Raw genomic sequence first — 42,274 nt, forward strand, 5'->3', positions numbered from 1 at the left:
CGGGACATCCCTGTCCCGATGAAAAACGGCGCGCATCCCTGCGCGCCGCCCTTCGGGTCTTCGATTGCCTTCGCTAGTGCGAATCGGCGCACAGCAACAGCAAAATCCTTGCGGCAACGGCAACGGCAACGGCAACGGCAACGGCAACGGCAACGGCAACGGCAACGGCAACGGCAACGCCGTTGAAGCGGATGCGCGCATCGCGACCGACGACGGGCGCGGAATGTATGCGGTCGCGGCTCGCGCCGCTCCTACCCAGGAGCCCGAACTGCGGGAAGTGACGGCGCGAGATCGGGGCGGTGCGGTCGCGGCTTATGGCCGAAGGAAGTCCAGTAGGACGCCGCTCCTACAGAAGCCGAGCGCGAGCCCGAGCGAGTCGGTACGAGCTTGCGCGGATCCAGCGCGAGGCCGCGCCGATCAAAGCGCAAAGCGCAAATACCGGCCCTTGGACGTCTGCGAATTACGCAAGTCGATCCGCGCCTGCAATCCTTCGAGCCGCTGTGTACGCGGCAACAGATAGGCGTGCTGGAAGCGGAACGGGCGGCCCGGCAGGGCGATGATCGATTTGTATTGCGCGTCGTAACCGCTGCCGCAGGTGTTCGGCAGCTTGGCGCCGCTCAGCCGCGGCAGGCCGGCCGGATTCGCGTCCCACAAGCGGCCCTGCGCATCGGACACCTGGCCCTTGCACAGGTCCAGGGCCTTGGCCTGGGTGCCGGAATCGGCGATCACTTCGAATTGCAGCAGCAAAACTCCGGCGTCCTTGCGCAAGGGGCCGCCGATGCGCGGGTCGCGCGGGGCCAGGGCTTCGGCCGAGACCAGGCGCCAACGCGCGCCTTCGTACTGCGCCCACTCGCCCTTGGGCACGTCGATGGCGTGCGAGGGGTGACGGTTCTGGTAGGCCTGCAAGGCCTCGCGGTAGGGCGCATAGATCGCCCAGGCGCCGAACACCAGGGTGCCCAGCAGCCACAGTGCGTTGCGCCGCCACCAACCGGCCGGAGCCGTGCGGGCGGTGTCGGGCTCGGAGGGTTCGGGCGTCATCGGCGCGGAACTTATGGGCGTGGAACTCATGGGCGCAGGTCCAGTACCGGCTTGGCTTCGGCCATCAGCTTGCGCGCGCGCGCCGCATCGATGCCCAGGTCGACGTCGACCAGGCTGTCGCCGCCGCGCGGCAGGCCGTTGCCCCAGTAGAACTGCAGATGGGCGCCCTGCAGACGGTCGGCCGGCACTTCGAAGAACCAGGCGCCGCTTTCCGGCAGGCCGGGGACGACCACGCGCTCGCGCAGGTTGAGGCCTTTGAGTTTCGGCCGGTCCTGGCTGGAGGCGACATAGGTCAGGCCGTCGCGGGTGAGCAGTTGCGCGCCGACGTAGCCGCTCTGGTCGCGTGCTTCGACTTTGGCGACCACCGACAGCCACACCCCGGGGGTGCGCAGCAGATAGTCCTCGGGATGGCTGTAGTCGCCCTTGAGCAGATAGGCGTGCGCGGCCTTGAAGCCGGTGACGTCGACGGCGAAGTTGCGGCCTTCGACCCGGCCCAGGCCTTGCGCGTGCTGCACCAAGGGCGTGTCGCGCTGTTCGTAGCTGGACTCGCCCTTGCGCAAGGCGACCACCGCGATCAGAGCCAGGAGAATCCACAGGGCGTCGCGCCAGCGCCAGCGCGGCAGGCGCCAGGCGGTGCGGGCGGCGGCGGGCGCGCTCACGGCGCCACCGCCCGGTCGCGCAGGTCCTGCACGGCCATCGCGTACTTGGCGGCGGGCTTGCCCTGGACCCAGGCGCCTTCGTCGTTGAGATAGGCCTTGGCCTTGTAGGCGCGAGCGAATACGCCGAAGGTCGCTTGCGGCGTGTAGACGTAATTCTTCGGCAAGGTCCAGACCAGGTCGATGCGTTGCTTGAGGCGCGGATGCAGGTCGCCGGCGACGGAGTGGTCGTCGGACCTCATCAGCAGGTCGGACTGGATCGGTTCGCGCTTGCTCGACACCAGGATCAGGTCCTGCTGCGGATAGCCGAACGCGCTGAAGCTGCGCGGCGTGCGGTTTTCGACCTCGACCTGCAGCACCAGGTAGGACTTCGGGTTGAAGGCATCGATGCGGCCGCCGGGCTTGTAGCGCGCGACCCAGGCCCGCAGCGGCGTCACCGCGAGGGCGCCGCCCTGGTAGCGATGGCCGGCCTTGTACTCCGGCAAGGGCTTGCTCTTGGCCTGGCCGAAGCCGCCGAGTGCGGCGGTGGCGACGACGGCGACGAGCGCCACCGCCGCAGCGCCCTGCCACCAGGGGTTGCGTGCCGTCTGGACCAGTTCGTCCTTGTTCGCCATGCCGCTGTCTGCCGATCGAGTGGCGGCACCCTATCACAGCGTGAAGGCCGCACCGCGCGCGGAAATCTCAATACCGGATGCGGCGGCCGCGCGACGCGGGGCCGCGCTTGCGGCTCAGGCCGGTTCGTCGGGAATCAGGGCGCTTTCGAGGCGGGCGATACAGTCCTTGAGCCAGAGCTTGCGCTTCTTCAGGCGCTTGACCGTAAGTTCGTCGGCCTGCGGGTCCAGGCCCAGGCGGTCGATGGCCGCGTTCAGATCGCGATGTTCCAGGCGCAGCTCGGCGAGCTGGCGGGCGGTCTCGGCGGGATCGGCGCTTCCGGTCATGCGCATCAGCTTAGCGCGCCGCCACGACCAACGTCATCGGCCCCCTCGATCGGCGCGCGGGCGGTGTTCACCGACCCGTAGCGTAGAATTGGCGCCCTCATGAGCATCGTCCTGCCCCTCGCCGAACCGATCCGTCCCGCCCGCGCCGAGGCCCGCCGCGGCAGCGACGGCGAACGCCTCGCCACCCGCCTGCGCCATCAGGTCGGCCGGGCGATCGCCGATTTCGGCATGATCGAAGAGGGCGACAAGGTCATGGTCTGTCTGTCCGGCGGCAAGGACAGCTACACCCTGCTCGACGTCCTGCTGCAGTTGCAGAAGAAGGCGCCGGTGAAGTTCGAGCTGGTCGCGGTGAACCTGGACCAGAAGCAGCCCGACTTTCCCGAGCACGTGCTGCCGGCCTACCTCGAATCGATCGGGGTGCCCTACAAGATCCTCGAGCAGGACACCTATTCGGTGGTGACCCGGGTCGTGCCCGAGGGCAAGACCATGTGTTCGCTGTGCTCGCGCCTGCGGCGCGGCGCGCTCTACACCTATGCCGAGGAACAGGGCTTCACCAAGATCGCCCTGGGCCACCACCGCGACGACCTGGTGGCGACCTTCTTCCTCAACCTGTTCTTCCACGCCAAGCTCAGCGGCATGCCGCCCAAGCTGCTGTCCGACGACGGCAAGCACGTGGTGATCCGGCCGCTGGCCTACGTGCGCGAGGACGACATCGTCGACTACGCCGCGATCAAGGGTTTCCCGATCATTCCCTGCAACTTGTGCGGCTCGCAGGAGAACCTGCAGCGCAAGCAGGTCAAGCGGATGATGGACGCCTGGGAACGCGAGACGCCCGGCCGCATCGAGACCATCTCGCGCGCGCTCGGCGACATCCGCCCCTCGCAGTTGAGCGATCCGAAATTGTTCGATTTCCTCGGCCTGGGACAGGCCGGCGGCGTGCCGGCCGCCGACGCGCCGGTGTGGCTGGACGCAACGATTGATACCAACGACGCGCAGACTGGATGAGGCGTCGTTTCTTCGGCCCCGCCTCAGGGGCTTCATCGCGATATGACTCTGAAGTTTCCGGATTCCCGCTTTTGCGGGAATGACGAGCCAGAGCATTCGACTCCATTCCTCTCCAATTCGGTCCTTCGATGTTCTTTCGCAATCTGACCTTCTTCCGCTTTCCCACCACCCACAAGCTCGACGAACTGGATAAAGGCCTGGAAGAGTGCAGGCTCAAGCCGGTCGGCCCGCTCGAACTGTCCTCGCGCGGTTTCATCTCGCCGTTCGGCCGCGACGCCGAGGACGCGATGATGAGCAACCGCATCGGCGACGCGATCTGGCTGACCTCGGGCGGCGAAGACCGTCTGCTGCCGGGTTCGGTGATCAACGACATGCTGGCCAAGAAGCTCGCCGAAATCGAGCAGAAGGAAGGCCGCAAGCCCGGCGGACGCACCCGCAAGCGCCTCAAGGACGAGCTGATCGTCGACCTGATGCCGCGCGCCTTCATCAAGCCCAGCCGCACCGACGCGATGATCGATCTCGAACACGGCCTGGTCATCGTCGACACCTCCAGTCGCAAGACCGGCGAGAACGTGATCAGCGAGATCCGCCGCGCCATCGGCAGCTTCCCGGCCCTGCCGCTGAACGCCGAGATCGCGCCGCGTTCGATCCTGACCGGCTGGGTCGCCGGCGAGGAACTGCCCGACGGCATCAGCCTGGGCGACGAGTGCGAGCTACGCGACCCGGTCGACCAGGGCGCGGTGGTCAAGTGCCAACGCCAGGAGCTGGAGAGCGACGAGATCGCCAAGCACCTGGAAACCGGCAAGCAGGTCACCCGTCTGGCGCTGACCCTGGACGATCATGTGTCGTTCGTGATCGGCGAGGACCTGGTGGTGCGCAAGTTCAAGCTGCTCGACGGCGCCGTGGACCAGCTCGAACACAGCGAAGGCGACGGCCTGCGCGCCGAACTGGATGCGCGTTTTGCGCTGATGAGCGCGGAAGTGAAGCGTCTGTTCCGGGTGCTGGAATCGGCCCTGAAGCTGAGCAAGGTCGAGGCCTGATCCACGCCGGCTTTCGCACCACAACCCCTCTCCCGCTTGGCGGGAGGGGGTAAGGGCATCGAGTCGCACGCAAAGCGTTTCCGAGGAACTCGATGGTCGAGCGAGCCGCCTCTTCGAAGGTCCTGATACGTCGTCATTGAAGTTTCACTGCGCCGCCGCATCGTCGCAGCGTCCGTGGCGTTATGCTTCGCCCATGGCGGTCCCCCACCCATGACGAGCCTCCTGCGCCTGCTGACCGGCAAGCCGCAAGCCGCCTCGCGCACGGTCTCGCGCGAAACCCTCGCGATCGACCTCGGCAACGGCCGCGTGGTCGAGGTCTTGCGGGTGCGCGATCCGCGGGCGCGCCGGATCAAGCTCAGCGTCGATGAACGCGGCCCGCGCCTGACCCTGCCGATGCGCGCCAGCGAGATCGCCGGCCAGCGTTTCGTGATCGAACACGGCGACTGGCTGCTGGCCCAGATCGCCCAGGCCGACAGCGACGCGGCCCGTCTGCAGCCGCACGTCAGCGCGAGCATCCCCCTGCGCGGCGCGGACCTGCCGGTGCGCTGGCAGAGCGCGCGCTACCTGCGCCTGCAACTCAACGAAGACGCGCTCGACATCGCCGCGCCCGAGGCCGTCAACGCAGCCGCGTTGCAGCGCGCCCTGCGCGATTTCTACGAAGGCCAGGCCCGCGCCGACGTCGGCCGCTGGCTGCCGAAGTACCTGCCCGGCCTGCCGCGCGCGCCGTCGCGGTTGCGCTATCGGGTGATGTCCTCGCAATGGGGTTCGCTCGCACCCGACGGCGCGCTGACCTTGGACTTGTCGCTGGTGTTGGCGCCGCCGCCGGCGTTCGAGTACGTGCTGGTGCACGAGCTCTGCCATCTGATCCACGCCGACCACTCGCGGGCGTTTTGGCGCGAAGTCGAGGCGCGCTGCCCCGATTGGCGCGATCAGCGCGAGTATTTCCGCGCCTCCGGCCGCAGCCTCAAGGCTGGCCTGCGCCGCTTGATCGCTACCGACGCATAAGCTAGCGCTCAGCCGGCTGCCCGATCGGCGCGCTCAGCCGACGCGCTTAACCGGCGAGGAAGGCGCGGAACAGTTCGCCGACGTCGCGCGGCTGCTCCATGTGCAGGTGATGGGTTCCGGCCAACACGTGCATCTCGCCGCGCGGCAGCAGGGTCGCGCGTTCGCGGCGCAGCTCGTCGGGCATATAGGCCTGGGCCGGGTCGGCCCAGACCATGCAGGTCGGGCTTTCGATCGCCGCGATCAGCGAGCGCATCTGTGCCTCGCTCATGCGCATCGCCGTGGTCAGGGTCAGGCGGGGATCGCTGCGCCAGACGAAACCGCCCTGGCTTTCGTCGCTGCGCACCGGCGCCACGCCGCGTTCGACCAGCAGGCGCGCGACCGGTTCGCTGAGGCTGTTGGCGGTCATGCGCGCGCGCACCGCGGTGGCGATGTCGCCGAACACGCGCAACTGTTTGCCGACCAGCGCGGCCTGGCCGGCGAAGGCCTCGCGCAGGCGCGCGGCGACGCGGTCTTCGGGTTCGGCCAGCGAGCCCAGCGCTTCGATCAGCAACAGTCGGTCGACCCGCTGCGGCGTGGCCGCGGCGACGACGCTGGCGGTGGCGCCGCCGAGCGAATGGCCGAGCACATGGAAGCGATCCCAGCCCAAGGCGTCGGCGACTGCGAGCGCGGCGCGCGCGGCGGTGATCAAGGTGTAGTCGGCGGCCGGCGGCAGATGCGCGCTGGCGCCGTGGCCCGGCAAGTCCGGGGCGACCAGGTCGAAGCCCTCGAACCAGGGCGCGATCGGCACGAAGCTGGCGGCGTTGTCGAGCCAGCCGTGCAGGGCGAGCAGGCGCGGCGCGCCGATCTGGCCGTTGCGCAGGCCGGCCAGGCGGCCGAATACGCTGTCGACGGCGAATTCCTGCAACGCCGTCATCGCTCCCAGGCTCCGAGCGCGCGCCGGGCGATGCCGGCCAGCAGTGCGGCATGCGCCGGCGACTCGTTGAGACAGGGGATGTAGCGCAGCTCGCCGCCGTGTTCGGCGAAATCCTCGGCCAGCATCATCGCGACCTCTTCCAGGGTTTCCAGGCAGTCGACCGCGAAGCCGGGCGCGACCACGTCGACGCGCTTGATGCCGCGCGCCGCCAGCGCATCCAGGGTGCCGGCGGTGGATGGCTCCAGCCAGCGTTCGCGGCCGAAGCGCGATTGGTAAGTGAGCGTCCAGGCCGCATCGGGCAGGTGCAGGGCCCGGGCGATGGCGCGCGCGCTGGCTTCGCACTGGCGGGCATAAGGGTCGCCGCCGTCGACGAAGCGTTGCGGCAGGCCGTGGAACGAGAACAGCAGGTGCTCGCCGGCGCCCTCGTTGGCGCGGTGGCGATGGATCGAGTCGGCGATCGCCGCGACCCAGTCCGGATCGTCGTGATAATCGTCGACCAGACGCGTCGCCAGGCCTTCGGCACGGCCGAGCACGTCGCCGACCGAGGCGGTGGTCGAGGTCGAGTACTGCGGATACAGCGGCAGGGCCAACACACGTCGCACGCCCTCGGCCTGCAGCCGTTGCAACAACTGCTTCCACGACGGTTGGCCGTAGCGCATCGCATGCAGCACGCGCACCTCGGGCAGCTCTTGCTGAACGGCCTGGGCGAGGCGGCGCGTGTGCACGGCCAGCGGCGAGCCTTCCGGCAGCCAGACGCTGGCGTATTTGTTGGCGACCTTGCCGCTGCGCAGGGGCAGGATGGCGAAATGCAGCAGCGGGCACCACAGCCAGCGGCTCATGTCGACCACGCGGCGGTCGTGCAGGAACTCGGACAGATAACGGCGCACCGCGCGCGTGTTCGGCGCCTCGGGCGTGCCGAGATTGACCAGGACCACGGCGGTGTCGGCGGTGGAGGGGGCGTCGCGGTCGGTGATGCTGGCGGTTGCGGGCATGGGCATAGGATGACACCCGGCGCCCCGCCTGCGAAATCTCCGCGGGATCGAAGTTTTCGATGGCAGCGATAGGCGGGGGGGATGAGGCGGCGAGACGCTGTGTCGCTCGAGCGTTCGTACGTGCGTGTCGCAGGTCCCGCGTCGGCGTGCGCCCGATCGGCGATCATATCCGGACGGAGCGACGCCACGCGCCCCTGGACCAGATATCCCGACCGCAGCCGTATCCTGGAGAAGCGCGCGTGAGCAAAGCCGTACTGAAGATTGCCGTACCGACGATAGCGGGGTTGATCCTGGGATCCAGCCTGCCCCTGGCCGCACAACAGATTCCCGACCGCGACTACCGCGCGCCGATCCTGGCGCCGACCTACGCTAAAGGCACCGGGCCGGTGGTGTGCCTGGACGAGGCCCACCATAACTTCCACACCCTCGACGGCCGCTATTGGTCGTTCGGCGAGCTGTTGCGCCGCGACGGCCATTCGGTGCGGCCGCTGCGCGGCAGGCTCGAGGCGGCGACGCTGGCGCCGTGCGCGATCGTGGTGATCGCCAATGCGCAGCCGAGCGATGCCGATTGGAACGACTACCCCAGCCCCACCCCGTCGGCCTTCAGCGACGCCGAGATCCGCGCGACCCGGCGTTGGGTCCAGCGCGGCGGCAAGCTGTGGCTGATCGCCGACCATATGCCGCTGGCGGGCGCGGCGGCGTCGTTGGCGCGGGCGTTCGGGGTCGAGTTCAGCGACGGCTTCGCGATGCCGGGCTTCGACGCCGATCCGCAGCGGCGTGCGGCGATCTTCAAACAGCCGACGCTGTTCCGGCGCAGCGACGGCACCCTCGTCGCGCATGCCGTACTGCGCGGTCGTCGCAGCGGCGAAACGGTGACCCAGGTGCGCAGTTTCACCGGCCAGGCCTTCCGCTTGCCGGATGGCGCCGAGCCGGTGCTGGCGCTGCCGTCGGGCTATGTCTCGCTGCAACCGCTCAAGCCCTGGCAATTCCATGCCGATACGCCGCAGATTCCGGTCGCGGGCTGGTCGCAGGGCGCGGTATTGCGGGTGGGGGCAGGACGCGCTGCGTTCTTCGGCGAGGCGGCGATGTTCACCACGCAGCTGCAAGGTCCGGATAAGCGCCCGATGGGCATGAATGCGCCCGGGGCGGAGCAGAATTTCCAGCTCGCCTTGAACGTAGCGCATTGGCTGTCGGGCCGGCTCGACGCCGACGCGCCCTCGCCGAAGCCGGCGCGATAAGCGCGCGGCCGCATTGCGCCGGTTCGCGCNCGAGCCGGCCGCCCTTCAGCCGCGATTCGGCGAAGATTCATCGCCGAATCGCTAGCCTCGCAAAAGGCTCGTTCCTGCGATCGGGCCCGTTACGATGAACGTGCCCGCTGCGCGTTCGCGACCTGCCGAACCGGCGCTGTCGAGCCGGTGCAGCGTCGATGCGACGTACCGTCGAGCGCGCCGAGCATGTTCTACTTCCGAACATGTCTGTTTCCGCCGTCCGCCGGAGTCCCCCATGTCCCGTTCCTTGCCTCGCGTCCTGAGTCTGAGTCTCGCCCTGAGCCTGGGTATCGCCGCCACCGCCGCCGTGGCCGGCCCGACCGAGGATCAACGCGCACGCGACGCGGTGCGCGTGCTCGGCGACATCCAGCAAATTCCCGAATCCTCGATTCCCGACAAGCTGTTCGACGAAGCGCGCGCGATCGTCGTGGTGCCCGACACCCTGAAGATCGGCCTAGTCGTCGGCGGTCGCCGCGGCCACGGCCTGGTCTCGGTCAAGAACCCGGACGGCACCTGGTCGAACCCGAGCTTCGTCAAGCTCACCGGCGGCAGCTTCGGCTTCCAGGCCGGCGTGCAGTCCTCCGACATCGTCCTGGTGTTCCGCGGCGACCGCGGCCTGGATTCGATCGTCAACGGCAAGGTCACCCTCGGTGCCGACGCCAGCGTCGCCGCCGGCCCGGTCGGCCGCACCGCCGCGGCCGCCACCGACGGCCAGCTCAAGGCCGAGATCTGGTCGTGGTCGCGCGCACGCGGCCTGTTCGCCGGCATCGCTCTCGACGGCGCCGCGCTGTCGATCGACGACGACGCCAACCAGGCCGTCTACGGCGAAGGCAGCACCCCGCGCATGATTTTCGAGGGCCGCGCGAACGGCCAGCCGTCCACTGCCGTGGTCGATTTCCGCGACCGTCTCGAAGAGGCCAGCGCGACCGCGCGCGCCAACCGCACCGCCGAGGACCAGCGCCCCGCGCTCGGCGCCACGGTCTATCCGGAATCCGGGATCACCCCCGCCCAAGCCGCGGCCGCTGCCCAGGCCGCGCCGGCGCGGACCCGCCTGGCGCCGGCCGAGCCGGCCCAGCCGCAGCCCGTTCAGGGCCAGCCGCAGCCGTTCGAGACCGTGCCGGCCAACCCGGCCAAGGTCGAACCGCTGCCCTGATCGGCCTGCCGGTTGCGGTTCGATGGCGGCCGCATGACGGTTCGCCAACGGCCGCGCCGCGCCGGTGCGTGACCGCAGGCTCATTAGCCCGTGGCCGGGCAGTGTCGATCTGTATCGGACGGCCGGTGCCGCAACCTTCTGTTACAAAGGTTGCGGTATCCTCACGGCCCCGGTTGCGCGCATCGACATCGCGCCGGCCGCGGACGAGCTGATCGGACCAGCCGGCTTGAGGTTCTCATCCACTATCAACGGGTTTAACGGGACACCGCCATGGGCAGCATGAGTTGGATTCACTGGGTCGTCGTCCTGCTGATCGTCGTTCTGGTTTTCGGCACCAAGCGTCTGGGCAACATCGGCAAAGACGTCGGCGAAGCCGTGAAGGGCTTCAAGAAGGGCATGCACGACGACGACAAGCCGACGCAGCAGCTCAACGACGAAACCCGTCAAGACAACGCCTCCGACAAGACGCCGTCCTCGCGCAACGACGAGCACACCCCGCGCTGACGCTCGCGGCCCCGACGCGCTCCGCCCTTCCGCAGGCCAGCCCCAGACCATGTTCGACATAGGCTTCTCGGAAGTCTTCGTGATCGCGATCGTGGCTTTGATCGTGCTCGGTCCCGAACGCTTGCCCAAGGCCGCGCGTTTCGCCGGTCTGTGGGTGCGGCGCGCCCGGGCGCAGTGGTATTCGGTCAAGTCCGAACTCGAGAACGAACTCGCCGACGAGGACCTCAAGCGCAGCCTGCGCCAGGCCCAGGACGACCTGCGCGACGTGCAGGGCCAGTTGCGCGACAGCGGCCGGGCCATGCGCGACGAAGTCGATGCCATGAACCGCAGCATCGCCGCGCCGGTCGGCGCCGCCGCCAGCCAACCCGAGGACGTCCCCGCCGACAGCGCGACCGCCTCCGGCGACGCGCACGGCGCCGAGCCGGCTTCAACCGAGCCGGCTGAGCAAGCGCCGGCCGAGCCGGCTGCGGACGCACCGCCGACCCACGATTACGCCAGCGCCGCCTTGCCGGACTACCGCCCTTCCTCCAAGACACCGACGCCGAACGATGAGCGACGCTGAATCCCGCGCGCCGCAAGCCGGCGGCCCCGGCGACGATGCCTCGCCCGAACCGCGTCTGCTCGATCACCTGATCGAACTGCGCGCACGCCTGTTGCGCGGCGTGACCGGGCTGATCATCGTCTTCCTCGGCTTTCTGCCGTTCGCCAACAAGCTCTATCACTACCTGGCGACGCCGCTGCTGGCCAAGCTGCCGGCCGGCAGCCAGCTGATCGCGGTGGAAGTCGCCTCGCCGTTCTCGGCGCCGCTCAAGCTGGCGTTCTTCGCCGCGCTCATGGTCACCATGCCGTGGCTGCTGTACCAGGCCTGGGCCTTCGTCGCGCCCGGCCTGTACCGGCGCGAGAAACGCCTGGCCCTGCCGCTGCTGGTGTCGGCGCTGGTGTTGTTCTACGCCGGCTGCGCGTTCGCGTTCTTCCTGGTGTTGCCGTCGGTGTTCGGTTTCCTGGTCAAGGTCACCCCGGTCGGCGTGGCGATGATGACCGACATCAACGCCTACCTGGATTTCGTGCTGATCCTGTTCCTGGCCTTCGGCATCAGCTTCGAGGTGCCGGTGGCGCTGGTGATCCTGGCCCTACTCGGTTGGGTCACCCCGGCCCAGCTCAAGGAAGCGCGCGGTTACGCGGTGGTCGGCATCTTCGTCATCGCCGCGGTGATCACCCCGCCGGACGTGGTCTCGCAGCTGATGCTGGCGATTCCGATGTGCATCCTCTACGAGATCGGCATCATCGCCGCGAAATGGGTGGCCTCCGACCGTCGCGACCGCGACGGCGAGGACGACGCTTCGAGCGGGGACGCGCGCGACCGATGAGCGCACCGGCGAGCGCGCCGGCCGGGTTCTGGCCGCGCTACGCGGCCTGGTCGTTGGATGCGGCCGCGGTCGCCGCGGCGACCAGCGTCATCGGCGCCGGCCATTGGCTGGCCCTGGCCGAATCGGCCCGGCGGGCCTATGCGGCGATGGCCGCGCGCACCGCCGAGGTGATGGCCGATTCGGTGCTCGACGACCTGTCATTCGGCGGTTTCGCGCAACGGCTGCTCGCCGATCCGGCCCTGCATGCGGCAGCCACGACCACGGCGACCGCACTGACCGCGCTGGTGTTCGGCTGGATGCTCGCCTTCGCACTGCTCGGCGCGGTGTATGAGCTCGGTTTCGTGCTGTCGCCATGGCAGGCCACGCCCGGCAAGCGTGCGCTGGGCCTGCGCGTGACCGGCATGGACGGACAGGCGCTCGGCCTGGGCCGCATCGCCCTGCGTTATTTCGGCGGCGGTCTGTCGTGGCTGAGCTTGAACATCGGCCATCTGCTGGCGATGGCGAAACCCGAACACCGCGCCTTGCACGACCGTCTGGCCGGTGCGCGCGTGGTGCGCGACGGCGACGCGCGCATGCCGCTGTGGGGCTGGGCCTGGGTGTCGCTGCAGCTGTCGGCGACCTTGTTCGCGATGGTCCGGCTGTTCGGCGCGATGCAGGCCACGATGGACGCGGCCGTGTATCAGGCCGGCGGCCTGTAGCGCGCCAGCCGGAGTGCGGCTCAGGCTTCCAGCTGTCCCGGACGCGGCGTCGATGAGGCCTGCTGCGTGACCGATTGTTCGCCCTGGCCGAACACGTCGCGCCAGGCGTAGTAACAGGTGCCGACCATGACCACCACCACCACGGCGCCATAGGCCAGGTACAACGAGGCGGCGAGCAGGGCGCCGACCACCGGATGGATGAGGCTGCCGATCTGCACCAGCACGATCGCGATCACGCTCGCCAACACCGCCGACACCACCACGCCGAGCACGAACAGCATCGCCGCGAGCAGGTAGGCGCCGAGGTTCCACAGCGAGGCGCTGACGCTGCGCTTGACCGCATCCGACAGGCTCAGCCCCGAGAACATGATCAGCGGCACCGAGATCAGCAGGATCGCGTTGCTGAAATAGTTGAACAGGAACTGCACCAGCATCATCAGGCCCGGGTGATCGGGCTCCGGTGCCGTGGCGACATGGCCGCTGAGCGCGCTGCGCATCATTTCCAGGTACTGCGGCCAGTAATCCTGGCCGGCCAGCCAGATCACCAGCGCGGTGCTGACCAGGGTCAGGGCGATCTGGATCAGGCCCAGCAGGGCGAGCGGGCCGGCCTTGCCCTGGCGCAGCGGCGCGAACAGGTCGCGCGCGCGCGTCGGCCGTCCGGCCTCGGCTTCGCGGATCACGTGCATGAGGCCGGCCAGCAGGATCGGCAGCAACAGCACCAGGGCGACGAACATCGGGATCAATGCGGTCGCGACGCTGGCCATGTCGGGGTTGGCGCCGCCGGCGAGACTGCGCGCCGGGGTCGCCAGCACCAGCGCCAGCAGATACAGCACCGCCATGAACAGCACCGCGGCGCCGAAGATCGCGCGCGGATTGCGCGTGCCCAGGTTGATCGCGCGGATCAGCCATTGCACGCCGTGGGTCAGCGGTACCTTGCGCATCGGTGGGGTCATCGGATCGATCCTGGCCGTGGGGCCGTATTGCTCGGTGAATACGAAGTCGGTGCAACGAATGAGGCCGGACGGTCGCAGGCCCGCGACCGTGCGGACGCGGCGCTCAGCGCCCGTGCAGCGCGCGCGCGTGGCCGACGAAACGCCGCAGCACGCGCCGTGCGAACGGCGTGGCGCTGACGCTGCCGGCGATGGTCCGGGGGCAATGGCCTTCGTTGCGCAGCGCGTCCTGGCGCGCCCGCACATAGCCGCGCATATGCGTGGCGCTGAATTCGGGGTGGAACTGCACGCCCCAGGCGTTTTCGCCCCAACGGAAGGCGTGGCAGGCATCGTGGGCCGAACGCGCCAGCACGGTCGCGCCGTCGGGCGCGCGCAACACGGTCTGCAAGTGGGTGGCCTGGGCCGGGAACTGGTTGGGCAGGCCGGCGAACAAGGGGTCGTCGCCGGCGCTCGCATGCAGTTCCAGGCCGATCGTGCCCATCTCGCGGCCGGCCGGGTGATTGCCGACTTCGCCGCCGAGCGCGTGGGCGAGCAACTGGTGGCCGTAGCAGATGCCGAACAGCGGCAGGCGCGCGTGCGCGGCCTCGCGCAACCAGGCGGCGCTGCGTTCGCTCCAGTCAGCGCGGTCGGTGACCATCGCGCCCGAGCCGGTGACGATGGCGCCGGCGAAGCCTTCACGGCTCGGCAGCGGCTCGCCGTGTTCGACGTTGACCACCACGGCCTCGTCGCGATCGAGCCCGGCCGCGACCCGGATCCAATGCGGAAAGCCGCGGTGGCGGCGCATGGAGGCGACCGGCTGGCCGGTCTCGAGGATCAGGAAGGGCGGATTCACGGCGTGGCGGCAGGCGGGAGCGATGCGAAACCAGGGGGAAAGCCCTGGCGCGCAAGGCTCGTCGCTATACTAACCCGCTTTGCTGCACTGCGATGAGACCATGGCCGCGAGCGACCACCCGACCCCGCTGATCACCTTCCAGAGCATGATCCAGCGCCTGAACGCCTTCTGGGCTGAACAGGGCTGCGTGCTGATCCAGCCGCTCGACCTCGAAGTCGGCGCCGGTACCTTCCACCCCGCGACCTTCCTGCGCGCGCTGGGTCCGGAGCCGTGGAACGCCGCCTACGTCCAGCCCTGCCGCCGCCCCACCGACGGCCGCTACGGCGACAACCCCAACCGTCTGCAGCGCTATTACCAGTACCAGGTGGCGATGAAGCCCAGCCCCGACAACATCGTCGAGCTGTACTTCGATTCGCTCAAGGCGCTCGGCGTCGACCCGATGGTGCACGACCTGCGCCTGGTCGAAGACAACTGGGAATCGCCGACCCTCGGCGCCTGGGGCCTGGGCTGGGAGGTCTGGCTCAACGGCATGGAAGTCACCCAGTTCACCTATTTCCAGCAGGCCGGCGGCCTGGAGTGCAAGCCGGTGCTCGGCGAGATCACCTACGGTCTTGAGCGCCTGTGCATGTACCTGCAGAACGTCGACAACGTGTTCGACCTGGTCTGGACCTACGGTCCGGACGGTACGCCGGTGACCTACCGCGATGTCTACCACCAGAACGAAGTCGAGCAGAGTGCCTACAACTTCGAGCATGCCGATGTCGCCGAGCTGTTCCATCGCTTCGACGCCTGCGAAGCCGAAGCGCAGAAGCTGATCGAACTCGGCCTGCCGCTGCCGGCCTACGATCAGGTCTGCAAGGCCAGCCACTCGTTCAACCTGCTCGATGCGCGCCGTGCGATCAGCGTGACCGAACGCCAGCGTTACATCCTGCGCGTGCGCAAGATCGCCCAGGGCGTGGCCGAGGCCTATCACGCGCAGCGCGAAAAGCTCGGTTTCCCCGGTCTGAAGCAGGCATCGAAAGCCGAAGCCGCATAAGGCTCCGAAGCCCCTCTCCCGCGTGCGGGAGAAGGGTTGGGGTGAGGGCCTGGCGACTGAAGTCCGCCGATCCTCCCACCGAACCAGTACAGCTCGCTCGAACTCACCCACCTCGCCGCAGCAAGCGCGAGGCGTCTTCCCCACAAGGAGGACGAAAACGCAAAGGCATCCGCATGAGCACGACGCAACCTCTTCTGATCGAACTGGGCACCGAGGAACTGCCGGTCAAGGCCCTGCCGGGCCTGGCCCAGGCGTTCTTCGACGGCGTGCTCGACGGCCTGCACAAGCGCGGCATCGGTTTCGATCGCGAAGGCGCCAAGCCGCTGTACACGCCGCGCCGCCTGGCCGTGCGCCTCAACGGCGTGGCCACCCGGCAGCCCGAGCAGAAGAGCGAAGTGCTCGGCCCCTATCTCAACATCGCCCTCGACGCCGACGGCCAGCCGACCAAGGCGCTGCAGGGTTTCGCCCAGAAGGCCGGCATCGACTGGAGCGAGCTCGAACGCACCAGCGACGCCAAGGGCGAACGTTTCGTCCACCGCGCGACCAAGCCCGGCGCCGACACCGCCAGCCTGCTGCCCGAAATCGTGCGCGAAGCGCTCGCGGCGATGCCGATCCCCAAGCCGATGCGCTGGGGCGACCATGACTACGGTTTCGCCCGGCCGGTGCATTGGCTGGTGCTGCTGCTCGGCACCGAGGTGGTGCCGGCCGACCTGCTCGGCGTGCGCAGCGACCGCATGAGCCGCGGCCACCGCTTCATGCACGACAAGCCGGTCTGGTTCAGCGCGCCCGAGGACTATGTCGAATCCCTGCGCAGCGCGAACGTGCTGGTCGACGCCGACGAGCGCCGCGAGCGCATCGTCCGCGAAGTCACCGCCGCGGCGCAGCAGGCCGGCGGCCAGGCGCGCATCGACGAAGGCATCCTCGAAGAGGTCAACGGCCTGACCGAGTGGCCGGTCGCCATCGCCTGCGGCTTCGAGCGCGAGTTCCTCGCCGTGCCGCAGGAAGCGCTGATCGCGACCATGGAGGCCAACCAGAAATTCTTCCCGGTGCTCGACGCGCAGGGGCAGCTCACCGAGCGTTTCATCGGCATCGCCAACATCCAGTCCAGGAACGAGGCCGAAGTCCGCAAGGGCTACGAGCGGGTGATCCGCCCGCGTTTCGCCGATGCCAAGTTCTTCTTCGACGAAGACCTGAAGCAGGGCCTGAAGTCGATGGGCGAGGGCCTGAAGACGGTGACGTACCAGGCCAAGCTCGGCAGCGTGGCCGACAAGGTCGCGCGCGTCGCCGCGCTGGCCGCAGCGATCGCGCCGGCGGCCGGCGTCGACCCCGCGCAGGCACGCCGCGCCGCGGAACTGTCGAAGAACGACCTGCAGTCGCGCATGGTCAACGAGTTCCCCGAATTGCAGGGCATCGCCGGCCGTTACTACGCCCAGGCCGCGAACGAATCGGCCGCAGTCGCCGCAGCGATCGACGAGGCCTATATGCCGCGTTTCGCCGGCGATGCGATCGCGCCGTCGAAGCTGGGGCAGGTGGTCGCAATTGCCGAGCGTCTGGATACCTTGGCGGGTGGCTTCGCCGCGGGTTTGAAGCCGACCGGCAACAAGGATCCTTTCAGCCTGCGTCGCAATGCGTTGGGGCTGGCGCGCACGCTGATCGAAGGCGACATTGGTTTGTCGCTGGATGCGGCGCTGGAAGACGCGATTGCGGCGGCGAGCACCGCTATCGCGATGGAAGAAGCGCAAAAGAAGCTTCGGGCCGTCGAAGACGCGAAGAAGCAGGGCGCAGACGTCGGCAACAAAGCGCAGGGTGGTTCGAGCGTTCGTCCCAAGGGCGAGGAACTCTATGAGTTCATCATCGAGCGGCTGCGCAGCTACTACACCGATCAGAGCGTGCCGGCGCAGCAATTCGACGCGGTTGCAGCGATGCAACTGGCCAAGTTGCCCGACTTCGACCGCCGCCTCAAGGCCATCGCCGAATTCGCCAAGCTGCCCGAAGCCGAAGCGCTGGCCGCGGCCAACAAGCGCATCCGCAACATCCTCAAGAAGGTCGACGGCGACGTGCCGACCGCGATCGACCCGGCGCGTTTCGTCGAGAGCGCCGAGCGCGAGCTCGCCGACGTCGTCGATGCCGCGATCGCCGATACTGATCCGTTGTTGACGCAACGCGATTACGTCGCAGTGCTCGGCCGGCTCGCCCGCCTGCGTCCGCAGGTCGATGCCTTCTTCACCCACGTGATGGTCAACGTCGACGACCTGGCGGTGCGCAACAACCGTCTGGCCCTGCTGAAGCGTTTGTCCGACCGCCTCGGCAGCGTCGCCGCGATCGAGCATCTGTCGATCTGAGTCCGGGCACCTCGCAGAAAACGAAAGGCCGGCGCAAGCCGGCCTTTTTGTTGCGTGCGGTTACGGTGCGGCCGAGTCTCATCGGACCCGAGGTCGTGCGCCAGACGAATCCGCGGCCTCGGCTCTGTTGCGAGTAGCCATAAAAAAGGAGCCGGCTTGCGCCGGCTCCTCGTTTCACGCTGCAAATTCCCGAGTCGAACTCAGAAGAACTTGTAGTTCACGCCGACGTAGTAGGCGCGGCCGATCGAGTCGTACAGACCCGAGCCGAAGCCCGTGCCGAACAGGTTGACCGGCGGATCGGAGTCGAACAGGTTGGTCACACCGCCGTAGATCTGCCAGCCGCTGTCCTTGATCGTGTAGCTGCCGCGCACATCGTGGAACACGCCCGAACCGGCCTTGATCGGCCTCGTCGAGGTCGGGTTCGAACGGTAGCTGGCGTTGGTCACGCGCAAGCCGCCGTCGGCGAAGCGGGTGCTCCAGTTCACGTCCCAGTTGTCGCGCATGTAGGAAGCGCGAACGGTGGCCTTCCATTCCGGGAAGCCCAGGGTCTTGTTCTGGTCGACCGACTCGTCCTTGTCTTCCTGGAACGGATAGTCGGTGTAGCCCAGCACCTTGGTGGCGTTGAGGTCCCAACGCATGCGACCGCCCCACAGCGGGTGGCTGTAATACATGCCGAGGTCGATACCGTCGGTGGTGGTGGCGGCGATGTTCTGGTTGATCGAGGTCAGGAAGCTGATCTGACCGTCGGGACCACGTTCGGTGTTGCGGCAGTAGATGTTGTCGATGCCGTTGGGGTTATCGACGCAGCGATCGGCGGTTTCCTGGAAGGTCGGCGCGGTGATCGAGTCGATGAGCTTGATCTCCCAGTAGTCGACGTTCATACCGAAGCCTTCCAGGAAGGTCGGGGTGAACACGAAACCCGCGGTCCAGCTGCGGCCGGTTTCCGGATCGAGATCCGGGTTGCTGCCCGACAGGCCTTCGTTGGTGGCGGAGAACTCATCGGTGAACGTCGGCGCCAGACCCAACGCGGCACAGTTGCGGGCGCGCACCGCGGGGTTCTTGGCGTTGCCGATGTTGTCCATATCGCAAGGATCGGCGACGCCGCCGAAGTTCTGCGACTGGCCGCCGAACAGTTCGTCGATGTTCGGCGCTCGCACCGCGGCCGACATGTTGCCGCGGACGCGCAGGCTGTCGTTGATCGCCCAGTCCAGGTTGTAGCGCCAGGCTTTGGCGCCGCCGATGGTGTCGTACTTCGAGTAACGCGCTGCAGCGCCGACGGTCAGGCTCTTGATCGCCGGCAGGTCGGCCAACAGCGGCACCGCGACTTCGGCCCAGATTTCGCGGACGTTGTAGCTGCCGCCCGAATTCGGGATCGCATTGAGGAAGGTCTCGAAGTTGATGTCCAGCGGATCGTTGATCGAACGGCTGGTTTCGCGGCGGTACTCGACACCGGTGCCGAAGCTGACCGGGCCGGCCTTGAGCTCGAACAGGTTGTTGTTGGTCAGCGAACCGCCGGCCACGAACTGGGTCAGGCGCGCCTTGGAGATCGTGGTGACGTTGAACCAGTTGGCCGCGGCCGGGCTGATCGCGCCTTCGCCGAAGACCGAGAACGGAATGCACGAGGCGGCGACTTCCGGCGACACTTGACCGTAGCCCTGGTTGAAATCCAGCGCCAGATTGGTGTGGCCCGGGTCGATCTTGGAACGGCAGACGATATTGCCGTTCGCGTCCTTGACCGCGTCCAGACCGGCGTAGAACCGCTCCATGTGACGGTTGTTGAGATTGCGGCGGCGCTCGTGGGTGCGGCCGTAGTTGACCGACACGTCGTACAGCCAGTCGCTGGTCAGCGCGCCTTCGGCGCCGAACACGACGCGGGCGGTCTGGCGGTCGGTGTCTTCGCCGCGCAGGCCGGCATCGACGTCGTTACGTCCGACGCGAATGGACTGGCGAGCGCCCATCAGCGCCAGCAGTTCCGGCGTCACGTAGGCGTTATCCCGCTCGATGATGTGCGGGTTGCCGGTGCCGCCGAACGCAGGCGAGAAGTACGACTTGCTGTGCACCTTGCTGTACATGCCTTCGAAGTACAGACGGTGGTCCTGGTTCAGATCGAAGCCGGCGACGGCGCTGACGGTGTCGCGCTTGTACTGCGGCTGGATCTGCAGGTCCTGGTTGCCGTCGAGGCGGTCGCAGTTCTGGCAGGTGGCGTTGGTATTGCGCAGGGTCGGACTATCGCGATCGAACGGACCGTCGAAGCGCTGCTTGCGCACCTGGCCGTTCGGATCGAAGGTGTAGCGCAGTTCCGGCAGGAAGTTGCTGCCGAGCGAGAAGGTGCCGGCGCTGGTGATGGTGTAGTTGCCGGCGTTCGGCAGCAGGGTGTTGTCGAAGCCGCTGCCGGGCGAACGGATGGCGCGGTAGGCCTGCTTGCCGAAGCGGTCGCCGAACATCAGGCGGTCCTGCTGGCTGTGCTCGAACGACAGTGCGACGTTGCCGCGGTCTTCGGCGAAGTTCCAGCCGCCGGTCAGCGAGATGAATTCCTTGCCGAAGCTGCCGTGCTGGCTGTCGCCGATCTGCGCGTGCAGGTTGGCGCCTTCGAACTTCTTCTTGAGGATGAAGTTGACCACGCCGGAGACGGCGTCGGCGCCGTACACCGCGGAAGCGCCGCCGGTGATGATTTCGACGCGCTCGACCCAGTCGGCCGGGATCAGGTTGGTGTCGACGGCCGAGGTGCCGGCGGACGCGCCGACCATGCGGCGACCGTTGACCAGCACCAGGGTGCGGGCGGTGCCGAGGTTGCGCAGGTCCTGCATCGCCACGCCGGCGGTGCCGATGAAGCGACCGGAGTTGCCCATCGTGAACGTGGTGGCCAGCTGCGGCATCGTCGTCAGCAGGTCGCCGATGTTGATCGCGCCGGTCGCCTTGATGTCTTCGGCGGTCAGGACGCTGACCGGGGCCGGGGAGACGACGTTCGGGTTGGAGATGCGCGAACCGGTAACGGTAACGGTTTCGATCTTGGTGACGTCTTCATTCGAAGCCGTTTCCGCCTGCTGTGCATAGGCGGGCGCGACGACGCCGACCAGTGCGGTACAAACAGCAGTGGTGAGTATTTTTCTGTTCACGAAGTGGACTCCTGAAATATGCAGTGACATTGCTTCCCTACCGTGTGACTTCCCTGATGGCTGGGAGTGGTGGATTGGCTGTTTTCTAGGAGACCCCGATGAGCCCGCAGCACAGCCCCCAGCGCTTGCGGTCAGTTCCCCTGAGGCCGAAATTACGACTTCTTAACGCCAGATGCAACGAATCTGCAAAGTGGCTGAACAAAATACGTAAGCAATACAAGCCTTTACCGGTTATCCTGATCGCTATGCCATTGATCCCCCGTCTTTTTTTCGCCGTCGCCCTGGTACTTGGAGCCGCCGGCACGGCCCGGGCGGCCAAAATCGGCAAAGTCGAGATCGTCGGCCTCGATGAGGCCATGACCCAAAACGTGCGCGTTTCCCTGTCCCTGGTCGATACGATCGGCAAGGACGTGTCCGGGCGCCGCCTGGGCTATCTGCTGCGCGAGGCCGAAAACGAGGCCCGCGAGGCCCTGGAGCCGTTCGGCTACTACTCGCCGACGATCAAGGTCGAGGATTCCCGCGGCACCCGCCGCCGCGCCCCGGCGCTGCCCGCCGACTCCAGCCCGGCTGAAGCCAGCCCGGTCGGGGCGAGCCCGGCCGACGCCGATCAGGCTGAAGCGAGCCAGGCCGAGGCCGGCATCGGCGAAGACCCGTCCACCCGAAGCGCTTCGTCCCAGGACCCGGCCGCTCCGGCCGCCTCGGCAGCGACCCCTTCGGTGCCGATCACGGTCACCCTGACCATCGACAAGGGCGAACCAGTCAAGGTGCGGCGCTCCGACATCGCCATCCTCGGCGCCGGCAGCGACGACCGTTACCTCAACCAGGACCTCGACGCCTTCCGGCCCGGCCCGGATCAGGTCTTCAACCACGAGCTGTACGAGGCCAGCAAGACCAAGATCACCCGGCGTCTGGCCGAGCGCGGCTACTTCGATGCGGATTTTTCTTCGCGGCGGGTGGAAGTGACCCGCGCCGAACATGCCGCCGACATCGACCTGGTCTGGACCAGCGGCCAGCGCTACGACATGGGCCCGATCACCTTCGAGCAGACGCCCAAGCGGATCATCCGCGACAGCCTGCTTGAGCGCCTGGTGTACTGGGAACAGGGCAGCTACTACCACCAAGGCAAGCTCGACCGCTTTCGCGAGTCGCTGTCGCGGCTGGATTATTTCGCCAGCATCGACATCGAGCCGCAGCCGGATCAGGCGGTCGACGGCCAGGTGCCGGTCAAGGTCGTCCTGACCCCGGCCAAGCGCAGCATCTATACCGCCGGCCTGAGCTACGGCACCGACAGCGGCGCCGGCGTGCGTCTCGGCCTGGAACGGCGTTACCTCAACGACCGCGGCCACAAGGCCCTGGCCCAGGTCGATTTCGCCGAGCGCCGCAAGACCGCGACCCTGCAGTACCGCATCCCGGCCTTCGCCTGGCTCGACGGCTGGTACACCTTCAGCCTGCAGGGCACCGACGAGCAGACCGACTACATCGACTCGCGCCGCATCGAATTGGTCGCCAGCCGCAGCGGCAAGATCAACCAGCGCTGGACCGCCACCGCCTCGGTGCACGGCCTGCGCGAGCGTTGGGCCTATGCCGACGAGGACGACGACGATCCGACCACGCCGGTCGAATACCGTTCGGCGACCTTTTTGTATCCCTCGTTCCGCGTCGAGTACGTCGATGCCGACGACCGCTTGTATCCGCGCAACGGCATCGCCGCCACCGCGATGCTGCGCGGCGGCCTGGAAAGCGTCGGTTCGGATGCGAACTTCCTGCAACTGCACACGACCGCGCGCTGGTACAAAGGTCTGGGCCCGCGCAGCCGCCTGATCGCCCGCGGCGAACTCGGCCACACCTTCACCGACGCCTTGGTCGACATGCCGCCGACCCTGCGTTTCTACGCCGGCGGCGACCGCAGCATCCGCGGCTACGAATGGCGCGAAGTCGGGCCGCGCATCCCCGCGATCGACGGCCGTAAGGCGTTCGCGCTGGGCGCCAAGAACGTGGTCACCGGCAGCGTCGAGTACGAGCAGTACTTCAACGACAGCTGGGGTGCGGCGGTGTTCGTCGACAGCGGCAGCGCGTTCGACAACACCCCGAAGCTGCGCACCGGCGTCGGCGTGGGCGTACGGTGGCGTTCGCCGGTCGGCCCCTTGCGGATCGACATCGCGCGCGGCCTGGACGACCCGGATTCGGGTTTCCAGCTGTATCTCAACATAGGCGCCGATCTCTAAGGCACGCGGCCAGGACGACCCTGCAACGACATGAGCGATACGCCGAAAACTCCCGAACAACTGCTGCTCGAACGCCGGCAGCGTCGTCGCGCGGCGGCCAAGCGCTGGGCCTGGCGCAGCAGTTTCATCGCCGGCTCGTTGACCCTGTTGATCGCGGCCGGCCTGTACTGGCTGATCAGCACCATCGCCGGCCGCGACCTGTTGCTGGCGCAGATCGTTTCGCGCCTGCCGGCCGATTCGACCTTCACCTGGACCGCGGCCGAGGGGCCGGTGTCGGGGCCGCTGACCTTGCGCGGCGTGCGCTTCGCTTATAAGGGCACGGTGTTCACCGCCGAGCGCATCTTCGTCGATCCGGCCTTGGGCCCCCTGCTCGGCCGCAAGCTGCGCCTGGACGCGCTGCAGGTCGAGAACGCCACCCTCGACCTGCCCAAGAGCGACGAGCCCTTCGAGTTGCCGAGCTGGCCCGAGGTGCTGCCACAGATCGAACCGCCGCTGGCCTTGCAGGCCGACGACGTGCGCATCGACGGTTTCAAGCTCAGCCAGGAAGGCGAGCCGCTGATCGACGTGCGCCGCCTGCGCGCCGGGCTCGATGCGCAGTCGGGCAAGCTGCATGTCGAGAAACTCGAAGCGCTGACCGACCGCGGCCGTTTCACCGTGCACGGCGAGTACGAACCGCGCAACGACTTCAAGACCGACGTGGTGGCGACCGTGGTGTTGCCGAGCGCGCCGGGGCGCACGCCGCCGCGGCTGGGCCTGGTCGCGCGCGGCGACCTGTCGCGCATGGACGTCGCCATCGCCGGCGCCGCACCCGGTCCGGTGCGTGCGAGCCTGACCCTGCGCGGCAAGGACGATCCGCGCTGGCAGTTGCGCGCGCGCGCCGATGCGCTCGATGTCGGCTTGCTGCTCTCGCCCGAGGCCAAGCCGAGCGACACGCCGATGGCGTTGCGCTTCGAGGCCGGCGGCGTCGGTGGCAACGCCGACCTCAACGGCGAATTCCGCCAGGGCGATCTGGCGGTGACGGTGTTGCCGTCGAAGATTTCGCTCAAGGACCAGGTGCTCGACGTGCAGCCGTTGGCGCTGCAGTTGTTCGATGGCACCGCGACGCTGCGCGGCCATGCCGACTTCACCGACGCCGACAACGGCCAGTTCAAGTTTGCCGTCAATGCGCGTGATCTGCGTTGGGGCGGCCAGCCCGCGGCGACCACCGCGACCGCGGCCGCCATCGCCAAGCCTTCGCGCGCGCCGCAGGCGCCGGCCACGCCGGCGATCGTGCTGGAGACCGCCGAGCTCGGGTTCGCCGGCACGGTCAAGGCCTGGGCGGCGATCGGTAAGGCTCGGCTGCTGCGCGACAAGCAAGCCGCGACGGTCGAGTTCGACGGCCGCGGCGACGACCAGCGCATGAGCCTGAAGACGCTCAAGGCCAAGATGCCGACCGGCCAGCTCGACGGCAGCGGCGACGTCGCCTGGGCGCCGGCGCTCGGCTGGAACTTCAAGGCGACGCTGTCGGGTTTCGACCCGGGTTATTTCGCGCCGGAATGGAAGGGCGCGGTCGACGGCCAGCTCGCCAGCACCGGCGCCACCCGCGCCGACGGCGGCCTGGACATCCGCGTCGACGCCGAACGCCTCGGCGGCCGTCTGCGCGACCGGCCGCTCGGCGGACGCGGTCGCTTCGCGATGCACGGTGCCGCGCCCGGCAAGAGCGACGACGCTTACGAAGGCGACGTCGCCCTGACCCTAGGCGGCAGCCGCGTCGATGCCAAGGGCAAGCTCGCCCAGGCGATCGAACTCGACGCCAAGCTGGCGCCGCTGCAGCTCAACGATCTGTTGCCGAACACCGCCGGCAGCCTTACGGGCACGCTCAAGCTCAGCGGCGCGCGCGATGCGCCGAACATCGACGCCGACCTGACCGGCAGCGGCCTCAAGTACGGCGACTACACGGCGGCGAGTTTCAGCGCCAAGGGCCGCCTGCCCTGGCGCGGCCGCGGCGGCGAACTGGCCCTGCGTGCGAGCGATCTCAATGCCGGCCTCGCCCTGTCGTCGGTGAGCGTCGATGCGCGCGGCGCGGTCGAGTCCCTGCAACTGCAGGCGCAGGCCGACAGCGAGGTCGCCCAGCTCGCACTGGCCGGCCATGCCGACAAGCGCGGCGCGACCTGGCAAGGCGCGCTGGCATCGCTGCAGCTGACGCCGAGCAAGGGCGCGTCCTGGCGTTTGCAGCAGGCCGCGCAGTTCCGTTGGGACGGACGCAATGGCGCGTTGACGAATGCCTGCCTGGCTTCGAGCAGCGGCGGTTCGCTGTGCGCCAGCGCGGACTGGCCGCGACGCGGTGTCGATATCAAGGGGCAGGGGTTGCCGCTGTTGTTGGCGCAAGCCTATCTGCCCGAGCGCAGCGACAAGCGGCCGTGGCTGCTGCGCGGCGAAATCGCGCTCGACGGCGAACTGCGTCCGGTCGGCAACGGCTGGCGCGGCCAGGTCGATATCAGCTCGGCCGGCGGCGGTCTCAAGTTCAGCGAACGCGCGCGCCGCGAACTGCTGCGCTACAACGCTCTGTCGCTGAAGGCGACCTTCGACCCGAACAAGCTCAACGCCGAACTCAAGGCCGGCTTCAACGACGACGGCCACATCGATGCCAAGATCGCGACCGGTTGGGACGCCTATGCGCCCCTGTCCGGAGACGTCTCGGTCGACACCGACGAACTCACCTGGCTGGAGATGTTCTCGCCCGACATCGTCGAGCCCAAGGGCCGTCTCGAAGGCCGCATCAGCCTGGCCGGCACGCGTTCGCAACCCTTGCTCGGCGGCCAGGCCCAGCTGAGCCAGTTCACCACCGAACTGCCCGCGCTCGGCATCGTCCTGCAGAACGGCAACGTCCGCCTCGACGCGCAGAGCGACGGCAGCGCGCGCATCGCCGGCAGCGTGCGCTCCGGCGAAGGCACCTTGAATATCGACGGCACGCTCGGTTGGCAGGGCGACGACACGCCGCTGGTGCTCAACCTGCGCGGCACCAACGTGCTCGCCTCCGACACCCGCGACCTGCATGCGATCGCCAACCCCGACCTGACCGTGCGCTACGCGGCCAAGCAGCCGCTGCAAGTCACTGGCACCGTGACCATCCCGACCGCGCGCATCGACCTGGAACGCCTCGACCAGGGCGTGTCGGTGTCCGAGGACGTCGTGGTGCTCGACCCGGCCGATCCGGAAGACACCGGCGCTTCGCCGCTCGACCTCGATCTGACTCTGGTGGTCGGCGAGCAGGTCAAGCTCAACGGCTTCGGCCTCGACGGCAAGCTCGGCGGCCAGATGCGGGTGCGTTCGCGCCCGGGTCGCGAGATGACCGCCAACGGCGCGCTCAACGTCGAAGGCCGCTACACCGCCTACGGCCAGAAACTGCAGATCACCCGCGGCCGCCTGGCCTGGAACAACGGCCCGGTGTCGGACCCGATCCTCGACGTGCGCGCCGAACGCGAAGTCGGCGCGGTCACCGCCGGCGTCGACATCAGCGGCCGGGTCAGTTCGCCGCAGGTCAATGTCTGGTCGAACCCGGCCAGCTCGCAGTCCGAAGCGCTGGCCTATCTCGCACTCGGCCGGCCGTTGTCGTCGGTCAGCGGCGACGAAGGCCGCCAGCTCAACGCCGCCAGCGCTGCGCTCTCGGCCGGCGGCGGCATGCTCGCCTCGCAGCTCGGCGCCAAGATCGGCCTCGACGACGCCGGCGTGATGGAAAGCCGCGCGCTCGGCGGTTCGGTGCTCGGCGTCGGCAAATACCTGTCGCCGCGCCTGTACGTCGGTTACGGCGTGTCCCTGCTCGGCACCGGCCAGGTGCTGACCTTGAAGTATCTGCTGCGCAAGGGCTTCGACATCGAGATCGAGTCGAGCACGATCGAGAACCGCGCTTCGATCAATTGGCGCAAGGAAAAATAATGCTGCGCGAGCGATCAGTGGGCATTGTTTAGGAGTGCCGGAGCGGCCGGCTCCTTGCCGCATATAAGAAGGGGCCGGAACAGCCCCGCTTCTTGCAGCGCGCAGTACATCGAGTGTGCCAAGGACCGCCCTTGTCGGTCGACCAGAGTTCTACAGCATAACTGTGGAGTCGCGTTGGTTGAGTCTTGTGTGAACATCACTCGGAAATCAAGGTGCCATGACATCTTCGCCATTAGTCCGCCATATAGGGGTTGCTGCTGTCTCGCTAGCAATTTCGTTGATTTCAGTGTGGCTATATGTGCGCATGGGGCAGCCGCCTCTGAACGTCATCTACGAACTCCTGTTTCTTGTCGGCATATACGCAGGATTTCTATGGTCTAACTGGCCCCTGTTTGCTGAAAGGAGCGCGCTCGAGAAAGCGGTAGGGAGGGGCATTTTTTCAGCAATCGCTACGGCGGTCTGGTTGCTTATCGACTTCTGTGCAGCTGCAGCGTTTCAGCTTGCGATTGGGGGAGCCCTTTGACCTGATCGGCTTGGGAGCGTGTCGCTCAGTTGGTGCAAGGAGAGTAGGCGGTATCGTTCGCGGGCTACGGCGATGAAAGCCGCTCGCCAGTAAGGAGAGCCACGATGAAGCTGTGCGAACACGCGGTGCTGATGGCCGGCTACAACCGCTGGATGAACGACAAGATTTATGCGGCGGCCGCGCGGTTGCCGCACGAGGCGTTGAGCGAAGACCGCGGTGCGTTTTTCGGTTCGATCCTGGGCACGCTCAATCATTTGCTGGTGGCCGACCTGATCTGGCTGCATCGTTTCGCCAGTTATCATCCGACGCGTTTCGAGGCGCTGGACCCGATTCGCAACATGGCGCCGCCAACCGCCATCGATCAGCAACTGCACGATCGTCTCGCACCCTTGCAGGTGCAGCGAAGCGAGCTCGATGCGCGGATTGAGGATTGGGCCGGGTGCCTGACCGATGCGGATCTCGATCAGGTGTTGGTCTACGCGAACACCAAAGGCGTCGTTTCGCATCGCGACTTCGGCGGCCTGTTGATGCATTTCTTCAATCACCAGACCCATCACCGCGGCCAGGTCACGACCTTGTTGACCCAGGCCGGCGTGGACGTCGGCGCAACCGATTTATTGCTGCTGTTGCCGCAGCACGCGCCGGACTGAAGAGCGAGGTTCCGCCGGGCCACAGCGTCCGCGGCATGGCCCGTGACGCGACCTGAATGCGCCGCGCCTTTGCGCAAATCCGCATGCAGCGCACGAATCCAGGCCATGCGGATGATGGCTTCGCGTAGAGGGCCGCTGTTGTCGCCACGATAAAGAAACGTTTCGGCGCGCCGAGCTCGTATCGTCGTGGTGCCGCATCCTTGCCTTCGGATTGTGCGCACAGTCACGACTCACGCATGCGACTTCGCGCATGCCGTGCGCGTGCTCGCGACGAGCTGTGCTAATGAAACGTAGGCAGCGCTTGCACGCGCTGCGCTTGCACATGCATGGGTGTCGCGCTTGGCCGTGCGCAAGCCGCGCATGGCGACGACGCGTCGCGATTGCATGGGTATGATGCGGTCCGCCGGATCGTGGGGAGACGATCGCGCCGATCGGCGACGGCTCATACGCAGGATGCTCCATCCATACGCCATTCACTGGCGCGGGCGCAGAGGTTCGTGCCACAGGGGGAACCAGCATGCAGACACCTCGCTTCACCACAACCGCGTTGTGGCTTTCGATCGCACTGACCTTGAGCGCCTGCGGAGGCGGCGGCGGTGGCGACAAGAAAGGCGGCGAAACCGCGCCGGCTCCGGGCACGCCGCCCGGCACGCCGCCGACTACGCCGCCCCCGCCGCCGCCGGGAGCGGCGGCGCTGGAGATCGCTCAACTCGAACTCGCCCAGACCCACGTGCTGCCGGAAGCCGGGCTGAGCTGGACTCTGCGCCAGGCCAAGGAGCGGCTGCATGCGGTCGGCGGGCGCGAAGCGCTCGCACTGCTGCGCCTGTCGGCCGAAAACGCCGGCAATCCGCAGTTGGAAGGCTGGGCCAACGGCGTTCAACTCGGCACCGTTGCGGTGTCCGCTTCGATCCCCGCCACCGAGGCCGGCGGTGCGGCCTATCCGGGCGCGCGTTACAGCGCGAGTTTGCCGGCGGCGTGGTTGGTGCCCGGTTTGCAGTTGCGCGTGCGCGCCGACAATTACCGCGTCGGCGCGTTTCGTTCGCCCACGATCGGCGCCGACAGCCCGGTGACCCTGCGAGTGCTGCCGCTGTATCTGTTCGGCGCGAACGAGAGCAACTCGGTGCCGCTGGCGACCTCCGGCGCGCCCGATGCCGCCACCGTGACCGAGATCTTCGCCAAATGGCCGGTGGCCAGCGTGGTTGCGCAGAACCATCCGGCGCAGCGCGCGGTATGGCCGACCTTGTCGATCGCGCCGAGCGGCGGCAAACCGGCTTATCTGGCGCGCAGCACCGACGACGAACAAGCGGGCTTCCAGGTCATGGGCGCCACCTTGAATCTGCTCGGCGGGCTGCTCGCCGCCAACGGCGAATCCTCCGGGCCGGTGCAGTACTACGCGCCGCTGATCCTGTTCGATGCGGCCGGCAAGCTCAAGCATCCCGGTGGCGGCCTGGGGTCGATCGGCGGCGACACCGGCGTCGGCGATCATGGCTACTCGGGCATCTTCATCCATGAGCAGGGCCATGCGATGGGGTTGCCGCATCAGGGCGGCGCCTACACCGACGGCAAGTACCCCTATCTCGCCGGCAGCTTGAACGGATCGGTCTGGGGCTACGACAGCACGCGCAAGGAGTTCCTGGCGCCGTTCGTACCGGCCACCGCATCGCGTTATCGCAACTGCGCCGGCGATACCTTCGACAGCACGCCGCGACAACTCGATGCGCAGGGCCGCTGCATCAAGCAGGACCCGATGCAGAGCGGTTCCGGCGACGAGGCGCGCGGCTACCGCTTCGCCACCTTCTCCGATTACAGCGTCGCGATGATGCAGCGCCATCTGGAAGGCACCACCTCGACCGACAAGAACGGAGCGCGCGTGTACTCCGGCGGCAGCATCGTCGCCGATGCGGCCTTCCCCGGCGGCTACAAGCGTTGGGACGGGATCGACCGGCGCTGGATCGATGTTGCGCCGAAGACCGCCGACAACGGCCTGTACGGCTTCAACCAGGGTTTGCCGGAGCGGCGCGACGTGCCGGTGCAGGCGATCGCGGTCGCTTACAGCCGGGCCGGTACCGCCAACGTTTCGCAGATCTATCCGCCGATCGGTTTTCGCGGCAACCTGCTGCGCTACATCGATCCCACCGATGCGGCGCAGCGTACGAGCATCGTGCCGAACACCGGGACCTATGCGTGGTACTGCCACAACGGCGGCTGCGACTACACCTTGCGCGTGACCTATGCCGATGGCGGCGTGCGCCACGTGCTGCTGCAAGGCGGCTTCCGTCCCTGGTTCGGCCCGACCACCGCGCCGCCGGCCAGCGCCGGCGATCCCAACAACGGCGACAGCTTCCGCACCTGGGTGGTCAACGTGCCCGCCGACAAGGCGATCTCGCGGATCGAGCTGCTGGATTCGCCGAAGGGGTGGGAAGGCCTGCCGGCTGCGCCGACGGTGTTGCTGTCGCGTCAGGTGCCGGCGGTGAGCGCCCGCGCCACCGAAGCCGGCGCGAACGATGCCGCCTGCATCGAGCTGGCGACCGTCGCCGTACCGCTCAAGGCCGCACCGGAGCCGCGTTGCGCCTCCACGCCGCGTCCGGCCGCGTCGCCGGCGAGCGGAGCGTCGGCAATGCGGCCGGCGGCGGACCCGCGTCTTCGCGCATGGCTCAGCAGCTTGCTCAGGCGTTGACCCCACACGCGACCGATCGTCGCGATGCGCCCTGCCCCGTCCGCAATTGCGGCGGGGCAGGCGCCCTGCGTCGGTACTTCGTGTCCTGGTGAGGTGCAGCGGCGGCTGCGGCGCGGCGTTCGCTCCGGTCAGGCGAGCAAACCAGCGAGTGGCGCCTATCCGCTGCAGGCGTCGCGTATGACCTGCACTTCGCGTTTGACCTCGCTGCCGTCCGGTCGCGCGTCGCCGATGCCGCGCAGCAGGCCGTCGAGCGTCGCCCGCGCCTGCCCCCGCTGCGGCCCGCGGCAACGCACCTGCGCGGCATAGGCCTGCGCGCGCCAGCCGAGCTCGCGCAATTTTTCGTCGGTGGTCGGCAGTTCCGCCAGCGAATCCAGGTGCGCGAGCGCGGCGGCATCGCCGGACAGCGCCTGCACCTGGGCCAGGTCGAGTTCGGCGTGACGGGTGTTCGGGTGGCGTTCGCCATAACTCTTGCGGGTCAGGCTGACCGCTCGCTGCAAGTGGTCGAGGCCGCGGTCGCGTTGGTCCAGCGCGATCTCGACATCGCCGAGCAGACGCTCGGTGTCGCCGACCAGACCGTGCTCGGCGCCGAACTCGGTCACGCGCAGCGCGCGGATCTCGTCGAGCAGGATCCGCGCCATGGTGTTGCGGCCGGTCGCATGCAGCACCGTCGCCTGTGCGAACAAGGCCTCGGCGAGGCGGCCGCGGTCGAGGTGCTTGCGCGAAATCGTCACCGCGTACTCGAGTTCGCTCAGGGCGCGATCGACATCGCCGCGTTCCCAGGCGATCAGGCCCAGACTGCTGTGCAGGCCGGTCAGATCGGAATGATCGGCGCCCAGACGCGGGGTCAGCACGTTGCGCAGCTGTTCCAGCTCGATCTGCGCCTGCACGTACTGACCTTGCTCGATGTGGAAGGCGGCGAGCTGGCGGCGCACGGCCAGGGTGGCCGGATGCTGGCCGCCGTTGACCTCCAGGGCGATCGCCAGTGCTTCCTTGGCATCGCGTTCGGCGTCGTTGAGCTGGCCGAGGTCGTGTCGCAGCGCGGCCAGGTTGCGGCTGATCTCGACCTGCAGCGGGTGGCGATCGCCGACGCTCTGCTGTAGGCGCCGGCGCGCCTGCTCGAAGCCCTGCAGGGCCTGGCGGCTCTGCCCGGCATCGGCTTGCAGGCTGGCGAGGTCCATCAGGTTCTCGACTTCGACGACGTCGCTGTTCTCGAGCATTTCGCGGCGCAACGCCAGCGAACGTTCGAACAACTGCCGCGCACCCTGGCGCTCGCCGTTGGCCTGCCGGCAGCGGCCGAGTTCGGAATAGAACTCGCTGGCCTGGTTCGGCAATTGCGCCTGTTCGCGCCGGGCCAGATCGAGCCCGGGTTGCATCAGCGCCGCGCATTCGCGCGGCTGAGCGAGCAGGCGCAGCACCTTGCCGCGTTGGGTGATCGATTCCAGGCGCAGGCTTTCGGGGATGTCGTCGTCGGTGCTGGCGATGATGCTGGCCTGGCGGTCGAGCAACGCGCGCGCTTCGTTGTAGTCGCCCAGGCTGGTGCGCATGCGCGCGATCACCCCGAACAGCTCGGCGCGCGCGCGCGGTTGCCGCGCGAGTTCGCGCGTACCGCGGATCACCGAGGCGTCGAGCAGGCCGCGCAGGTCCAGTGCTTCGCCTTCGGGCGTGCCGCGCGCGCTTTCGAACAGGCCGACCATGAAGTCCTGCATGGCCTGGGCGCGGCTGGCTTCGCCGACCGCTTCGCGCGCCTGCCAGGCGACGATGCCGAGCGCGGCGCTGAGCACCAGGGTGACCAGGGCCGCGGTCGCCAAGGCCCAGCGGTGGCGGGCGACGTATTTGTTGAAGCGGTAACGCAGGCTTTGCGCCCGCGCCAGCACCGGCCGGCCGGCTTCGAAACGCTGCAGGTCCAGCGACAGCGCTTCCACCGAGGGATAGCGCTGCTCGGGACGCTTGGACAGGGTCTTGAGGACGATGTTGTCGAGGTCGCCGCTGAGCTGGCGGGCGAGGCGGCGCACCGAGTTCGGATCGACCTCGGCGTCGTCGGCGTCGACGTAGCGCAGCACCGCCTGCGAAGGCCGCAGCGGATCGGCGGCGAGGATCGCCTCTTCCCACTCGGCGTCGGTCTGGCGCTTCAACCGATAGGGTTTGGAATCGGTGAGCAGCTCGTACAGCACCACGCCGAGCGAATACACGTCGGTCATGGTGGTGACCGGCTCGCCGCGNCGCGGCGTAGTGCAGGGTGAAGGCGCGCGCGCCGGTGCGGGTCTGCTCGGGCAGCGGCACGTCGTTGCTGTCGAGCAGCTTGGCGATGCCGAAATCGAGCAGGCGCACGTCGCCGGCCGGCGTCACCATGATGTTCGACGGCTTGAGGTCGCGATGGACGATCAGGTTGGCGTGGGCGTGGCTGACCGCGTCGCAGATCTGCTGGAACATGCGCAGGCGCTTGTCGAGCGGCGTGCGCTGGTTGCGGCAGTAGTCGGTGATCGGCTCGCCTTCGACGTACTCCAGGGCGAGGTAGGGCAGGCCGTCGCGGCTGATGCCGGCATCGAGCAGGCGCGCGATGTGCGGATGCGCCAGGCGGGCGAGGATCTGACGTTCGCGGGTGAAGCGCGTGCGCAGGTTGGTGTCGGCCAGGCCCGGACGCAGCAGCTTCAGTGCGACCCGGCGCTGGTACAGGCCGTCGGCGCGCGAGGCCAGCCAGACCTGGCCCATGCCGCCTTCGCCGAGCAGGCTTTCCAGGCGGTAGGTGCCGACCTCGACGCCCGGGCGCATGCCGGTGTTCTGCGGCGCGACCAGGGGCTCGGAAAGAAAATCCTCGTGGCCTTCTTCGAGCGCGATCAGCTCGGTGAGCTGGTCGGCCAATTCGGCGTCGTCGGCGCGCAACTCGCTCAGGCGTTCGGCGCGTGCGACCGGGTCCAGCTCGAGCAGCGCGTCGAGCAAAGGGGACAGGCGTTGCCAGCGTTCGGCATCCATGCGCGGTCAGTCGGTTTCGATACGACGGTCGTCGGCGATGTGGATCATGACGATGCGCATGGTGTGCGGGCGCGCTGCGCGGCGGCAGCCGGGGCGATGACGGAACGCGGCAGGCGCGGACCGTGCGTCAGCGGCTGGGCTCGTCTTGCAGCGAGGCCAGCAGGAACAGACGGGCCTTCTGCCAGTCGCGGCGGATGCTGCGCTCGGAGCGTTGCAGCAGCGCGGCGATTTCCAGTTCCGAAAGGCCGGCGAAATAGCGCAGCTCGACCACCTGGGCGAGGCGCTGATCGACGGCGGCCAGTTTGGTCAGGGCGGTGTCCAGACCGAGCGTGTCCTCGTCCAGGCGCAGGCCGCCTTCGACGTCGTCGGGCAACTCGGTGACGCGGTGCAGATCGCCGCCGCGCTTCTGCGCCAAGCGCTGGCGCGCGTAGTCGACGACCACGCTGCGCATCGCCGAGGCGGCGTAGGCGAAGAAATGCGCGCGATCGTCGAACTGCGCTTCGCGCCGGCCGACGAGTTTGAGATAGGCCTCGTGCACCAGCGCGGTCGCGTCCAGGGTCTGGCCGTGCTGGCCGGCGAGCTGGCGCCGCGCCATGGTGTGCAACTCCTGATACAGAGTCGCGAGCACGCGATCGAGTGCGCCGCGATCGCCTTCGCGGGCGGCATCCAACAGGATCGTGATGTCAGCGCTTTCGGCCATATCGCCCCTCGACTCGGTGGAGACTATAGCGCGTTCATCTTCACATGATAGCGATCATGGTGGCATCGCCCGCGCCGCGCCGGCGCCGTTCGTCCGGAACCGGCGCCCGCAACCTGCGGACCGCTGAGGACGAGTCGGCCCGGCGGCGGGCAGCGCCGGGTCGCCGCTTCAGCGTTGGCAGTGCCCGCACCAGACCGTGGTGCGCTGGCCGATGCTGGCCTGTTTGAGCGGCCGTCCGCAGCGCGGGCAGGGTTCGCCGCCGCGGCCGTAGGCCGACAGCTCCTGCTCGAAATAGCCGGGCGCGCCGTCCGGGCTGATGAAGTCTCGCAGGGTCGTGCCGCCGCGCTGGATGGCGTAGGCCAGGATGTCCTTGATCGAGGCCGCGAGCTCGCCGTAGCGGTCGCGCGAGACCTTGCCGGCCGCGCGCAGCGGCGACACCCCGGCCGCGAACAAGGCCTCGGCGACGTAGATGTTGCCTACCCCGACCACCACCCGCTGATCCATCAGGAAGGTCTTCACCGGCGCCTTGCGGCCACGGCTGAGCTCGAACAGGTAGTCGCCGTCGAAGGCGTCCGAGAGCGGCTCCGGGCCGAGGTCGCGCAGCAATTCGTGGGTCTCGCCGGGCGCCTGCCACAGCAGGCAGCCGAAGCGGCGCGGGTCGTTGAAGCGCAGCACCTGGTCGGAATCGAGCAGCAGGTCGACGTGGTCGTGCGCGCGCACCGGCGTGTCCGCGGGCAGCACGCGCAGGCTGCCGGACATGCCCAGGTGCAGCAGGGCGCTGCCGGCGGCGGTGTCGAGCAGCAGGTACTTGGCGCGGCGGCGCACCGCGTCGATGCGTTCGCCGGGCAGGGTGTCTTCGATCTGCAGCGGGATCGGCCAGCGCAGGTCGGGGCGGCGCAGGATCGCGGTGACGACGCGGCGGCCTTCCAGATGCGGCGCCAGGCCGCGCCGGGTGGTTTCGACTTCAGGCAATTCAGGCATGCGGCAAGGGTACTATCCCGGCCAGGCCGCGCATCGTTCGAAGGCCGAAACTGGGAGTCGCTTCATGCCGCACGCGCCCGCGTCCGAGGAAGCCGCCGCACACCGGTCACGGCTCGCCGCGAAGGCGCCGGACGAACCGGCCGCGCACCCGCCGGGCCGGCGCCTGCGCAGTTTCGCCAGCGCCGAGATCGACATGGCGCTCGACGCCCTGGGCTGGCGCGGCAATCGCATCCATGCCGGCGTGCACCTGGCGCGCAAGGGGCTGCGGCGGGTCCGCGCCACGCTCGCCCTCGGCGGCGGCGCGCTCGGTCCGGGCGCGGTGTTGGTCGACCGCGAGTTGCGCCGGCTCAACCGCGATTTGTCGGCATTGCGCGACGCCCATGCGCTGGTCGAAACCCTGGACCGTCTGCTGCGCCTGTCGCTCGAGGCCGAGGTCCGCACCCTGTTGCGCCGCGCCCGCCGCCGCGCCGCGCAGGCGCGCGCGCGGGTCGCGCACCAGGCCCGCGCCGACGACCCCGAGCTCGGCGCGCGCCGTTCTTTGTTGCGGGTGTTGCGCGCCGCGCTGCGGGCGCTGCCCTGGGACGGCCTGAAGCCGGAGGACTGGCGCGGGGCGGTTACCGCCAGCCTGGCGCGGGTCGCCCGCGGCGCCGAACGCGCGCGCCGCAGCGGCGTGGACGAGGACTGGCACGACTGGCGCCGGCGTGCGCGGCGGTTGTCGCAGCAGCAACGCGCCCTGAAAGCGGCCAAGCTGGGCCGCGATGCGCCGAAGTTCGACAAACACACGATCGAGCGCCTCGGCGCGGCCCAGGACCTGAACCTGCTGCTCGATCATTGCGGGCGCCGTTCGGTGTTCGGCAAGGCCGACCGCGGCGCCTTGCGGCGCTATGCCGAGGGCGAGCTGGCGCGGTCGCGCGGGGAGATCGTGAATGGGGGCGAGGAAGGGCGCGGCTCGGAGTAGGGGCCGTTCCTCGCTGCTGGCCCCTCACCCCCACCCTCCCAGCTTTGCACTTCCTGCGGTCGCCGCAGGCGGGAGAGGGAGCAAAACGGGGCGGAAGACAGGCTGGGCCGGGCTGCCGCGACCGCCGGTCGGCGGGCGCCGGCTGAACCCTTTCGGCCGCGCCCGTTGCGGGCGTCCTTGCCCGTTGGAATAAACGACCCCATCACATCGCAGAGCCGTACCGGCGCGAAGGGTCCGCGCCGGGTGGCATCATTTGCTCAGGACCGGCCGCTTCGGGCCGGCCCCCGTGGTCTGTCGGAGTTTCGAAATGCCCGCTTCCCTGATCGATTTCCTTGCCGGCGGCCTGGTCCAGGCCGGCTTCTGGGAACTCGCCGTGTACTTCCTCGCGGTCACCCAGCTCACCATCATGTCGGTGACGCTGTACCTGCATCGCTCGATGGCGCACCGCTCGGTCGATTTTCATCCCGCGCTGGCGCACGTGTTCCGTTTCTGGACCTGGCTGACCACCTCGATGATCACCAAGGAGTGGGCGGCGATCCATCGCAAGCACCACGCCAAGTGCGAGACCGAGGAAGACCCGCACAGCCCGCAGTTCAAGGGCATCGACACGGTCATGTGGCGCGGCGTCGAGCTTTACCGCGAAGCGCGCGGCGAGCGCGAGGACATCGAGAAATACGGCAAGGGCTGCCCGGACGACTGGATCGAACGCAAGCTCTATACGCCGCATGCGACCTTCGGCCCGACCTTGCTGCTGTTCATCAGTTTCGTCCTGTTCGGCTTCGCCGGCGTGGCGATCTGGGCGCTGCAGATGGTGTGGATTCCGTTCTGGGCCGCCGGCGTGGTCAACGGCCTCGGCCATTGGTGGGGCTATCGCAATTTCGAGACCACCGACACCGCGACCAACCTGACCCCGTGGGGCTTCTGGATCGGCGGCGAAGAGCTGCACAACAACCATCACGCCTTCCCGAGCTCGGCCAAGTTCGCCCTGCGCAAGTGGGAGTTCGACATCGGCTGGGCGGCGATTCGCGGCCTGCAGGCCGTGCGCCTGGCCAAGGTGCTGCGCGTCGCGCCGACCCTGGACGTGCGCCCGAACATCGCCATGCCGGACACCGAAACCCTGCGCGCGTTGCTGGCGATCCGCTTCCAGGCGATGACCGACTATTACCGCAGCGTGACCCTGCCGACCCTGCGCGAAGAAGCCGCGCACGCCGGCGACCGCATGCGCACCCTGCCGCGTCGTCTGCGCAAGGGCCTGGCCGACGGCGGCCGCTGGCTCGACGACGGCGCGCGCGCGCGCCTGCAGAGCTGGATCGACGAGCGGCCGCGCATGGCGACCTTGGCCGAATTCCGCCAGCGCCTGGCGCAGGTGCTCGACGACCGTTCGCACGATGCGCAGGCCACCTTGAACCGTCTGCACGCCTGGTGCGTCGACGCCGAGGCCAGCGGCATCCAGTCGCTGCAGGCGTTCTCCGCGCGCATGAAGGGCTACGCACTGGCGCCGGCGCGCCACTGAGCGTTCGAAGCCGGTTCGCCGGTTGGGTCGTTCCAATAAGAACCCGCGCAGCGATGCGCGGGTTTTTTATTGCCGCACATGCAGCGCGCCGTGCAGGCCGCGACGGCTCGGCCGCCGCTCTGCGCGGCAGCCTCTTCAGGACCGCGACGCCCATCAGCATTTGCCGCCCGGCGAGGGTGTAGCGTGCGCAGGAATGGAGTCGCCGCGCCGGACCGCGTCCCGCGCCGCATAAGGAGATGCCGCATGCGCAGGGACATCGTTGCCCGAGACATCGCTGCTCGCGCCGTCCGCGCGCCGCTTCCGATTCCCTCTTTCCTGCCTGCCCGTGCCGCCCTGGGCCGTACGGGATCGACGTCATTGCAAGGACGAACCCGCCACCCGTGAACGCGCCGCGCGCCAGGGACGGGGCCGCGCTTCAAGCAAAGGAGACAGAACAGATGAAGGTATTCCGTAGCAAGCGCATCAAGCTGCTCATGCTGGCCTCGTTGTTCGCTGCCGGCATCGGCTTCGGCGTGGCCCAGGCCGACAGTCCCTACCGCGAAGGCTGCCCGCCGAAGGCCGGCTGCAAGTACGGCGGCCAGCGCGTCGGTTGCTGCATGCTGCCCTGAGGATCGCGAACCATGAGGACTTTTCGCAGCACCCGCGTGAAGTACCTGGCGATCGCCGCGCTGTTCGCCGCTTCGGTCGGTTTCGGCGCGGCCCAGGCCGACAACAAGTACGCCGAGGGCTGCGCGCCCAAGGCCGGCTGCCAGTTCGGCGGCAATCGCTTCGCCTGCTGCATGGACGATTCCTGATCCAAGGCGGTCGATGATCCGTGCGCGACCGGCCTTGCGCCGTGCGCACCCGTGTTGCCGGCGTCGCCTGCGCGCCGCCGGCAACCCTGATCGGCCGAGCCGGCAGCGCAGGATCCCGCGATCCGCGGCCCGGACTTGCCTGGCGCCGCCGCCCGCGTCAGGCTGCGCGGCAAAGCCGCCGTTCCCGGCGCCACCCGGTTCCCGTGCATGCGCCGACTGATTGCGATCGCGTTCTGTATTCCGTTCGTCTGCGCGGCGCAGCACGTCGCCTCGACCGGCGACTATTTGTCGCGCATGGACGGCGACCAGGACGGCAAGATCTCGCTGCTCGAGTACCAGGACTGGCTCAGTTACGCCTTCGACGCGATGGACGCCAACCGCGACGGCCAGTTGGATGCGCAGGAGCAGCCCGCGAGCGGCCGCGGCGCACGCGCCGCGCTGTCGCGCGAGCAGCATCGCCTGACCCTGGCCGAGCGTTTCGGCAAACAGGACCGCAACCGCGACGGCTGGCTCGACGCACGCGAACTGGCCTCGCCTCCGCAGTGATCGCCGGCCTGAACCGCTCGTTCTGCCGAGGCGAACGCTAAGGCCACGAGCGTCGCGTTTCCGGCGCGTTGCGCGATGCGCATCCGGCGAATTCTCCGCAGCCCGTCGCATTGCCCGGATCGCGCAATTGCCGCCGCCGCACCGCGCGTGATACCTAGTCGCGATGAATTACGCATTGCCCCGCGGCGAACTGGATACGCTGTTCGCCGGCCCCCAATCGGTCACCTCCGAACAACGCCGCGAACTGGCCGAACTGATCGTCGAACGACTGCGTCAGGTCCATGGCGAACGCCTGCTGGCGGTCGCCATGTACGGCTCGACCGCGCGCGACGGCGACGGCCCGTACTCGGACATCGAACTGTGGGCGGTGCTCGACGACGACGCCCTCGGCGCCGACTACGACGAAACCCTGGAATGGGTGCACGGCCGCGGCAAGGCCGAGCTCAACCTGATGTCGCGGACCGCCATCGAGGCCTACGCGCGCGAAGTCGACGAAGGCTGGGCGCTCAGCCACGGCCAGTTCGTGCATGCGCGCGCGCTGTGGATCGCGCCCGATCACGGCGCCCTGGTCGAGACCTTGCGCTCGCTCGCCGCGCACCCGAACGACGAGGCGGTCGATGAGGCCTTGGCCGAAATCGTGGTCGGCGAGCTGTACGAACTGGTCGGCAAGCTGCGCAATCGCTACGCGCGAAAACCGCTGTCCTTGCTCGCCTGCGAGTTCGCCCAGCACCTGGCCTGCCTGATCGGCCTGGCCGAGCGGCACGTGTTCGCATCGAGCGGGACCATGTTCGACGAAGCCGCCGACCTGCCCGGGCCGGACGGTGCGGCGCAATTGTTCGGCCTGGTCGGCCAGGGCGATCTGCGCGACGAAGTGGTGCTGAGCATGGCCGTGGAACGGGTCTGGACCGGCCTGGAGGAATGGGCGCACGCCGCGTCCTTGCACCAGGCGCTGGAACTGCGCTGCGCGGCGTCGGAGCGCTGAACGGCGCCGATCCGGTACAGTCCGCATCGTCGATGGGACCGCTGCGGGGCGTAACCGGCGCGCCCGCATGAGCGCGACGCGCGTCGCCGCCGGGTCCTGCGCAGTGCCGTCGACAGCGCCGACTCCGGTTTCCCGATCGATCGCCGAGGGCCTCCTGCGATGGGCCGAATGCTGCATCCCTGGTTCGCTGAAGCGCGCCTCGTCGCCGCGCGCGGCGGCGCATGGCGACGCGGCCGGACCCTGTCGGCGGCCGCCGCCGCGGCGATCGTCTTGCCGTTGCTGCTGCGTGGCTGGGGGGGCGATGCCGCGGCCCTGGCCGAGGCCCTGCCGCGCCTGATCGAACGCTTGCCGCTGCCGTTCGGTCTGCTCGCCATCGCTACGGCGTATGCGGTCGCGCGCGGACGCTCGATCGCGCTCGATGAGTACCTGCGCCTGGGGTGGTGGGCGGCGGCGCCGATCGAGCCGTCGCGGGCCACGCGCAGCCTGGTCTTGCTGGCCGGCCTGGCGACGCTGGCGGCGATGGCATTCGCGGCGACCGTGCTCGCCGCTTGCGGTGGCGACCGCGCGAGCCTGCACGCCGCCTACTGGGTCGTCGACGGCGGGCTCGCGCTCGGCGCCGTGCTGGGCCTGTTCGCGGCCCTGCGCCATCGCCGCCATCCGGCGCAGCGTTTGCGCGAAGGCGCGCGCCTGCCAGTGTTCGGCCTGGCCTGGCTCGACGATGCGCGACTGCCGCACCTCAGCGACTGGCAACGGCGCGAAGGCGTGTTGCGTTGGCGCCGCGGCGGTCACGCCTGGATGATCGGCGCGGTGCTGTTCGGCCTGCCGAGTTCGACCGGTGCGAGCAGCGGCATCGGCGTGTTGCTGATCGCCATCGCGCTGGCCTGGTTCAGTCTGATCCTGCAGGCCTGCGTCGCCGCGACGCTCGATGCCGACGCCTTGCTGGCGAGCACGCCGCGCGCGCCGCATCGGCTGGCGCAGGCGGCCTGGCGGTATCCGGCCTTCGCCTTGCTCTGCGCCCTGGCATTCGCGAGCGTCGGTGCCGCGCTGTTGGCGCTGACCTGGCGTGCTGCGCCGGTATTGCTCGCGATTGTGCTCATCCTTTCATCGCCGGCGCTGCTTGCGCTGCGTCCCCTCCTTCACCGGCCTTTGTCGCGATGACCGTCCTGCTCGAACTCGAAGGCCTGCAGCACCGCTATGACGAGCACGCGGTGCTGCACGGCATCGATCTGCGCTTGCAGGCTGGCGAATTCGCCGCGCTGATCGGTCCGAACGGTTCCGGCAAGACCACCCTGCTGCATTGCCTGGCCGGGCTGCAGCGGGCGAGCGCGGGGCGCGTGTTGATCGACGGCCACGACCTCGCCCGCGCACCGCTGCAGGCGCGGCGCCTGCTCGGCTTCGCGGTCGACCCGGCGCGTCTGCCGCCGTTGTTGACCGGTCGCGAATGCCTGCGCCTGTTCGCCGGTACGCGCGAGCTCAGCGAAATTCCCGCGCCGACGCTGGCCCTCGCCGAGATCCTGGCGCTGGCGCCGATGCTGGATCGCCGCATCGGCCAGTACTCGCTCGGCACCCGCCAGAAACTGGCGATCGCGCTGGGTCTGCTCGGTGAGCCGCCCTTGCTGGTGCTCGACGAACCGCTCAACGGCCTCGACCCGCTCAGCGCCTACGCACTCAAACGCCATCTACAGCAGCTAGCTCACGATCGCGGCACCGCCGTGTTGCTGGCGACCCATTCGCTCGATGTCGCCGAGCGCTTCATCAGCCGCGCGCTGTTGCTGATGGACGGCCGTTTGCGTCGCGATTGGCCGGCCGGCGAGCTCGATGCGATCCGCGCCGACCCGCAGCGGTCGCTGGAGCAGTCGATGGTCGAGGCCTTGGCGGACGAGCGGCCGGCGGATGCGGAGTAGTTTGGGGCAGCGGCGCGACGTCATCGTCTTACGGCCGGTGGCGTCGTCGATGCCATTGCGCGGTCGCGGCTCGCGCCGGTCCT

The 42,274-nt window shown here is 68.6% G+C and carries 35 protein-coding genes and 1 pseudogene; 23 read left to right on the plus strand and 13 right to left on the minus strand.

Annotated features, from left to right (window positions below; all coding sequences use genetic code 11):
- Window positions 1-417 precede the first annotated feature (417 nt).
- The 4 genes from ACTJJK_RS07110 to ACTJJK_RS07125 all read right to left on the minus strand — a co-directional run bounded on the left by ACTJJK_RS07110 (window position 418) and on the right by ACTJJK_RS07125 (window position 2,632).
- Entirely contained in the window at window positions 418-1,068 is a 651-nt protein-coding gene (locus ACTJJK_RS07110) for a hypothetical protein (protein ID WP_440729865.1), read from the minus strand.
- Complete coding sequence (locus tag ACTJJK_RS07115; protein WP_031370588.1) at window positions 1,065-1,697, minus strand: hypothetical protein; 633 nt, start codon at window positions 1,695-1,697, stop codon at window positions 1,065-1,067. Before ACTJJK_RS07115 ends, ACTJJK_RS07110 begins: the two co-directional genes overlap by 4 nt.
- Window positions 1,694-2,308: a hypothetical protein gene (locus ACTJJK_RS07120; protein ID WP_031370589.1), complete on the minus strand. Its 615-nt coding sequence runs from the start codon at window positions 2,306-2,308 to the stop codon at window positions 1,694-1,696. The genes ACTJJK_RS07115 and ACTJJK_RS07120 overlap by 4 nt, the downstream gene beginning before the upstream one ends.
- Window positions 2,309-2,422: 114 nt before the next feature.
- Window positions 2,423-2,632: a YdcH family protein gene (locus tag ACTJJK_RS07125; RefSeq protein ID WP_031370590.1), complete on the minus strand. Its 210-nt coding sequence runs from the start codon at window positions 2,630-2,632 to the stop codon at window positions 2,423-2,425.
- 99 nt (window positions 2,633-2,731) lie between these two features.
- On the opposite strand from ACTJJK_RS07125, the gene ttcA reads away from it, so the two are divergent.
- The 3 genes from ttcA to ACTJJK_RS07140 all read left to right on the plus strand — a co-directional run bounded on the left by ttcA (window position 2,732) and on the right by ACTJJK_RS07140 (window position 5,682).
- A complete protein-coding gene (gene ttcA, locus ACTJJK_RS07130; protein WP_440729866.1) occupies window positions 2,732-3,637 on the plus strand; it encodes a tRNA 2-thiocytidine(32) synthetase TtcA in 906 nt (301 codons plus the stop codon).
- Between the two features lie 128 nt (window positions 3,638-3,765).
- Window positions 3,766-4,677 carry a recombination-associated protein RdgC gene (locus ACTJJK_RS07135; RefSeq protein WP_031370592.1) on the plus strand — a complete coding sequence of 304 codons (912 nt, stop codon included), beginning with the start codon at window positions 3,766-3,768 and terminating at the stop codon, window positions 4,675-4,677.
- A 210-nt stretch (window positions 4,678-4,887) separates the two neighbouring features.
- The gene (locus ACTJJK_RS07140) at window positions 4,888-5,682 is read left to right on the plus strand and encodes a M48 family metallopeptidase (protein ID WP_440729867.1); all 795 of its coding nucleotides are present in this window, start codon (window positions 4,888-4,890) and stop codon (window positions 5,680-5,682) included.
- 46 nt (window positions 5,683-5,728) lie between these two features.
- Here ACTJJK_RS07140 and ACTJJK_RS07145 read toward each other — a convergent pair whose 3' ends face one another.
- Window positions 5,729-6,595: an alpha/beta fold hydrolase gene (locus tag ACTJJK_RS07145; protein ID WP_440729868.1), complete on the minus strand. Its 867-nt coding sequence runs from the start codon at window positions 6,593-6,595 to the stop codon at window positions 5,729-5,731.
- Window positions 6,592-7,587, minus strand: a complete 996-nt coding sequence (hemH, locus tag ACTJJK_RS07150) for a ferrochelatase (protein WP_440729910.1) — start codon at window positions 7,585-7,587, stop codon at window positions 6,592-6,594. The genes ACTJJK_RS07145 and hemH overlap by 4 nt, the downstream gene beginning before the upstream one ends.
- Before the next feature lie 239 nt (window positions 7,588-7,826).
- Between hemH and ACTJJK_RS07155 the strand changes: the two genes are divergently transcribed.
- The 6 genes from ACTJJK_RS07155 (at window position 7,827) to ACTJJK_RS07180 (ending at window position 12,577) form a co-directional block, all read left to right on the plus strand.
- Complete coding sequence (locus ACTJJK_RS07155) at window positions 7,827-8,825, plus strand: DUF4350 domain-containing protein (protein ID WP_152566079.1); 999 nt, start codon at window positions 7,827-7,829, stop codon at window positions 8,823-8,825.
- A gap of 277 nt (window positions 8,826-9,102) precedes the next feature.
- Window positions 9,103-10,008 carry a lipid-binding SYLF domain-containing protein gene (locus ACTJJK_RS07160; protein ID WP_081930605.1) on the plus strand — a complete coding sequence of 302 codons (906 nt, stop codon included), beginning with the start codon at window positions 9,103-9,105 and terminating at the stop codon, window positions 10,006-10,008.
- Between the two features lie 270 nt (window positions 10,009-10,278).
- Window positions 10,279-10,512 carry a Sec-independent protein translocase subunit TatA gene (gene tatA / locus ACTJJK_RS07165; protein ID WP_031370598.1) on the plus strand — a complete coding sequence of 78 codons (234 nt, stop codon included), beginning with the start codon at window positions 10,279-10,281 and terminating at the stop codon, window positions 10,510-10,512.
- Window positions 10,513-10,561: 49 nt separating this feature from the next.
- Window positions 10,562-11,074 (plus strand): Sec-independent protein translocase protein TatB, encoded by a 513-nt coding sequence (gene tatB / locus ACTJJK_RS07170; RefSeq protein WP_036147948.1) that lies wholly within the window; start codon window positions 10,562-10,564, stop codon window positions 11,072-11,074.
- Entirely contained in the window at window positions 11,061-11,879 is an 819-nt protein-coding gene (gene tatC, locus ACTJJK_RS07175; RefSeq protein ID WP_440729869.1) for a twin-arginine translocase subunit TatC, read from the plus strand. The genes tatB and tatC overlap by 14 nt, the downstream gene beginning before the upstream one ends.
- Window positions 11,876-12,577, plus strand: a complete 702-nt coding sequence (locus tag ACTJJK_RS07180) for an RDD family protein (protein ID WP_440729870.1) — start codon at window positions 11,876-11,878, stop codon at window positions 12,575-12,577. Before tatC ends, ACTJJK_RS07180 begins: the two co-directional genes overlap by 4 nt.
- A gap of 20 nt (window positions 12,578-12,597) precedes the next feature.
- On the opposite strand, the gene ACTJJK_RS07185 is transcribed toward ACTJJK_RS07180, so the two are convergent.
- Both ACTJJK_RS07185 and ACTJJK_RS07190 read right to left on the minus strand, forming a co-directional pair.
- Window positions 12,598-13,530 carry a BPSS1780 family membrane protein gene (locus ACTJJK_RS07185; RefSeq protein ID WP_440729871.1) on the minus strand — a complete coding sequence of 311 codons (933 nt, stop codon included), beginning with the start codon at window positions 13,528-13,530 and terminating at the stop codon, window positions 12,598-12,600.
- A gap of 103 nt (window positions 13,531-13,633) precedes the next feature.
- Window positions 13,634-14,359: a glutamine amidotransferase gene (locus tag ACTJJK_RS07190; RefSeq protein ID WP_223619227.1), complete on the minus strand. Its 726-nt coding sequence runs from the start codon at window positions 14,357-14,359 to the stop codon at window positions 13,634-13,636.
- Window positions 14,360-14,459: 100 nt separating this feature from the next.
- Between ACTJJK_RS07190 and glyQ the strand changes: the two genes are divergently transcribed.
- Window positions 14,460-15,395: a glycine--tRNA ligase subunit alpha gene (gene glyQ / locus ACTJJK_RS07195; RefSeq protein ID WP_408951854.1), complete on the plus strand. Its 936-nt coding sequence runs from the start codon at window positions 14,460-14,462 to the stop codon at window positions 15,393-15,395.
- Window positions 15,396-15,568: 173 nt separating this feature from the next.
- A complete protein-coding gene (gene glyS / locus ACTJJK_RS07200; protein ID WP_440729872.1) occupies window positions 15,569-17,737 on the plus strand; it encodes a glycine--tRNA ligase subunit beta in 2,169 nt (722 codons plus the stop codon).
- Window positions 17,738-17,937: 200 nt separating this feature from the next.
- Here the strand turns inward: glyS and ACTJJK_RS07205 are convergent, their stop codons facing one another.
- Complete coding sequence (locus ACTJJK_RS07205; protein WP_223619229.1) at window positions 17,938-20,853, minus strand: TonB-dependent receptor domain-containing protein; 2,916 nt, start codon at window positions 20,851-20,853, stop codon at window positions 17,938-17,940.
- Window positions 20,854-21,098: 245 nt separating this feature from the next.
- Between ACTJJK_RS07205 and ACTJJK_RS07210 the strand changes: the two genes are divergently transcribed.
- The 4 genes from ACTJJK_RS07210 (at window position 21,099) to ACTJJK_RS07225 (ending at window position 30,843) form a co-directional block, all read left to right on the plus strand.
- On the plus strand, window positions 21,099-23,078 hold the full coding sequence (locus tag ACTJJK_RS07210) for an autotransporter assembly complex protein TamA (RefSeq protein WP_440729873.1): 1,980 nt from the start codon (window positions 21,099-21,101) through the stop codon (window positions 23,076-23,078).
- 30 nt (window positions 23,079-23,108) lie between these two features.
- A complete protein-coding gene (locus tag ACTJJK_RS07215) occupies window positions 23,109-26,993 on the plus strand; it encodes a translocation/assembly module TamB domain-containing protein (protein WP_031370607.1) in 3,885 nt (1,294 codons plus the stop codon).
- Window positions 26,994-27,620: 627 nt separating this feature from the next.
- Window positions 27,621-28,166 (plus strand): DinB family protein, encoded by a 546-nt coding sequence (locus tag ACTJJK_RS07220; protein ID WP_440729874.1) that lies wholly within the window; start codon window positions 27,621-27,623, stop codon window positions 28,164-28,166.
- Window positions 28,167-28,683: 517 nt separating this feature from the next.
- The gene (locus ACTJJK_RS07225; protein ID WP_440729875.1) at window positions 28,684-30,843 is read left to right on the plus strand and encodes a M66 family metalloprotease; all 2,160 of its coding nucleotides are present in this window, start codon (window positions 28,684-28,686) and stop codon (window positions 30,841-30,843) included.
- Between the two features lie 155 nt (window positions 30,844-30,998).
- Here ACTJJK_RS07225 and ACTJJK_RS07230 read toward each other — a convergent pair whose 3' ends face one another.
- The 4 genes and pseudogenes from ACTJJK_RS07230 to mutM form a co-directional block, all read right to left on the minus strand.
- Window positions 30,999-33,041, minus strand: coding sequence for a tetratricopeptide repeat protein (locus ACTJJK_RS07230; RefSeq protein WP_440729876.1), 2,043 nt, complete (start codon window positions 33,039-33,041; stop codon window positions 30,999-31,001).
- Between the two features lie 115 nt (window positions 33,042-33,156).
- Window positions 33,157-33,813 (minus strand): annotated as a pseudogene (locus ACTJJK_RS07235) (serine/threonine-protein kinase); the annotation flags it as partial.
- Between the two features lie 127 nt (window positions 33,814-33,940).
- Window positions 33,941-34,513 (minus strand): ECF-type sigma factor, encoded by a 573-nt coding sequence (locus ACTJJK_RS07240; protein ID WP_031370611.1) that lies wholly within the window; start codon window positions 34,511-34,513, stop codon window positions 33,941-33,943.
- Between the two features lie 168 nt (window positions 34,514-34,681).
- Window positions 34,682-35,494 carry a bifunctional DNA-formamidopyrimidine glycosylase/DNA-(apurinic or apyrimidinic site) lyase gene (gene mutM / locus ACTJJK_RS07245; protein WP_223619235.1) on the minus strand — a complete coding sequence of 271 codons (813 nt, stop codon included), beginning with the start codon at window positions 35,492-35,494 and terminating at the stop codon, window positions 34,682-34,684.
- Window positions 35,495-35,558: 64 nt separating this feature from the next.
- Between mutM and ACTJJK_RS07250 the strand changes: the two genes are divergently transcribed.
- The 8 genes from ACTJJK_RS07250 (at window position 35,559) to ACTJJK_RS07285 (ending at window position 42,191) form a co-directional block, all read left to right on the plus strand.
- A complete protein-coding gene (locus tag ACTJJK_RS07250; protein ID WP_440729877.1) occupies window positions 35,559-36,452 on the plus strand; it encodes a CHAD domain-containing protein in 894 nt (297 codons plus the stop codon).
- A 307-nt stretch (window positions 36,453-36,759) separates the two neighbouring features.
- Window positions 36,760-37,965, plus strand: coding sequence for a DesA family fatty acid desaturase (locus ACTJJK_RS07255; protein WP_031370614.1), 1,206 nt, complete (start codon window positions 36,760-36,762; stop codon window positions 37,963-37,965).
- 437 nt (window positions 37,966-38,402) lie between these two features.
- Window positions 38,403-38,573, plus strand: coding sequence for a hypothetical protein (locus ACTJJK_RS07260; RefSeq protein WP_161786072.1), 171 nt, complete (start codon window positions 38,403-38,405; stop codon window positions 38,571-38,573).
- Window positions 38,574-38,585: 12 nt separating this feature from the next.
- A complete protein-coding gene (locus ACTJJK_RS07265) occupies window positions 38,586-38,759 on the plus strand; it encodes a hypothetical protein (protein WP_161786073.1) in 174 nt (57 codons plus the stop codon).
- Window positions 38,760-38,966: 207 nt separating this feature from the next.
- Window positions 38,967-39,305 carry a hypothetical protein gene (locus tag ACTJJK_RS07270; RefSeq protein ID WP_031370615.1) on the plus strand — a complete coding sequence of 113 codons (339 nt, stop codon included), beginning with the start codon at window positions 38,967-38,969 and terminating at the stop codon, window positions 39,303-39,305.
- A 163-nt stretch (window positions 39,306-39,468) separates the two neighbouring features.
- Entirely contained in the window at window positions 39,469-40,287 is an 819-nt protein-coding gene (locus ACTJJK_RS07275; RefSeq protein WP_440729878.1) for a kanamycin nucleotidyltransferase C-terminal domain-containing protein, read from the plus strand.
- 168 nt (window positions 40,288-40,455) lie between these two features.
- Window positions 40,456-41,445, plus strand: coding sequence for a hypothetical protein (locus ACTJJK_RS07280; RefSeq protein ID WP_440729879.1), 990 nt, complete (start codon window positions 40,456-40,458; stop codon window positions 41,443-41,445).
- Window positions 41,442-42,191 (plus strand): ABC transporter ATP-binding protein, encoded by a 750-nt coding sequence (locus ACTJJK_RS07285; protein ID WP_440729880.1) that lies wholly within the window; start codon window positions 41,442-41,444, stop codon window positions 42,189-42,191. Before ACTJJK_RS07280 ends, ACTJJK_RS07285 begins: the two co-directional genes overlap by 4 nt.
- The last annotated feature ends 83 nt before the right edge of the window (window positions 42,192-42,274 follow it).

It is taken from the genome of Lysobacter sp. 22409, from assembly GCF_052045105.1.
GTDB classification, from domain to species: Bacteria; Pseudomonadota; Gammaproteobacteria; order Xanthomonadales; family Xanthomonadaceae; genus Lysobacter; species Lysobacter antibioticus_B.

Excerpts from the sequence above, each read along its gene's own strand:
- ACTJJK_RS07110 (WP_440729865.1), bottom strand. The coding sequence starts at position 1,068 with ATGAGTTCCACGCCCATAAGTTCCGCGCCGATGACGCCCGAACCCTCC.
- ACTJJK_RS07120 (WP_031370589.1), bottom strand. The coding sequence starts at position 2,308 with ATGGCGAACAAGGACGAACTGGTCCAGACGGCACGCAACCCCTGGTGG.
- ACTJJK_RS07125 (WP_031370590.1), bottom strand. The coding sequence starts at position 2,632 with ATGACCGGAAGCGCCGATCCCGCCGAGACCGCCCGCCAGCTCGCCGAG.
- ttcA (WP_440729866.1), top strand. The coding sequence starts at position 2,732 with ATGAGCATCGTCCTGCCCCTCGCCGAACCGATCCGTCCCGCCCGCGCC.
- ACTJJK_RS07135 (WP_031370592.1), top strand. The coding sequence starts at position 3,766 with ATGTTCTTTCGCAATCTGACCTTCTTCCGCTTTCCCACCACCCACAAG.
- ACTJJK_RS07140 (WP_440729867.1), top strand. The coding sequence starts at position 4,888 with ATGACGAGCCTCCTGCGCCTGCTGACCGGCAAGCCGCAAGCCGCCTCG.
- ACTJJK_RS07145 (WP_440729868.1), bottom strand. The coding sequence starts at position 6,595 with ATGACGGCGTTGCAGGAATTCGCCGTCGACAGCGTATTCGGCCGCCTG.
- hemH (WP_440729910.1), bottom strand. The coding sequence starts at position 7,587 with ATGCCCGCAACCGCCAGCATCACCGACCGCGACGCCCCCTCCACCGCC.
- tatA (WP_031370598.1), top strand. The coding sequence starts at position 10,279 with ATGGGCAGCATGAGTTGGATTCACTGGGTCGTCGTCCTGCTGATCGTC.
- tatB (WP_036147948.1), top strand. The coding sequence starts at position 10,562 with ATGTTCGACATAGGCTTCTCGGAAGTCTTCGTGATCGCGATCGTGGCT.
- tatC (WP_440729869.1), top strand. The coding sequence starts at position 11,061 with ATGAGCGACGCTGAATCCCGCGCGCCGCAAGCCGGCGGCCCCGGCGAC.
- ACTJJK_RS07180 (WP_440729870.1), top strand. The coding sequence starts at position 11,876 with ATGAGCGCACCGGCGAGCGCGCCGGCCGGGTTCTGGCCGCGCTACGCG.
- ACTJJK_RS07185 (WP_440729871.1), bottom strand. The coding sequence starts at position 13,530 with ATGACCCCACCGATGCGCAAGGTACCGCTGACCCACGGCGTGCAATGG.
- glyQ (WP_408951854.1), top strand. The coding sequence starts at position 14,460 with ATGGCCGCGAGCGACCACCCGACCCCGCTGATCACCTTCCAGAGCATG.
- glyS (WP_440729872.1), top strand. The coding sequence starts at position 15,569 with ATGAGCACGACGCAACCTCTTCTGATCGAACTGGGCACCGAGGAACTG.
- ACTJJK_RS07210 (WP_440729873.1), top strand. The coding sequence starts at position 21,099 with ATGCCATTGATCCCCCGTCTTTTTTTCGCCGTCGCCCTGGTACTTGGA.
- ACTJJK_RS07215 (WP_031370607.1), top strand. The coding sequence starts at position 23,109 with ATGAGCGATACGCCGAAAACTCCCGAACAACTGCTGCTCGAACGCCGG.
- ACTJJK_RS07220 (WP_440729874.1), top strand. The coding sequence starts at position 27,621 with ATGAAGCTGTGCGAACACGCGGTGCTGATGGCCGGCTACAACCGCTGG.
- ACTJJK_RS07225 (WP_440729875.1), top strand. The coding sequence starts at position 28,684 with ATGCAGACACCTCGCTTCACCACAACCGCGTTGTGGCTTTCGATCGCA.
- ACTJJK_RS07230 (WP_440729876.1), bottom strand. The coding sequence starts at position 33,041 with ATGACCGACGTGTATTCGCTCGGCGTGGTGCTGTACGAGCTGCTCACC.
- ACTJJK_RS07240 (WP_031370611.1), bottom strand. The coding sequence starts at position 34,513 with ATGGCCGAAAGCGCTGACATCACGATCCTGTTGGATGCCGCCCGCGAA.
- mutM (WP_223619235.1), bottom strand. The coding sequence starts at position 35,494 with ATGCCTGAATTGCCTGAAGTCGAAACCACCCGGCGCGGCCTGGCGCCG.
- ACTJJK_RS07250 (WP_440729877.1), top strand. The coding sequence starts at position 35,559 with ATGCCGCACGCGCCCGCGTCCGAGGAAGCCGCCGCACACCGGTCACGG.
- ACTJJK_RS07255 (WP_031370614.1), top strand. The coding sequence starts at position 36,760 with ATGCCCGCTTCCCTGATCGATTTCCTTGCCGGCGGCCTGGTCCAGGCC.
- ACTJJK_RS07260 (WP_161786072.1), top strand. The coding sequence starts at position 38,403 with ATGAAGGTATTCCGTAGCAAGCGCATCAAGCTGCTCATGCTGGCCTCG.
- ACTJJK_RS07265 (WP_161786073.1), top strand. The coding sequence starts at position 38,586 with ATGAGGACTTTTCGCAGCACCCGCGTGAAGTACCTGGCGATCGCCGCG.
- ACTJJK_RS07270 (WP_031370615.1), top strand. The coding sequence starts at position 38,967 with ATGCGCCGACTGATTGCGATCGCGTTCTGTATTCCGTTCGTCTGCGCG.
- ACTJJK_RS07275 (WP_440729878.1), top strand. The coding sequence starts at position 39,469 with ATGAATTACGCATTGCCCCGCGGCGAACTGGATACGCTGTTCGCCGGC.
- ACTJJK_RS07280 (WP_440729879.1), top strand. The coding sequence starts at position 40,456 with ATGCTGCATCCCTGGTTCGCTGAAGCGCGCCTCGTCGCCGCGCGCGGC.
- ACTJJK_RS07285 (WP_440729880.1), top strand. The coding sequence starts at position 41,442 with ATGACCGTCCTGCTCGAACTCGAAGGCCTGCAGCACCGCTATGACGAG.